The organism is Secundilactobacillus paracollinoides DSM 15502 = JCM 11969 (genome assembly GCF_001311135.1).
In the GTDB taxonomy this organism is placed as follows: domain Bacteria; phylum Bacillota; class Bacilli; order Lactobacillales; family Lactobacillaceae; genus Secundilactobacillus; species Secundilactobacillus paracollinoides.
The window spans coordinates 57,331-104,472 of record NZ_BBAG01000004.1 but is presented as its reverse complement, the minus strand read 5'-3'; the positions used below and the strand labels follow the sequence as shown (position 1 = coordinate 104,472).

At 48.0% G+C, this 47,142-nt stretch carries 34 protein-coding genes, 11 pseudogenes and 1 riboswitch; of the genes and pseudogenes, 16 read left to right on the top strand and 29 right to left on the bottom strand.

The window, feature by feature from the left end; genetic code table 11:
* Positions 1–319 precede the first annotated feature (319 nt).
* Positions 320–1,222 carry a ribonuclease H family protein gene (locus JCM11969_RS03200; RefSeq protein WP_082409148.1) on the bottom strand — a complete coding sequence of 301 codons (903 nt, stop codon included), beginning with the start codon at positions 1,220–1,222 and terminating at the stop codon, positions 320–322.
* 174 nt (positions 1,223–1,396) lie between these two features.
* On the opposite strand from JCM11969_RS03200, the gene JCM11969_RS03195 reads away from it, so the two are divergent.
* Entirely contained in the window at positions 1,397–1,855 is a 459-nt protein-coding gene (locus tag JCM11969_RS03195; RefSeq protein WP_054708161.1) for a hypothetical protein, read from the top strand.
* Positions 1,856–2,191: 336 nt separating this feature from the next.
* Positions 2,192–2,953, top strand: coding sequence for a nicotinamide riboside transporter PnuC (gene pnuC / locus JCM11969_RS03190; protein ID WP_054708158.1), 762 nt, complete (start codon positions 2,192–2,194; stop codon positions 2,951–2,953).
* Between the two features lie 416 nt (positions 2,954–3,369).
* On the opposite strand, the gene codA is transcribed toward pnuC, so the two are convergent.
* Positions 3,370–4,608: a cytosine deaminase gene (codA, locus tag JCM11969_RS03185; protein WP_054708154.1), complete on the bottom strand. Its 1,239-nt coding sequence runs from the start codon at positions 4,606–4,608 to the stop codon at positions 3,370–3,372.
* 129 nt (positions 4,609–4,737) lie between these two features.
* Here codA and JCM11969_RS03180 point away from each other — a divergent pair.
* Together JCM11969_RS03180 and JCM11969_RS03175 are read left to right on the top strand one after the other, a co-directional pair.
* Positions 4,738–6,075, top strand: a pseudogene (locus tag JCM11969_RS03180) (TrkH family potassium uptake protein).
* Positions 6,068–6,745, top strand: coding sequence for a potassium channel family protein (locus tag JCM11969_RS03175; RefSeq protein WP_054708151.1), 678 nt, complete (start codon positions 6,068–6,070; stop codon positions 6,743–6,745). The pseudogene JCM11969_RS03180 and the gene JCM11969_RS03175 overlap by 8 nt, the downstream one beginning before the upstream one ends.
* 369 nt (positions 6,746–7,114) lie before the next feature.
* Here JCM11969_RS03175 and JCM11969_RS03170 read toward each other — a convergent pair whose 3' ends face one another.
* The 7 genes and pseudogenes from JCM11969_RS03170 to JCM11969_RS03150 form a co-directional block, all read right to left on the bottom strand.
* Complete coding sequence (locus tag JCM11969_RS03170; protein ID WP_054708148.1) at positions 7,115–7,987, bottom strand: ATP-binding cassette domain-containing protein; 873 nt, start codon at positions 7,985–7,987, stop codon at positions 7,115–7,117.
* On the bottom strand, positions 7,984–8,274 hold the full coding sequence (locus JCM11969_RS20250; RefSeq protein WP_369523183.1) for a hypothetical protein: 291 nt from the start codon (positions 8,272–8,274) through the stop codon (positions 7,984–7,986). Before JCM11969_RS20250 ends, JCM11969_RS03170 begins: the two co-directional genes overlap by 4 nt.
* A 75-nt stretch (positions 8,275–8,349) precedes the next feature.
* Positions 8,350–8,517 (bottom strand): annotated as a pseudogene (locus JCM11969_RS20245) (ABC transporter ATP-binding protein); the annotation flags it as partial.
* 743 nt (positions 8,518–9,260) lie between these two features.
* Entirely contained in the window at positions 9,261–9,641 is a 381-nt protein-coding gene (locus tag JCM11969_RS03160) for a DMT family transporter (RefSeq protein ID WP_054708142.1), read from the bottom strand.
* A 10-nt stretch (positions 9,642–9,651) separates the two neighbouring features.
* Positions 9,652–9,969: a DMT family transporter gene (locus JCM11969_RS03155; RefSeq protein ID WP_054708139.1), complete on the bottom strand. Its 318-nt coding sequence runs from the start codon at positions 9,967–9,969 to the stop codon at positions 9,652–9,654.
* A 133-nt stretch (positions 9,970–10,102) separates the two neighbouring features.
* Complete coding sequence (locus JCM11969_RS18185) at positions 10,103–10,279, bottom strand: hypothetical protein (protein ID WP_169790393.1); 177 nt, start codon at positions 10,277–10,279, stop codon at positions 10,103–10,105.
* Positions 10,280–10,969, bottom strand: a complete 690-nt coding sequence (locus JCM11969_RS03150; protein ID WP_054708136.1) for an NAD(P)H-dependent oxidoreductase — start codon at positions 10,967–10,969, stop codon at positions 10,280–10,282.
* A gap of 187 nt (positions 10,970–11,156) precedes the next feature.
* Here JCM11969_RS03150 and JCM11969_RS03145 point away from each other — a divergent pair.
* The 3 genes and pseudogenes from JCM11969_RS03145 (at position 11,157) to JCM11969_RS03135 (ending at position 14,075) form a co-directional block, all read left to right on the top strand.
* Positions 11,157–12,010, top strand: a pseudogene (locus tag JCM11969_RS03145) (transporter substrate-binding domain-containing protein).
* 14 nt (positions 12,011–12,024) lie between these two features.
* Positions 12,025–12,690, top strand: a complete 666-nt coding sequence (locus tag JCM11969_RS03140) for an amino acid ABC transporter permease (protein ID WP_054708133.1) — start codon at positions 12,025–12,027, stop codon at positions 12,688–12,690.
* Positions 12,691–13,433: 743 nt separating this feature from the next.
* Positions 13,434–14,075, top strand: a complete 642-nt coding sequence (locus tag JCM11969_RS03135) for a matrixin family metalloprotease (protein WP_054708131.1) — start codon at positions 13,434–13,436, stop codon at positions 14,073–14,075.
* 181 nt (positions 14,076–14,256) lie between these two features.
* On the opposite strand, the gene JCM11969_RS03130 is transcribed toward JCM11969_RS03135, so the two are convergent.
* The 6 genes and pseudogenes from JCM11969_RS03130 to JCM11969_RS03105 form a co-directional block, all read right to left on the bottom strand.
* Positions 14,257–14,457, bottom strand: a complete 201-nt coding sequence (locus tag JCM11969_RS03130; protein WP_054708128.1) for a cold-shock protein — start codon at positions 14,455–14,457, stop codon at positions 14,257–14,259.
* A gap of 688 nt (positions 14,458–15,145) precedes the next feature.
* Positions 15,146–15,466, bottom strand: coding sequence for a hypothetical protein (locus JCM11969_RS03125; RefSeq protein ID WP_054708125.1), 321 nt, complete (start codon positions 15,464–15,466; stop codon positions 15,146–15,148).
* A gap of 109 nt (positions 15,467–15,575) precedes the next feature.
* Positions 15,576–16,088, bottom strand: a complete 513-nt coding sequence (locus JCM11969_RS03120; protein ID WP_054708122.1) for a DUF4811 domain-containing protein — start codon at positions 16,086–16,088, stop codon at positions 15,576–15,578.
* A complete protein-coding gene (locus tag JCM11969_RS03115; protein WP_054708119.1) occupies positions 16,085–17,563 on the bottom strand; it encodes an MDR family MFS transporter in 1,479 nt (492 codons plus the stop codon). Before JCM11969_RS03115 ends, JCM11969_RS03120 begins: the two co-directional genes overlap by 4 nt.
* A 170-nt stretch (positions 17,564–17,733) precedes the next feature.
* Positions 17,734–18,850: pseudogene (mutY, locus tag JCM11969_RS03110) on the bottom strand (A/G-specific adenine glycosylase).
* Positions 18,851–19,002: 152 nt separating this feature from the next.
* The gene (locus JCM11969_RS03105; RefSeq protein WP_054708116.1) at positions 19,003–19,809 is read right to left on the bottom strand and encodes a MerR family transcriptional regulator; all 807 of its coding nucleotides are present in this window, start codon (positions 19,807–19,809) and stop codon (positions 19,003–19,005) included.
* A gap of 109 nt (positions 19,810–19,918) precedes the next feature.
* Here JCM11969_RS03105 and JCM11969_RS19605 point away from each other — a divergent pair, with 109 nt between their 5' ends.
* Both JCM11969_RS19605 and JCM11969_RS19600 read left to right on the top strand, forming a co-directional pair.
* Entirely contained in the window at positions 19,919–20,659 is a 741-nt protein-coding gene (locus JCM11969_RS19605) for an ABC transporter substrate-binding protein (protein ID WP_054708113.1), read from the top strand.
* Complete coding sequence (locus JCM11969_RS19600) at positions 20,641–21,579, top strand: ABC transporter substrate-binding protein (RefSeq protein ID WP_054708110.1); 939 nt, start codon at positions 20,641–20,643, stop codon at positions 21,577–21,579. Before JCM11969_RS19605 ends, JCM11969_RS19600 begins: the two co-directional genes overlap by 19 nt.
* A 276-nt stretch (positions 21,580–21,855) precedes the next feature.
* Here the strand turns inward: JCM11969_RS19600 and recQ are convergent.
* The 9 genes and pseudogenes from recQ to lysA form a co-directional block, all read right to left on the bottom strand.
* Positions 21,856–23,673 (bottom strand): annotated as a pseudogene (gene recQ / locus JCM11969_RS03090) (DNA helicase RecQ).
* Between the two features lie 69 nt (positions 23,674–23,742).
* Entirely contained in the window at positions 23,743–23,925 is a 183-nt protein-coding gene (locus JCM11969_RS03085; protein ID WP_054708107.1) for a hypothetical protein, read from the bottom strand.
* 323 nt (positions 23,926–24,248) lie between these two features.
* Positions 24,249–25,339, bottom strand: a pseudogene (gene asd / locus JCM11969_RS03080) (aspartate-semialdehyde dehydrogenase).
* 77 nt (positions 25,340–25,416) lie between these two features.
* Positions 25,417–26,615: pseudogene (locus JCM11969_RS03075) on the bottom strand (aminotransferase class I/II-fold pyridoxal phosphate-dependent enzyme).
* Positions 26,616–27,198: 583 nt separating this feature from the next.
* A complete protein-coding gene (dapB, locus tag JCM11969_RS03070; RefSeq protein ID WP_054708104.1) occupies positions 27,199–27,981 on the bottom strand; it encodes a 4-hydroxy-tetrahydrodipicolinate reductase in 783 nt (260 codons plus the stop codon).
* Positions 27,982–27,983: 2 nt separating this feature from the next.
* Positions 27,984–28,903 (bottom strand): annotated as a pseudogene (dapA, locus tag JCM11969_RS03065) (4-hydroxy-tetrahydrodipicolinate synthase).
* A 39-nt stretch (positions 28,904–28,942) separates the two neighbouring features.
* Positions 28,943–30,093, bottom strand: a pseudogene (locus tag JCM11969_RS03060) (N-acetyldiaminopimelate deacetylase).
* A gap of 4 nt (positions 30,094–30,097) precedes the next feature.
* The gene (gene dapD, locus JCM11969_RS03055; RefSeq protein WP_054708101.1) at positions 30,098–30,808 is read right to left on the bottom strand and encodes a 2,3,4,5-tetrahydropyridine-2,6-dicarboxylate N-acetyltransferase; all 711 of its coding nucleotides are present in this window, start codon (positions 30,806–30,808) and stop codon (positions 30,098–30,100) included.
* A 42-nt stretch (positions 30,809–30,850) separates the two neighbouring features.
* Positions 30,851–32,163: pseudogene (lysA, locus tag JCM11969_RS03050) on the bottom strand (diaminopimelate decarboxylase).
* Between the two features lie 122 nt (positions 32,164–32,285).
* A riboswitch (Lysine riboswitch) is annotated at positions 32,286–32,466 on the bottom strand.
* Positions 32,467–33,480: 1,014 nt separating this feature from the next.
* Here lysA and JCM11969_RS03045 point away from each other — a divergent pair.
* Complete coding sequence (locus tag JCM11969_RS03045) at positions 33,481–34,854, top strand: aspartate kinase (RefSeq protein ID WP_054708098.1); 1,374 nt, start codon at positions 33,481–33,483, stop codon at positions 34,852–34,854.
* A gap of 91 nt (positions 34,855–34,945) precedes the next feature.
* Complete coding sequence (dapF, locus tag JCM11969_RS03040; RefSeq protein ID WP_054708095.1) at positions 34,946–35,956, top strand: diaminopimelate epimerase; 1,011 nt, start codon at positions 34,946–34,948, stop codon at positions 35,954–35,956.
* 583 nt (positions 35,957–36,539) lie between these two features.
* Here dapF and JCM11969_RS03035 read toward each other — a convergent pair.
* Positions 36,540–36,839 (bottom strand): DUF7671 family protein, encoded by a 300-nt coding sequence (locus tag JCM11969_RS03035; protein ID WP_054708089.1) that lies wholly within the window; start codon positions 36,837–36,839, stop codon positions 36,540–36,542.
* Positions 36,840–36,854: 15 nt separating this feature from the next.
* Complete coding sequence (gene lplA / locus JCM11969_RS03030; RefSeq protein WP_054708085.1) at positions 36,855–37,895, bottom strand: lipoate--protein ligase; 1,041 nt, start codon at positions 37,893–37,895, stop codon at positions 36,855–36,857.
* 204 nt (positions 37,896–38,099) lie between these two features.
* Between lplA and JCM11969_RS03025 the strand changes: the two genes are divergently transcribed.
* A complete protein-coding gene (locus tag JCM11969_RS03025) occupies positions 38,100–38,498 on the top strand; it encodes a glycine cleavage system H family protein (RefSeq protein WP_054708082.1) in 399 nt (132 codons plus the stop codon).
* Positions 38,499–38,576: 78 nt separating this feature from the next.
* Here JCM11969_RS03025 and JCM11969_RS03020 read toward each other — a convergent pair whose 3' ends face one another.
* Positions 38,577–39,494: an NAD-dependent epimerase/dehydratase family protein gene (locus JCM11969_RS03020; protein WP_054708079.1), complete on the bottom strand. Its 918-nt coding sequence runs from the start codon at positions 39,492–39,494 to the stop codon at positions 38,577–38,579.
* A gap of 130 nt (positions 39,495–39,624) precedes the next feature.
* Between JCM11969_RS03020 and JCM11969_RS03015 the strand changes: the two genes are divergently transcribed.
* Positions 39,625–40,140: a TetR/AcrR family transcriptional regulator gene (locus tag JCM11969_RS03015; RefSeq protein ID WP_054708065.1), complete on the top strand. Its 516-nt coding sequence runs from the start codon at positions 39,625–39,627 to the stop codon at positions 40,138–40,140.
* A gap of 104 nt (positions 40,141–40,244) precedes the next feature.
* On the opposite strand, the gene JCM11969_RS03010 is transcribed toward JCM11969_RS03015, so the two are convergent.
* A complete protein-coding gene (locus JCM11969_RS03010) occupies positions 40,245–40,475 on the bottom strand; it encodes a P8 family protein (RefSeq protein WP_054708062.1) in 231 nt (76 codons plus the stop codon).
* A 160-nt stretch (positions 40,476–40,635) separates the two neighbouring features.
* Between JCM11969_RS03010 and JCM11969_RS18180 the strand changes: the two genes are divergently transcribed.
* From JCM11969_RS18180 to carB, 3 genes and pseudogenes are all read left to right on the top strand, one after another.
* Positions 40,636–40,782: a hypothetical protein gene (locus JCM11969_RS18180; RefSeq protein ID WP_169790392.1), complete on the top strand. Its 147-nt coding sequence runs from the start codon at positions 40,636–40,638 to the stop codon at positions 40,780–40,782.
* A gap of 885 nt (positions 40,783–41,667) precedes the next feature.
* Entirely contained in the window at positions 41,668–42,738 is a 1,071-nt protein-coding gene (locus JCM11969_RS03005; RefSeq protein WP_054708059.1) for a carbamoyl phosphate synthase small subunit, read from the top strand.
* A pseudogene (gene carB, locus JCM11969_RS03000) lies at positions 42,738–45,806 on the top strand (carbamoyl-phosphate synthase large subunit). Before JCM11969_RS03005 ends, carB begins: the two are co-directional and overlap by 1 nt.
* Positions 45,807–46,012: 206 nt before the next feature.
* Here carB and JCM11969_RS02995 read toward each other — a convergent pair.
* Positions 46,013–46,999, bottom strand: a complete 987-nt coding sequence (locus JCM11969_RS02995) for a LacI family DNA-binding transcriptional regulator (RefSeq protein ID WP_054708056.1) — start codon at positions 46,997–46,999, stop codon at positions 46,013–46,015.
* Positions 47,000–47,142: the final 143 nt, after the last annotated feature.

Sequence of the window (47,142 nt, the reverse complement as noted above, 5' to 3'; positions counted from 1 at the left end):
TGTGCCTCACCGAAACGCGTTTCGGAAAACAGAAAGCTGCATGTAACCCAACTCTGACAGAAAGGCCAAGTTCAGGTCTTTCTTCGTGGTTCTCTGTCCTTCAGCCGAAACGCGTTTCGGAAAACAGAAAGCTGCATGTAACCCAACTCTGACAGAAAGGCCAAAATTCAGGCCTTTCTTCTGGTTCTCTGTCCTTGAGTCGAAACGCGTTTCGGAAAACAGGAAGCTGCATGTAACCCAACGATGACAGAAAGGCCAAAATCAGGCCTTTCTGTCATCGTTGGGTTACACTCCGCTTCCTACCGTTTTCCTTCACACTCTATAGATCCTTAAACAAATCCAACTGCCCCAAAGAACTCTCAATATCCGAAACAGACTTCTTAACGTCCTCAGAAAGTGGTTTATCAGGTTTTTTAGCCTGTTTTGAATCACTTACTGCTGGCCGCTTCGGTGGCACCGGAACCGCTGGTGCAATTGGCTTGGCACCCTTAACGACCGTTTCATGGGTAGCTTTCAGTGACTCGCCAGTCTTCATTTCGTCCATTGACTTATTCAGCAGATCATCGACAAAAATATTGCCTTCGTTCGTCGCATGCCCCTTCGTCCAAGCATAGGATAAATGACTAAACTGGCTTAAAAGTCCATCCAGTTCTTGCCACAATTCAGCGTTGACTAGCTCACCGGCTGACCGCTTCCAACCGCGTCGTTTCCAGCCGCTGATCCAATTTTTTGTAATGGCATTTAAAACATATTGCGAATCTAATACCATGTGAATATCCGCATCCGTTTTATCCAGATCCCGCAACTTAGTTAGCGCTTTGATCAGGGCCATGATCTCCATCCGATTATTCGTGGCCCCCCATTCGCCAGCGGAATCGGCGACAATTGTGCCGTCTGGCAGTTCCAGCCGGTAAGCCCAGGCGGCTTTGTCGGTGGCCTTCACATGACCGCCATTGACGTTACCGGTGTTTCGCGAACCGCCATCCGTATATCCGACAATCTGGTCAGGAGTCGCGTGCACTGGCGTTTTAATTGGTCGTTTACCTGATCTGCTATGACCCGCTGTCGGATCAACCCCGGCCATGAATGTTTCGGCGTCGCTACGTTGTTTAAAACTTTTATACACCGCACCGGAAAATCCATCGACCTGTTTTTTGGCGTCATCCCAAGTGGTATAGATACCAGGGTGCCGTCCGTTTTTAATTGCATAATATTTGCTCAAGACTATCGCTCCATTAATTTTGACTATTTATAGTTAAGATGTTGATAAACTAGGCCGTATCAATTTTCATTTACCTTATAATATGCTAAAGTTAAAACTAAGAGTAAGAAAATTAAAGTCGAATGGTCCACTACGTTAATCATTTTCGGCTGTCGTCCCTAAGGAGGATCTTTGATGTCTGCTATCCGCGCCCACCTTATTAACATCATCCAAGCCCGTTCTATGCTGAAAGAACAGCACAATCAGGCAAATGAAATCTTTCCAGAACTCACATTGACCGGTCAATACATTTTACCTGATTATCGGTTAACTCGGAAACGGGAAGCTTTTAAAATTCGTAAGCACACGTTCCTGAAGAAGCATTACAAGTCCTATGTTGCCTTTGATTCTGAAAACGGTCAAACATTATGGATGCATAATTTCTCAGGTCTTAGCCAAGCACTATTTTGGCTTGATACCGGTCTAAAACCGGGTGACTCCGACACATCGGTCTCATTCAAAGACTGGCAGGATAAAAATGCCGACGATATCGTTGCATTTAAGGACCAGCTGCGCGAAATTCACCGCGCTAAGAAAGAAGCCATGTTGGCTAAGAAGGCTGCTGCTAAAAAGAACGCGGCTAAGAAAGCTTAACGCTATTATTTTACAAGAATCCCCACTAAATTCAACTTGAATTTAGTGGGGATTTTTGTGTGTGCCATAACGTGACAAATTTCAGAAAATGAGTCGACTTTTGTCAGACAAAAAATAGTAAAATTGCCGGCTATCCCTGTTCTCATCAGAATTGTTTTCAGATTAATCGATTTAAATTGACTATTTTCTGAAAATAAAGACTTTCCAAACGTACATTCGATGATATAATGAATTTTGTCGCGAAATATCACCTACAACATGTTGTGGTTGCTTTTGAATTTTATCATTTAATTGTCATATATAGTATTTATTCTCATAATTGGAAGGTGTCCCAAAATGCGCAACTATTTTCAATTTCTTTCTCATCAGCTAAAGGGTTGGCCACAACAGAATTACTATCTCTTCTTCTTTAGCCTGGGCTGCCAAGTGATGACCCTCGTCAACTCACCGATCACTGGTCTGACTGTGCTGACCTTTATCGGTACCACGTTGGGTGTTCTGTGCGTCCTTGCCATTAACGCCGCAAAATCAGTCAACGGCTTCTTGGGGATCCTTTCTGCCATTTGTTTCATGATCACTGGGTTTGCTGCTAAAAATTATCTCAGTATGGCCGAACAATTAGCGTACGTCATTACCTTAGATGTGCCAGTCTTGATCAGTGCTAACTGGAACGTCAACATGGCTGCTAAAATTCGTAAGTTTACGCCCCGAACCTGGGTGGTTGCCATTCTATCGACCATTGTGGTCTACGGTGTCTCAGGTACCCTAATTGGCGCTTTCACTAACGATCCGCGTCCCTGGATAGACGCCATCAGTTTCTCAATTAGTTTGACTGCTGGTGTCATTTGTTTCATGCGCTACAACAATCAATATATTTGGTGGGTGGCGTCAGGACTCGCGCAAATGGTGCTGTGGTTCATCTCCTTCCAGCAGGGTTCAGCAACCCTTGCCATGTTCGTGAACAGTGCAGTGTATCTCGCCAATGATGCGTTGGCCTTTACGATTTCACCTTGGTTCAATAAACATGAACGCTCCCGGGTTGTTCGCCAGGAGGAACAGTATGCTCAAGCTTTAAAGCTGGGACAGGACCACGCCTAGGTAAAAAATGCGTCATACAAAAGTAAAGAGACTGTGCAGCAAGTTGGTGGGGTTGCCACTGGCTTGTTTGCATCAGTCTCTTTTTTAGTTTTTTCTGATTGGAGTGTTTGTGCGCGTTTCGGAAAACAGAAAGCTGCATTTAAGAGAATCCTGACTGATACGCCAAGTTCGGGCATTTCTGTGTGGTTCTCTGTCCTCTGGCCGAAACGCGTTTCGGAAAACAGAAAGCTGCATGTAACCCGAACTCTGACAGAAAGGCCAAGTTCAGGCCTTTCTGTGTGGTTCTCTGGCCTTTAGCCGAAACGCGTTTCGGAAAACTGAGGGCTCCTGCCTAAGCGACTCTGGCAAAAATGCCAAGTTCGGGCATTTCTGCCAGAGTCGCTTAGGCTCCGCCCTCACCCGTTTTCCTTCATGCTCTACTCAAAGTGTGTCGTTACCTCAATAGGCTTTGTTTGTACAATGATCTTCCCATGATGAATGGAATAAAACACCTCAGCCCGTTCATTCAACGCATCGTAGAAGTTCCCGCGGTTCATCAAAATACAGTTGGCTTCCTTACCCTCTTCAATCCCGTAATGGTCCAGAACATGCATTGCCTTTGCACCGTTCAAGGTGACGTAGTGGTAAGCGTTCATTATTTGGTCGTAACCCATTGTTTGGGCCACATGCAACCCAAGGTGCAGTGGATCCAGCATGTTGCCATCACCCATTGGGTACCACGGATCCTTAATATCATCTTCACCAAACGCAATATTGATCCCATCAGCATCCAGTTCCTTGACCCGAGTCATCCCGCGACGCTTCGGATACGTGTCAAACCGGCCACCTAGGAAGGTATTGACCAGCGGGTTAGCAATCATGTTGATCTGTGACATCTTCAACAGACGGAACAGTTTGTAGGCATAGGCATCGTTGTATGACCCCAACGCAGTGGTATGACTCGCAGTCACCATGTCATGCATGCCCGTCTCATAAGCTAACGTGGCCATGGTCTCAAGGCCACGAGAAGCGGGGTCATCAATTTCATCACAGTGCACATCAATGAGCCGGTTGTATTTTTCAGCGAGGTCGCTGACAAAATGCAAGGATTGCACACTGTACTCGCGATTAAACTCAAAATGGGGAATCCCACCAATGGCGTCAACTCCCATTTCAGCGGCCTTGGTCATTAATTCTTTACCGTTTGGGAAGGAAAGAATACCCTCTTGCGGAAACGCCACAAGTTGTAACTCAATGAAATCTTTCACTTCGTCACGTACTTCAAGTAGTGCCTGCAAAGCGGTGAGGTTTGGATCAGTCACGTCGACGTGAGACCGGACAAATTGTGTCCCATGACTGGCCTGCTTTTTCAAAGTCGCGGTTGCCCGTTCCTTCACATCCTGAATGGATAATTTTTGCTTCCGTGCTGACCAGATGCGAATACCGTCAAACAACGTCCCGCTTTGATTCCATTCTGGATCACCCGCAGTTAATGTGGAGTCCAAATGAACGTGCGGGTCGACAAATGGTGGTAATAGTAACTTTCCCTTACCATCAATCACTTGTTCGTTATCCCCTGGCGTTAGATGTTCAGCAATAGCGGCAAACTTGCCGTTTTCAATGCGAACATCCTTCAACGTTGTTTCGTTTTCAATTGACACTTGTTGAATGAGCATCGTAATTTCAACCTCCAACTTTAATCTCAGTTCATTATACCACTGGCCAACACATTTCTAGGACATTGTTTGAAGGGCTTTCACGGTTACGATATACTGAACTTAATTGTAGAAAGCGAGGCCATTATCGTGATCAAAATTCGGAATTTTCACCTCTCGTTACCTAAGATGCTGACGCTGGGGTTTATCATCATCATTTTAATCGGCACAGTGCTTCTCAGACTGCCCGTGGCAACGAACAGCGACCACGCGACTTCTTTTCTAACAGCCTTCTTTACCGCTACCAGCGCAACCTGTGTGACCGGGCTCACATTGGTCAACACGGCGCTGCATTGGTCACTTTTTGGTCAGGTCGTGATCCTATTTATCATGGAGATTGGCGGGCTCGGTTTATGACGTTTACCGTCATGCTGTTCCTATTCATCAGACGGCGAATGCGGCTCTCAACCCAATTGCTGGCGCAAGAATCCCTCAATCTCGATAACTTATCACAATTAAGCGTCATTAAACTCATTATCTTACTATCCTTCATCATCCAATTAGTCGGCAGCGGATTACTTTTCATTGATTTTTATCCGCGGTTCGGTCTGACAAAGGGATTATGGTTCAGCCTGTTTCACGCCGTATCCGCCTTTTGCAACGCCGGCTTCGATTTATTCGGTAATAGCTTGAATCCTTCACGAACGATCCATACGTTCTTGGCGTCATGAGCTATTGATCATCGCTGGGTCATTTGGGTTCCTTGTATGGCAGGACCTGTTGTTATTTCATAAACGACACCATCTCTCACTCCATACGAAATTAGCGTTAGGTACCGGCGCCGTTTTGATGGTACTGTCGTTGATCGTTTACTTATTAACGGAAAATAACCTCGCGCAACTCAAACCTTTGTCGGCTGGCAATCGATTTATGAATACCGTCTTTATGGCGATCACGCCTAAAACCGCCAGGCTCGTCACATTGCCTTACACGAAACTATCAATTGCTGGCATTGCATTTACCATGTTCCTGATGTTTGTCGGTGGAACACCCGGATCAACGGCTGGCGGGGTCAAAACGACCACGATTGGCCTGCTGACGATTCAAAGCATTGCAACACTGCGTGGCCGACGTGACGCGACCTTTGGCCACCGGCGATTTACGCAGGAAAATATGTTCCGTGCGCTAACGCTGATCTTTGTCGCCCTGATTATCCTCGCTGGCGCCACCCTGATTCTCTGTGCGACGCAACCGATTCCTAAAACAAACGGGCTCGAATCAGTTACCTTTGAGGTCTTAGCAGCATTTGGTACAACCGGCATTTCACTTGGACTGACGCCACATTTAACCGTTCTGGGTAAACTGATCATTATGGCGCTCATGTTCATTGGCCGGGTGGGCATTTACACGGTCATGTTCTCAATTCTAAACGCTGATCGGCAACAAAAAAACTATCGTTACCCAGAGGAGAGTGTCTTAATTGGTTAAAACAACTAAACGTGAAAACTATGCGGTAATTGGTCTCGGTCAGTTTGGCGGGTCAATTTGCCAGTCGCTCGTTGAGGCGAACCAAGAGGTCATGGCCATCGATATTGACGAGGACGCAGTTAATGAATTTACAAACATCGTCACCCGCGCAGTGATTGCTGATTGCCAGGACGAGGATGCCTTGAAGGATCTATCAATTGGAAGCTTCGACCACGTTTTTGTGGCAATTGGCTCTAACATTCAAGCTAGTATTATGGCAACGCTGCTCTCGAAGGAATTAGGTGCTAAAGATGTCATTTGTAAAGCTGAAAACGACAGCCACGCTCGCGTATTGGAGAAAATCGGAGCAGACCAGATCGTCCAACCGGAGCGTGACATGGCTCGGCGGATCGTTTTTCATAAACTCCAACCAAACATCGTCAACTATTTAATTTTAAATGAAAAAGTGACCTTAGCAGAGGTCAAGGTCGATAACCCAGACTTCGTGGGCAAGACCCTCGCTGAATTAGCGCTGAGAAATAAGTACCACGTCAACGTCATTGCCATCGTAACGGACGGCAAGGTCAACACCTCCCCAGTTGCTTCAGACGTCATTGATCTAAACGACCTAATTTCGGTGGTAGGTAATACGGCGGATGTGGAGAGGTTTAATGGGGATGCAAACCCGTAGAGTGTGGAACAAGCCGGTTAAGAGGTGGAGTGTAAGTGACTTTCGTCATCAAATCCCGGGCTTGGATTTGGTGACGGAAGTCGCTTACATGCAACCTCTTGGCTTGTGGAGCACGTTTCGGCTCCGCTGCCTAGAAGGTGGAGTGCGGAAAAAGGCGTTTAGAGGGCGGAACCTAAGTTAACTCTGACAGAAATCCCGAACTTGGATTTGTGGCAGAGTTGGCTTAGGCAGGAGCCTCTGCCTTTCGGAGCACGTTTCGACGCCAATTTAGCAATGCGTCTATGTGGACCGATTCTTTAATCAATAAAACGGCCCAAAACAAAAAACATCGAACTGCCAAAACGCCCGACAATCCGATGCTTTTTCATTTCAAGACAATTCCCGCAACCGCCGAGAAACGGCCTGAAATTCATCCTCCAACGCCGTATCATTCGGTGCCACAGCTAACTGATTGATCAACTCAGTCTGCTTCAACTCAAGCTGCAATTTCTCCGCATCATACGTCGTAGCTCTCGCTTGCTGATCCGACTGTTCAGTCACCAGTTGCTGGTTACGAATGTGATACTGGCGCGCCGTCACTTGACGGACAAACCACCTGTCGTGTGAGACCAGGATAACAGTCCCCTTATACTCCCGCAACATTTCACTCAACGCTGTAACGGCCTCGATATCTAGGAAGTTTGTAGGTTCGTCCAAAATCAATCCATTGACATCACTCAATATGACCTTAGCCAGTGAGACTTTGACACGTTCGCCACCGCTTAACACGGTGACGGGTTTATCCCAATCGCTCGCAGAAAAACCCAACCGAGCAAGGATGAGTCGGTTTGTTTCGTCATCTTGAATACTCGTCGAAGTCACATTGGCAAGAATCGACCCTTCTAGATTCAAATTTGACAGATTTTGTTGGAAATAACCAAGTTTCGCTAACGGTGACCACTTTACGGTATCATCATCTTGATGAAGCAGCGTTGTGAGTAAGCTTGTTTTGCCTGCCTTATTGGGGCCAGTGATGGCGACATGGTCGCCGGCTTTGATTTTGAAAGAAACGTTGCGGACCAGCTGATGTCCACCTTGGGTAACAGTGAGATCCGTCACTGTTAATAGTGTGTTGCCAGCCATTTTGACCGCATTGGGGATCATCATTTGAACGGGCTTAGCTGTTTTTGGACGCCTAACCTCTTCTAACTGTGCCATCCGTGACCCAGTCGCTTTCGCAACCTGGTGTAATTTCTTACTCATTTTTTCAAAGTACGGCTTGCTGCATGAATTTCTGAGGTGCCGCGTTTATTCTTCGGCACCACTGTCGCGTGTTCTGCGCGTTGTTTTTGTTTTTCAATGGTCTTCTTTAACCGTTTCTTTTCGGTTACATACTGATCGTATTGCGCCTGCTGACGCCCTTTTTCCGCTTCTCGTTGCGATAAATACGCTGAATAATTACCGGAATATACTGTCACGACAGCTTCGCTAAGCGCCCAAACTGTCGTACACAGATCATCCAGAAAATCTCGGTCATGCGAAATGATCACTAATGCACCACGAAATCGCTTCAAGCGCTTTTCCAACCACTTAATTGTCGAAACATCTAAGTTAGCAGTGGGTTCATCCAGCAACAGGATATCAGGACGTTTTGAAAACGCGTCATTCAAGTACTGGCGGACCTGCTCACCACCACTTAATGCTGCAGTTGGTTTTAATTGCGGCACCAGCAAAACGTCGGCTTCTGGCTGGATCGTTCCCTTAGTTGCTAATTGGTTCAACAAAGTCGTTTTACCGACGCCGTTGTGCCTATTAACCCAATTCTAGCGTTGGCGGGTATTGTGAGCTGGGCAATCTCGTATAACTTGCGGGCGCCATATTGTTGCTCAAGGTTCGTTATTTGGTAATCGGACATTCAAGTCACTCCTTTTAGTTTTATCTGGAGTAAACCCTTAATTGCGCATAGAAAAAGCCCCCTATTCGCAAATAGGCGGCAGACTGGTCCCGTTAATGGTCCCGATGTGTCCGTAACCCATTTGCAACCAGCTCAAATGATCCACTTGTCTCTAAGAACAGTGGTTTTTTGAACATTGGTTGATCAACAGGTTACTTATTTCATTGCGGCACACACCGATTCCTCTCTTGTTTGATCAAAATGACTATAACTGGAAATTTTGTGGATGTCAATTAAAAATGTTGGCGGATCGGGTTGAACGGGATTTGGTAAAAAATTCAGGATCCTTTTGCTCTTTTTCGACTGGAGTGGTTGTTGCTGCTGGCTTTCTTGGCCTCCATGCCGAAACGAGTTCCGCGAGGCAAGGGGCGGCCATGTAACGGACTCTGGCAAAAATCCAGGATATTTTTGCTCTTTTTCGACTGAAGTGGTTGTTGCTGCTGGCTTTCTTGGCCTCCGTGTCGAAACGAGTTCTGCGAGGTAGAGGCTCCTGTGTAAGCAACTCTGGTCAAAAAAGTCAGGCCCGGACTTTTCTTACCAGAGTTACTTACACTCCGCCCTCTAACCGCCTCGCTCCACTCTCTATCTCTGGTGGAACTCCTCCTCAATCTGCAGCTCTTCATAATCGACTGCTTCTTCTTGCGCACCAGACTTATTTAGCACAAAGACACCGATGAGCAGGATCACTAGCCCCATCGTTTCGCCTATCGTCATGGCTTCGTGAAACAACAGCACACTCATTGCCGCTGTCAAGATCGTTCCAACGCCGCTCCATAGGCCATACGCAACGCTTAACGGCACCACGCGCATCGCATACGACAAAAAGTACAGCATGATGACATACATCATAATGCTCGCTAACGACCACCACAATCTGGTGAATCCACTCGAGTATTTCAATGTCATCGTTCCTAAAATTTCACTGACAATGGCCACACCTAGGGCCGCATAGTATTTCAGCATGCCGCTCACCTCACAGTAGATTTAACATCACAGTACCCAACATAATGCAGGCTACCCCCAGAACCTTGGTTCGGTTAAATTGCTCTTTAAAAAAGACAACGCCAAGGATCGTCGTAAACAACGTCCCAACCGCACCCCATAAGGCAAAGGCCACTCCAAGATTTAACCACTGTAACGATTTTGAAAACAGAAACAGGGTGATGGTGTAGCCGATGATGAGCAATATGGTCGGTTTTAACCGATGAAACCCATCGGCTTCCTTCAGTAGTGAACTGCTGATAATTTCAAACACAATGGCACCTGCCAAAAACGTGTATCCCAATCCCATATTGATCACCTCGAATTAGTTTATCTACCTCGATTGTAACCCTTTTCGTAACTTGTGTCGGTTAAATTTTGCTTGCACCTTCATAACAATTTAACACATTTGAAATCACTATCGATCCCAGTGATACCGCCATCTACCAGTCCGATGGGTTCCAACTTCGACCGTCGATTTCCCCCTCGGCTGCTTCAATGCGTCGCTGCTGTTCTTCAACGAGCTGAATCGCGGCATAAAAGAGTGCTCGGTCTTTAAACCGCGTACTTGAGTCACTTAAGGTCCGCAATTGGTCAATAAGCCATTGCTGTTCTGCCATTTAGTCTTCACCCCCATCTTTTAGTAATGCCAACGTATCCTGAAGGTCACTTAACGTGGCCGCGTTTTGTGAGATCTGGTCGATCACAAGACCAATTTTTTGTTGGTCAGCGTCCGGTTGGGTCTCACTGACTGCCTTTAACTTGCGCACCGTCCAGTTAACTTGATCTGAAAAATGAGTGAGTGGTTCCTGAGTCAGATAGCGCTGATAATCGACAAGCAGGTGCATTTTTTCAGTCTCAGTCTGGTAGCCAAACTGGTCAACAACAAACGATGGCAACCACGTCATTCCGAGACGGTGTGCCAATGCTTGGTATGGCGTTGTCAGTTGTGACAATGAGAATTGTTCGGGCGCTCCTGCCGTATAGTGCGCGGCTGGCTGCCCCAGTGAGATAACAAGCCCCAGCTCCTTTCCCACTAGCGCCCCGCCGACAGACGGATAGGCAAAGCTTCTGGTCAGGACAGTGTCCTCCCACGCTTTTAAACTCGCTGGCGCACTGTACCAGTACAGCGGAAATTGAAAAATGAGTCGGTCAGCATCCCGGATGAGCGCCTGCTCAGCGGGGATATCTAGTGGCTGATCAGTCGGCACATGCCAAGTCACATCTGGTTCTGCAGCCGCCTCCCTGAGAAATTGTTGCGTACTGGATGAGGCAATATTTGGGTGAGACACAATAACCACTGTTTTCATCAATGGTGCTCCTTTCAGAAAGCTATTTTGGTTGTGGACAACTTAATTTGTGATTAATTGTACCTAATGTTGTTAAATCAGACAACCTAATTCACATGAAATTATAATCCAAATGAAAATGAAATTCCTTGTAAAACCGCTTTCATCATTTTATACTGAAAATATTCTTATAAAAGGAGTTTTGGTTATGTTTAAAAGGAATATTGGTTGGGTTAAAGTATTAGGTTTGGTAGCCGTTGTTGGATTGGTATTGGCAGGTTGTGGGCAAAAGAGCAGCAGTAGTAAGTCAGCAGATAAATCACCACTAATTGTGGCAACCTCTGGGACGCTGTACCCCACTTCGTACCATGATCCAAAAACAAAGAAACTGACTGGGTTCGACGTGCAAATTGTTCGGGCCGTTGGTAAGAAATTAGGTCGAAAGGTTGAATTCAAACAACTGAACGTTGATGGCCAACTTACTGCCGTAAAGACGGGCAAAGCTGACATGGCCGCTAACGATTTTGGTATTTCGCCTGCACGGAAGAAGGAATTCACCCTGTCTACCCCATACAAGCATTCGTTTAACAGTATTATCGTCCGTAAGAAAGATGACTCAGGCATTCACTCATGGGCTGACATCAAGGGTAAGAAGGCCGCTGGCGAAGCCGGAACCAACTACCAGCGTCTTGCAAAGCAACTTGGTGCAACAACCGTCAACTACAACAACGTGTCAAACGACGTTTACTTCCGCGATGTCAAAAATGGTCGGACTGATTTAATCATGAACGACTACTACTTGCAGAAGTTAGCGCTCAAGCAATGCCAAACAGCGGTTTGAAGATCATGAACAATATGTACTTCACGACCAATGACGACGGCTCTGGCGTTGGTATTTTGATGAAGAAGGGGAACACAAAGTTGGTCAAGCAAGTGAACAAGGCCTTGGCTGAACTGAAGAAAGACGGGACCCTGAAGAAGATCTCTGAGAAATTCTATGGCGCCAACGTCACTAAGGAACCTAAAGTTCACATTTCAAAGCACTTTACGATCAAGAACTAGGGACGTGATGGGTCATGTCATTCTTACACTATCTTTCGATTCCAAATTTCTTTAACGCCCCGCTAGCCTTTTCCTCGATTCCGTCGATCATGTCGGGATTCCCAGTTTCAATCGGGTTAACGGCCGTTAGCTTCGTGCTTGCACTCATTTTAGGCCTGTTTTTGACGTTGGCGCAACTGAGCCACATCAAAATTTTACACTGGGCGTCTCGCAGCTTCATTTCTTGCATGCGAGGTGTGCCCATGCTGGTCATTTTGTTCGTCATCTATTTTGGGTTTCAAACAGCGGCGTTTCCGGCAGCGGTCATTGCGTTTACGATCAACTGCAGCGCCTTTGTGTCCGAAGTCTTTCGGTCCTCATTTCTCGCCGTGGATAAGGGGCAATGGGAAGCGGCCTATTCATTGGGGCTTCCCTACCGTAAAGTCGTCAGCAAGGTCATTTTTCCCCAAGCGTTCCGAATTTCGATTCCCGCGCTGGGTAACATCTTGTTAGACCTCTTTAAGGGCACCTCACTAGCGGCAATGATCACGGTCAGTGAAATGTTCATGAAGGCCCAGATCATCGCAGGAGCGGATCAGGACTACATGTCGATCTACATTATGATTGCGATTCTGTACTGGTTCTGCTGTTGGTTATTGACGGTAGGACAGACGTTGCTGGAAAAGCATCTCGCATTGTAGAGCGTGAAGCAAGGCGCTTAAGGGGCGGAGTGTAACGGACTCTGTCAGAAAAGTCCGGTTCTGACTTTTTTGACAGAGTCCGTTACACAGTAGCCCCTTGCCTTGCTGAACGCGTTTCCGCAATGAAGCCAAGAAAGTTACCACAAAATAAAAAAAGACGCATCGTTCATCTAGAACGGTGCGTTTTTTATAAATTCATAACGCCATCTAAAACGACACAACAGCTGTTCAATAAAAAACAAACCTCGTCAATAATAATCTCTCTTAATAAAAACATAATGACAACTTCCCCTAAAGTCCCCATCTTCACAAAAAGCAAAAGCCATAAATTAATTTATTTTATACCGACATGTACACACGTTTGTCCCGCATATTTTATAACCCGAAGCACATACACCCACTAAACCGTGTACACAGTAGGCTTTCATCATTAAAATCTAATCCAGAAAACAGCGGGGTTATTTGCAACAAATGAATCTTCTCATAATGGCCACATTTTCATAGGAATTATTGTTGATTTGCAAACAAATACATGCTAATCTGTGGTTGTTGTTGGATAACTTAGACGGTACAGTGTCTTTGAGCCCAACAATTTGCGAAGTTTGGTAGTTTTTCAGCCACCTCTTCAACGAGTGAAATGAAGTCGCAATTTTAAGTAACAAATTATATAAATTTACTTTGGAATGTCGAACGTGCACTGACTTATCAGACGGGGCAAAACAAATCTTCTAAAGGAGTTTGTGATGCAACGTAGATATCGTAGCGCCCTCATATTTATCATCACTTTATTAACCGCTTGTGTAACCGGTTTCGTTGTGCCGCAAGACACGCAACAATCCGTTCAAGCTAAAGCCACATCGTATATGCACATGTCGTATGCGTTTTCTGCCGGTACCGCAACAGCCACCCCCGGCTGCTACCGCTGGCAAGACACAACGATCACGTACAAGATCGATAACAGTTCCGCCTATTACCAGCAAATCTGGAACAGCGCCGTTAAGCACTGGAACGATGCCAACGTCGTGACACTTGTCGCGGCTAAGCCTGGTGATAAGGCCGACATGACACTGGCAACTGCCACGACTAAAAAGACCACTTCTGCTACTGGAGATGCAGTGGGTCTGACGTATTCTTCTTACCACAGCAGCCAGAAAATTGATAACCTCAATGTTCTTGTCAGCACCACGTCCTACATTTACACGAACGTGGCCACTCAGATGAAATATTCTCAACTTCAGCGCGAACACGTTGCTGAACACGAACTGGGACATGCGTTAGGACTAGAACACGCGACGTCGAAGAACAGTGTCATGTACTACGCTAATAAAAATAAGTCCATCACAACGTCAGATATTCGGGGCCTGGCCACGATGTACGATAATTAGCGCTAAACTGGATCACTTATATAAACCGTTTCAAGTAGGGCATCAACCATGGGTACATATAAAATTAAAATAAAAGTGCTGTGGCTTAGTCTGCCGTCAGCACTTTTATTTTGGCAAAATGAGTGTACAAAAAACACCAGCCAAAGGGTTGGTGTTTTTCCCTATTCTTAATTAATACTAATTAAGCAACAGTGACGTTAGCAGCTTGTGGGCCGCGGTCGCCTTCTTCAACGTCTAAGGTTACGTGTTGGCCTTCTTCAAGAGTCTTGAAGCCGTCAGCTTGGATAGCTGAGAAGTGAACGAAAACGTCTGAGCCGTTTTCCAAAGTGATAAAACCGTAACCCTTGTCAGCGTTGAACCATTTAACAGTACCTTGTTCCATTAGAATGAAACCTCCATGCGCTTTGCGCAAATTATATTTTGCATTTGAAACTTTTGAATAAGGAGCCATTCTAGTAAGAACGTTGTACCTTAATCCGAAGCATAAATACATTATCTAAAGGTTAACAGTTAATCCCCAAAAAGGCAAGAAATAAAGTTCGAAATTCAAAACATTTTAAGAGAATGTTTAGTATTATTTGGTTATCAAAATATAAGTGAATCGTTCGTATTTACTCTGAAAGCCACGGCTGGCTTACGTGTTCATGATTTTTGAAAGTCTTAAGTCCGGCCTATTTTCATCAGGATGAAACCAGTTTCATGGAAAACTTGGGACGATTGAAGTGGAATGTCCGAATTCGGACGATTGGTGATGAAAGTCCCATATATTAGAGGATCGGAATTAAAAAGGCTGAGGAAATGTGGGTTCTCAGCCTTTTTGTTGGGTTTGCTTTTTTGTTGGAATCTTGTTGTTGGAACTTTGGCAAAAACCGCCAGAACCACTTTGATTTTTCTGCGTGGTTCTTGCTACTGACTTTCTATTCTACATAGCCGTAACGTGCTCCGCAAGGCAAGGGGCGGCCATGTAACGGACTCTGGCAAAAAATACACATTTGGATTGTGAGTCATTATTTTCTGCGTGGTTCTTGCTACTGGCTTTCTATGTTACCTAGCCGTAACGTGCCCCGCACTCAGCCCCTCACCAAAATCTCCACCTGATCCTTCTGCGGTGCTAGATTCAGTCCTAGGACCGGTTCCTTTAAGATTTTTGCGTATTCGTCCAGCACATCGTCAGGCAGCGGGGTGTGAATGTTCAGCGCACTCAATACCTCGTTTGCTGAATCGACGTCATCAATATCCACAAACAAGCGCATGTTGCTTAACGCGTCCCGGAGAAGGTCCGTCAGCAACCCGTTCGGCTTTCCCGACACGTCCGTCACCACAATTTGGGGACTGCTGACCCCCTGGTGATTGACCGTGACCATCTTCAAGATATCAAATATATTCCTCATTGCGCTTACCCTCCGTTTCGCCTGCACGCGTTTGTTTGCTATTATACACGAAAACGACTTAAATGCTTATGTCTTTGCTGAAAATTCGCCATTACCACACAATTTTGCCCTATCTTGCTGCTGTTGTGACTGGCACCACCCGCCAATTCGCCGGCAGTTCAAACGTGATGTGTTTGCCAATAAACGTGTGATCGCCCATACCAACGGCAAACATCAATCGCAGCTCTTCATTTTTATAGACCCAGTGGGTGGTGTCGATATGCATACTGGCTGTTTTGGCATGATGTCGCACAATGACAGTTGTCGTTGCCGGTGTTGTTTTTTCTAATTTCGACTGCAGCGGATTAGTATTATACAAATAAATGCGCTCCGTTTTTGTCCCAACCGGTTTGAAGAGCAGGATATGTTTACCCGTCACACTACTCGTCAGCGGATAAGTCATTCGTGTCGTCACGCGTTTCATTCCCAAATGTTGATTATAGTTCAGACACATCAATAACACGCTGCCCACGGTCACCACTAGTCCAACGGTGATCCAGACTGCCCGCCAACCGGTATGCTGCATAAAGATCATACTGCAAGCAAACAAAACCGCCCCCGCAAATAATAAGAAGATGATCATTTCGCTACCCCCACTTTCTTGGGATCACGTTTCAACAGGAATGTCAGTAAGAACCCTAGCAGTGAGAACGCCGTCGCAATTCCAAATGCGTAACGGAAGCCTAGCACATTCGCATTAATGGCCAACTTCCGATAAAGGAATGGGGTCGCCTTCGCAACCGCGTGAGCTGGTGTGTGATTCAGCGTCACGTTCGACATCGTCGAGACTAAAATGGCGGTCCCCATTGACGCGAAAACTTGCCGGGCCGTGTTGTTGACGACCGTCCTATCACCGATCAGGTTCAACGGTAACGCGTTCATCCCAGTCGTGGTCACTGGCATCATGACCATTGAAATACCAAACATCCGCAGCGCATACAACGCCACAATGTAGGAAATCGGTGCCTGCGCCGTGATCGGAATAAACGCGGCCGTTGCAATGGTCAGCAAAAACATGCCTGTAATCGCCATATTTCGAGCGCCCAGCCGGTCAAAAATCCGCCCAGTGATCGGGTTCATACACCCAATCACGATCGCACCTGGTAATAAAGTCAACCCAGAGGCTAACGGTGATTCACCCCGCAATGTTTGCAGATACAATGGCACCACCAGCGTAAATCCGTTCATGGACATAAACGAAACGGCAACCAATGTGGCCGACAACGCAAAATCTGAGCGTTTAAAGACTTTAAACTGCAGGAGTGGGTTCTTGATTGTAAGCGACCGCCAAATGAACAGCGCGACCACAATGACCCCAATGATCAGGGTCATGTAAACCATCGGATCCGACCACTGGTACTGCCCAACGGAGGAAAAACCGTACAGCATTGACCCAAACCCGATGATCGACAGTAAAACTGAGAACCAGTCGACTGGCGCCTTTCGCGTGGGTAACACTTTTCTGAGTGTAAAACTCCCCATAATCAACACAATGATCGAAACAGGCATGATCACCAAAAACAGCATCCGCCATGAATAGTGAATCAGGATCCAGCCAGAAAGTGTCGGCCCAATAGCGGGTGCTAACCCAATAACGATGCCGGCCGTCCCCATGGCAGCTCCCCGTTGCGACGGCGGAAAAATGGTCGTCATAATCGTTTGATAAACGGGCGCCGTAATCCCAACTCCTGAAGCCATGACGAGCCGCCCAATCAAAATCGTCCAGAAATTCTGAGCGAAATAACAAATGATCGTCCCGACTAAAAAGATGGCGATAGCAGATAAATACAGTTTTCGGGAATCAAACCGTTGGAGAAAGAACCCCGTGATCGGCATCACGATCCCCATGACCAGCATGAATCCAGTCGTTAACCACTGAACCGTATCGGCAGAAATACTAAAGGCGTTCATTAACGTTGGAAACGCCGTTGTGAGCATGGTTGACGTAATAAACGTACTTAACGTTCCGATCAACATTGTCAAAACCAGCAAGATTCGATTATATGGCTTGCCGTTTTGATCAAGCGGCTGCTCGACCGCTTTTGAACTATTGTGCATTTGGTTCACACCTCTCTGAATAATTGCAACAGCTTAAAACAAATAATTCTACTCAATCAAATAGTTACGCCTGCTTGTCCTCCCTTAATCAATCATGTGTCGGTTTTATAGTTAGTTACATAAGTAAAATAGGACACCTCACCACAATTTACTTGAGTAAGGTGGCGACGCTATTTCGGTCTCACCCGCTGCCACATCTTATCCTGAACTTTCGGGAGTGCTAACCGTTCAAAATCTGAGGCAGTCAGCCATTCGCCAGGGAAGTAACTTAAATCAAGGTCGCCCGACCATTCTGCGTCCATCAGCGTAATCAGCCACTTTTGGTGTGTAAATGTGTGGGTCACCTGTTTACCCGAACGTGGTGTCAGATGCAGCTTTAGCCCGTCTGTCTCGGCTACTTCATGTTCCAGAAGTGTCACCAGTTCCTCATCCGTCACCGTTTCCGGGTGTTCTAGCCCTGTCAGCAGCGTTTCTCGTTTAACGAGTGGGAACGTCCAGAAGTTCGCCAATAAGCCCGTACTGGGGCGTTTTTCCATCAAATACCGGTCGTCAGCATGAATTACCAACCCAAAGTATGGGATCTGGACCGGCCGGGGGCTTCTTTGTCTTCACCGGGTACTGATCCTCCACGCCATCTAAATAAGCCTGGTCAAACGCCTTGACCGGCGAGTTTTCTGAATCAGGATTTTTAGCAGTCATGTAGCTGGATCCAAGATCCATAATGGCCTGATTAAAGTCGCCGGGGCGATCAGTCGGAATAATCGTGCCAATAACCTGCTCAAACACCTGCCGCGTCTGCGGTTTAGCAATATCATCATCAATTTCTAACAACCGTGAAAACACCCGAAACGCATTGCCGTCCACCGCCGGCACAGGCTCCCCAAACGCAATACTGGCAATGGCACCAGCAGTATAGGGACCAATACCTGCAAGGTCTAACAACTCCTCCGCGGTTCTCGGCCACTTGCCGTTAAAATCCTCAACGACCTGCTTCGCCGCCTTTTGCAAATTACGCGCTCGGGAGTAATAACCAAGACCCTCCCAGGCCTTCATCAGCCTCTCTTCAGGGGCGTCCGCTAAATCAGTCACCGTCGGAAACCAGTCCATAAACCGGTTATAGTATGGAATCACAGTATTAACTTGGGTCTGCTGCAACATAATTTCTGAGACCCACACGTGGTACGGATCGTGGTCTCGACGCCACGGCAGGTCACGCCCATCGGTGTCGTACCAGGTTAATAGGGCCTTCTGGAAGGCTTTGATTTTTGATGGTGACCAAGTGATCATTCGGGTACCTACTCTCTGTTTGGTTGATTGAAATTTTGTCTTGTCTGACTGTTATTTCTAAGTTTTGTGTTATAAGCGGTTCGAAAGGTTCTAACTTTCTTCGCAACCTAGCCGAAACGCGCTCCGCCCTCAAAACACCTTGCTCCGCGCTCTTACGCCCTCACAGCAACAAAGATTCGCACCACCGGCCCCTGAATCAACGGCGTCTGCAATGCCGTTGGGATCGTGCTCTCAAAGAAGTGCTCGCCCAGTGCCAAGTGGTTATCAGCCGCATAATCCAATAGCCGCTGATACCCCACTTCTAAAGGCTGATCAGCGTGGTGGTACAGCAATAAGAATCTGCCTGCTGCCCGCGTGTGTTTCGCTAACGCGCTGTTACCACCAATCAGTGGCGTATACACTCCTGTTAACCGATCTAAACTATGATCCGTCACATCGCTTCGTGGACGAATTTTTCCCACAATGAGCGTCGCTACGGGAACGTCTAAGCCAGCAGTCAGCGTTTGAAGATGTGCCTGAATCAGTGCTGACTCTGACTTTGTCTCACTTGTAACAGGGGTCAGCAGCATGTCCTGCGGTGCTCGGTTCACGAGTGTCACCTGGTCAGGCACTGCCCGGTTGGCCGTCTCATTTGCGGTAATCAGTTCACTGACCTGTTCCTGACCAGCTGTCAGGCGTTCAATTTGGCGATTCAATAATTTTTGTTGCTGGTGTAGTAAGCTGGAAAAGTCGGTTGTCTGGGACATCATTGTTTTGATATCTGTTTCGGCAACACCCAGTTCTTGCAGTGACTGCAGTGTCAGCCATGCGTTTACCTGTGACAGACCATACCAGCGATGGCCGTTATTTTCCCGTTTAACGGGAACAAACAAGCCCCGCTCATCCGCCCAATCTAGTTGGTGACGGTCAATTTTCAGCATTGCCGCAAACTGTCCCGCCGTTAATAATACATCTTCCATTTTTAAGTCATTCCTTGATTTCATCATTTATGGCCCAATCGTGTTTGACAGGGCTCTTCTGCTCTTCTATTATCAATTCATAAGCAATTTTTACGAAAGGAACATCGTTATGAAACGATTGCTATCTGTGCTGGGGGTCCTTGGACTCACTCTGCTGGTGCTCACCGGCTGTCACCCAAGCACCCAGTCAGCCACCAAATCTGATAACAAAGGCGTCATGTTGCACAACCAAAACGTGACCATTGTGCAACAAACACCACCGGACACCGTTGACATTTCTAAAGTGACGAGTTTTTCAAAGCTCCGCAGTTCAACTGAGGGCTTGTTTCGTCAGGGTAAAAACGGTCATCTGGTTGCCGGCCTCGCCAGTAAGACGCAGGTCAGCCATAACAGTACCATTTACGATTTCACGATTCGCCAAAACGCCCGCTGGTCCAATGGTCAGCCGATAACTGCCCAGGATTTTGTGTACTCCTGGAAACGAACGATTGCGAAATCGACCCACTCGGTCAATGCCAACTTATTTGCCGGCATTAAAAACGCCACTGCGATTCGTCGCGGGCAGCTTCCCGCCAGCAAACTTGGTGTCACAGCGGTATCCGCTCATCATTTGCGGGTCACTCTGGATCACCCGATTGCGTATTTTAAGACCCTTCTAGCTTACCCCTTATTCGCCCCGCAAAGCAAAACTGAGGTGCAAAGATATGGCACTCGGTATGGCAAAAGAGCCAGCACCCAGCTGTACAGTGGGCCGTTTAAGCTCGTCAAATGGCGGTCAAATTGCAAGACCCGTGTGTTGGCACCTAACCCCTACTACTGGGATAAGCGCACGTGTACCTCCACCGGTTAACCATCACCACCGCGACGTCGTTAAAAACCGACCTGAAAAATTACCGGGCCGGTAAGCTGGACGAGGTTCAGTTGTTTGATAATCAAATCACTGAAAATAAAAATCAGCCCGACTACCTCGTTCGTCCATTTTCATCCATGCGGTTTATCTCTTACAATTTTAAGACCACCAATAAAACGGCCGACCAGCTGATCAACAATCAGGACGCGCGGTTAGCCATCTCCCACGCCATTAACCGAAAAACGCTGATCAACAACGCCCTCAAAAATGCCTCGTTAGCACCAAAGGGACTGGTGACTGCGGGGCTGAGCAAGAACGTTAAAACAAAGGCCGACTTTGCTGACCAGCAAGCTGCGCAAAGCACCGTTAAAGGGAACACTGCGCTGGCCAAGAAGGAGTGGCAACAAGCTCAGCAAACACTGCATCTGTCCCATTACAGCCTGACCCTGACCGTTGCGAACGACTGGGCCAGCAAACGAGTCGCTACTAACATTAAACACCAGTTAGAAACAAAACTAAACCATTTTGACGTAAAAATCCGGACCGTCCGGACCAGTACAGCAAATCGGCTGGCATTGAACGGCCAGTACCAATTACTACTGAGCAGCTGGGGTGCCGACTATCCGGACCCACTATCCTTCCTGCAGATCATGACAGCCAACAGCCGGTTCAACTACGGCAGCTGGCAAAATAAAGCCTATAATAACCTGATTATCAAAATCAGTAACAATCCGACTGGCAATCAACTCAATCGTTGGCAAGAAATGTTGGATGCAGAAAAACTGCTGATGACAAACCAGGCGGTCACGCCCCTGTACCAGCAGGCGGACTCCTACTTGTCGAATCCTAAGTTGAATGGGGTTGTTTATAATATTAGTGGGGTGGTTGCGGATTATAAGAGTGCGTATTTGGTGAAGTAGAGGGTGGAAGAAAGCGGTTAGAAGGTGGAGCACAAGCTAACTCTGACAGAAATTCCCGGTCTTGGAATTTGTGTCAGAGTTGGCTTGTGTGCAACCTTCTGCTTTCTGGAACCCGTTTCGGCTCGAGGACAGAGAACCACACCGCAATGCTGAGCAGAACTTGTTTCCCTACAGTTGACTTACACTTAACTATTTGTTTTTCGAAATTCAATTTTGGAAGCGTAACTAAAAAAAGACATCTCCCCAACAGGACAGATGTCTTTTTTGTCGATCAATTTATTCACCATCATCAGCATTAGAAGCCGCAACTCCTGCGGTCTCTTCAGCATCTTCAACGTCAGAAGCGTCCCCCTCAGCCCGCACAACAGCCAAGAACTCATCGCCATACTTCTCCAGCTTATTAGCGCCGATCCCCTTAACGTTCAGCATATCATCAAGGGTCTGCGGCATCTGCGCACACATATCACGCAACGTTTTATCCGAGAAAATAACAAACGGTGGCACCCCTTGTTTTTCAGCAAATTCACGTCTAAGAACACGCAACTTTTCAAACAGCTCGCTGTTAACTGGCAAGGTATGGTCGACCTTAACAGCTTCCTTGCGAAAGACCTGGGTCTCACCCTTCAACACGTCAACGCCAGCGGGGGTCAGTTTCAAAACGGGATACTGCCCGCCCTCCGCTGCGAGGTAGCCGGAAGCCGTCAAAAAATCGATTAGATCCGCAATGGCCTTTTGTTTACGATTCTTCATCAGACCATAAGTGGATAAACTCTGAAAATGAAATTGCTTGATACGCTGGTTAGACGACCCAGCAAGCACCTGAGCCACCAGACTTTTACCAAATCGTTCATTCATCCGTTTCACACACGACAGCACCTTTTGTGTATCCACGGTAATGTCCTGACTTTCACGCGTATCCAGACAGTTGCTGCACTGCCCGCAATCATCGCAGGTTTCGCCAAAGTAGCCCAAAATGTATTTCTGCAAACATTCCGGCGTGTTGGCATACTGGGTCATCGCCTGAAGTTTTTCGTACTCACGCTGTTTATTCTGCTCATCACGCTCAGATTGGTCGATCAGGAAATGTTGAATCTGAACGTCAGCCAGTTTGAACAATAGGATTGCTTCACTAGGTAATCCATCCCGACCAGCACGGCCAACTTCTTGGTAATACGATTCCAGACTACCCGGCACCTGAGCGTGGATCACAAACCGGACGTTACTCTTGTCAATCCCCATCCCAAAGGCGTTCGTGGCCACCATCACCGGCGTACGATCGTACAGAAAATCATCTTGGTTTTCACGCCGCTGGTTCTTGGTCAGACCGCCGTGGTACATGGTTGCGGCCACCTTGTGATGTTGCAGCAACTTTGTCAGGCGTTCAACTTCCTTACGCGTTGAGGCGTAAACGATGCCAGATTGGTCAGCATTGGTTTTTAAATAATCGATCAAAAACGCGTCAATGTCTTGGTCTTTAACCACTTTAAACGACAAATTGGGACGCGCAAACCCCGTTTTGACCTCCGCATCCAACTGTAGCCGGTCCATGATATCTTTGGCGACCTTCGGCGTGGCCGTGGCGGTCAAAGCCACGATAGTTGGGTTGGATGGCAGTTGTTGAATCGTCGCCGTCAAGTTCAGATAACTTGGGCGAAAATCGTGTCCCCACTGTGAAATACAGTGGGCCTCATCAATGGCGACCAGTTCAACTGGTAATTCTGCCAACCGGTCAAAATAACCTGAATCGAGCCGTTCCGGCGACACATAGAGCAGCTTTATTCGGCCATCCTGCGCTTGGTCAAAACGGTCATTGATTTATCCGTACGTCAGCGAGCTGTTAATAAACGTCGCCGGGATGCCGTTTTCATTGAGTGCATCCACCTGGTCCTTCATTAGCGAGATCAGCGGTGAGACCACCAGGGTGAGTCCATCCTGCAGCAATGCTGGAATCTGGTAACACAGCGATTTCCCGCCACCTGTCGGCATAATCGCCAGGACGTTCTCGTGGTTCATAATATGGTCGATCACGTCTCCCTGCCCCGGTCGAAACGTGTCATAACCAAACTGTTGTTTTAATATTTCCTGCGGCGTCATGGTGTCAATTCCCTTCTTTAAAATGATTAGTTCAATTCTATCAGATTTTGGCGTCGCCGGTTACCCGTATCAATAAAACACGACCACTTCAATGATGATCAGTACGATCCAAACGAACAGCGCATACATCAGATGTTTGCGAAACGACGTTAGGGTCACCGCATGGTCGTGATACTGCACACTCATCAGCAACGCGGTGATGCCCGCGTACCCCACTGCCACAATTAGCTCAAACACAATCAACAAAATCATTTGTTTCTCCCTCACTTCTTCTAACTACGTGGTTCGATTTGGAACTGTTTTTTTCTCTTGGTCGATTATACCAGAGAGATAATCAACGCCTAGCCAGTGGGGCGAAAATTGACAATAGCCTTATTTATTGTCTAAAAATTCTCAGATGATTTAAAGGGGTTCACTGTTATACGCAAAAAAGCCTTGGGACATTAAAATCCCAAAGATTTTTTGGCTTTTACTTTTTGGACGGTTACAGTGCGCTGACTTTCTTGGCTTCGTAGCTGAAACGTGTTCCAGCAGGCAGAGGGCTACTGCATAAGCTAACCGCCTGCCTCCACACTCTACTTTGCAGAAATATACCCTTTAGCCTTTAAGAGTTCCGCGCACTCAACCGCACCACCGGCAGCGCCACGCGCCGTGTTATGCGACAGGCCGACGAACTTCCAATCGAAGATCTTGTCCTCGCGCAACCGGCCGATTGAGATGCCCATGCCGTGTTCAAAGTTCACGTCAAGGATGACCTGTGGGCGGTCATCCTGCGTCATGTACTGGATAAACTGCTTTGGCGCGCTTGGCAAGCCGAGTTCTTGTGGTTCACCTGAGTAAGTTTCAAGCGCTTCAATCAAATCATCCTTAGTTGGGTTTTGCTTAAAGTTCACGAACGCTGCTGCCGTGTGCCCATACAGGACTGGTACTCGAAGACACTGGCTCGTGATCACCGTTCCTTCGTCAGGCACGATGGACTTCGTTGCAGCGTCCACGTTCCCCCAGATTTTAAGCGGTTCGCGTTCAGACTTTTCTTCCTCACCGGCAATGTAAGGAATCACGTTGCCGACCATTTCTGGCCAGTCCTTGAACGTCTTGCCAGCGCCGGAAATGGCTTGATAGGTCGTTGCGATAACCTGCGTTGGTTCAAACTTGCGCCAAGCAGAGAGTGCCGGCGTGTAGGATTGAATCGAACAGTTCGGCTTAACGGCAACGAAGCCGCGTTCCGTCCCCAACCGTTGACGTTGGTATGGAATGATATCAGCGTGTTGCGGGTTGATTTCTGGCACGATCATTGGCACATCAGCGTCCACCGGTGCGCACTGTTATTGGAAACAACTGGAGTTTCCGTCTTCGCATATTGGTCTTCCAGGTTACGGGTGTCCGCCTTATCTAATTTGATGGCAGAGAACACGAAGTCGACTTGATCAGCGACTTCGTTGACCTTGCTGGCGTCCATCAAGACCATATTCTTCACGTTTTCTGGAATTGGCGTGTCCATCTTCCAGCGACCGTCAACAGCCTCACCGTACGTCTTGCCAGCGCTGTGGGCACTTGCAGCAACAACGGCAACTTCAAACCATGGGTGATCCGCTAAAATGGTGATGAATCGTTGTCCGACCATCCCCGTTGCACCAATCACACCAACCCTTAACTTATCACTCATATCTCATACCTCGTTTTGACTCTGACGACTGCTCAGAGAATTTGTTTGTCATATTGTTACAGGTTTTTGTTTTAAAATCAATCAACCTGACTTGTCGTTAGTGATGCCACGTAGTTCTTCAACCGTTTCATGGCTTCATGCAGGTTTTCATCTGAAGCGGCGTAGGAGAAGCGGATGTAGCCTTCGCCGCCAGCACCAAACGCACTGCCTGGTACGCCGCCGACCTTAGCTTCCTTCGCTAACGTTTCAGCAAAGCGCACATCGTCGGTTCCAAAGGCTTCAGGAATCTTGACGAATGCGTAAAACGCACCGGACGGCGTTGCCATGTCAAGACCCATATCCTTAATCGCAGCCTCAACGAAGTCACGCCGTTTCTGGTAAATTTTCCGCATGGCAACGGGATCATCCAACCCGTTGGTCAGCGCTTCAGTAGCTGCAGCCTGGGCGGGGTTCGACGGTGACGTCACCATGAAGCGTGCATCTTCGTAGCGTTCGCCGTAAATTCTGCTGGTGCGGCAATGTAGCCCATCCGCCAGCCAGTCATGGCGTGCGATTTAGACAGACCGTTGATCAGGACGGTTCGCTCTGGCAGGATCTTGGCAATTGAAAAGTGATCGACACCATACGTCAATTCACAGTAGATCTCATCCGCAATAACGTACATGTGATGTTCGCGAATGACGTCTGCGAGCGCCTCAATCGTTTCCTCTGGGTATTCCACACCAGTTGGATTCCCCGGGTAGTTCAGCAGGACCGCTTTGACGGCGGGACCCTCCTTCTTTAAAACGGCTTCCAAGCTCTCCGGCGTCAGGATAAACCCGTCCTTTGAGGTATCGACCATGATCAATTCTGCGCCAGCAATCGTCACCAGTGGGAAATACAGCGCAAACGCCGGCGTGGGAATAATGACCTTATCGCCCGGGTTCAGCATTGAGAGAAACGTTGCCGTAACGGCTTCGGTTGCCCCGACAGTCGCGATAATTTCTGTTTCTGGATCATAGTCTAAATTCTGACTTTTCTTCAGGTAACCGCTAATTGCGCGACGCAATTCAATGGTGCCTTTTTGTGCAGAATAGTGGGAATCATTGGCTTGAATACTTTTGATTGCAGCTTCTTTGACGTGTTCCGGCGTATTCATATCCGGTTCACCTAATGTTAATTTAATAATGTCGGGTACCGATGAAATTCGCAGGTCAAACTCGCGGATTCCCGATGGCCCAACTTGGTTCAGGCGTTCATTAACCTGTCCCGATAACTCACTCGCCAATTTTGGCATCACACATCCACCATCCTTAAGATATTGAGAACATTATAATTCAATTAGAGCATTTAGAGCAAGTTTAGTCATCGATAGAGACTATATTGCCGTAACATGTCTCGAACTGCCACTCCGTTGCGTCGCTCGGCCCTGCAGGCTGAAGTGGGTCGCTTTGGGGAGTTATTGAATGTCTTAGCAGAAATTCAAGGATCTCCTACGTCTCCCGTGGTCGTAACCGACTAAAGAACAGTCGCTAACGATCACCGACACCACAGCCTGCAATTCCGAACGACTCCACTACGCTACGATACTTATAGCAATCACCATATGAAATTATCACGCATAGTGGTGCTCACGAAAGCTTAACTTGCGCAATAGTGTCTAATTGTACACGTTGTGGCATGTACGACATGTTGAAAACCACTTCATTAACACATTATTGTTCAATCATCTTCATCATTTCACCATCATGCGCTAACACTAAGTTGCCTGAGAAAAACAACTTACCCTGGTGAAATCAGTAAAATTTTTGGTCAAAAAAAGCGAAAGACATCCAGTTCAAGGCGAATTGCGTGCTCTCGCTTTTTCTTGTTATTTTTGTTTAAAGCACGTTTTCCAACCCAATCACCAATTCAGAAAGCCCACTGACTTTGTCGATTGCGACTTTCACGCCGGTCATAAACGAGCTGCGGTCAAAAGAATCTTGGCGAATGGTCAGGGCTTCACCTGGGCCGCCAAAGAGGACCTGTTCGTGGGCGAGATAACCTGGCAACCGTACCGCGTGGATCCGAATACCGTTGTAATCGCCGCCGCGGACATTGGCTAACGTTTCAGTCTCGTTTTCGTTGCCCTGTTTGTGCGCCGGCCGAACTTCGTCGATCAACTTAGCAGTACTCAGCGCCGTTCCGGATGGAGCATCCGCCTTGTCACCGTGGTGCATTTCAATGATCTCAACGTCTGGGAAGTAGGCCGCAGCCTCCTTTGCAAACTTCATCAATAAGACCGCCGACATCCCAAAGTTTGGCGCGATAATGCCGCCCAGTCCCTTTTCTTTTGACAGTGCCTGCAGTTCAGTCTCCTGATCATCCGTTAAACCGGTCGTCCCGATTACCGGATGAATGCCGTGTTCAATGGCAAAGGTCGTGTCTGCGTATACCGCGCTTGGCAATGTAAAGTCGATCCAGATCTCAGCATCCGTCTCAATATCAGCTAGGCTGCTAAACACCGCAACGTTGGCGGGCAAGTCGTAGTCTGCAGGTGTCGTGGACGTTAATCCCGCCGCGAAAACAGCTGTGAGGACAAATCCATCACTCTCGTTGACCAAATTGACTGCCTTTTGTCCCATCGCGCCGGTAAATCCAGCAACTAACACTTTTGTGGTCATGGCTATACTCCTAACTCTTGCGAAACTTCGTGTAACAGTGCGTCCTGGTCAAGCCCTAAAGCAACGGCCAGTTCCCGCTTTTCAGGATCGTTCAATGGTAAAACGGGCATCCGGCTGCTGCCGACTTCGAAGCCCTGCGCATTTAAAACGGCCTTGACGGGTGACGGTGATGGGAACACGAATAAGGCGGCCATCTTTGGGGTTAGCTGACGTTGCAGTTGACCCGCTGTAGCAACGTCGCCTGATTCAATGGCATCATACATCTTGCGCATTTCAGCGCCGTAGATGTGGGCCGCTACGGAAATAACACCGGCACCGCCCACCGTCTTTGCAGCGAGGGCTTGTGCGTCTTCGCCAGAGTACACGCTGAACCCGGGCGCCGTGTGTTCAACCAGATATTCAATATCTTCAATTGACGTGCATTGCTTAACACCCGCAATGTTTGGATTCTTCGACAATTCGATAATGGTCTCATTTGCCATTGTCACACCAGTCCGCCCCGGAATATTGTAAATGATCAACGGCTTCTCGGACGCGTCCGCAACCGTGGTAAAGTGGGCGATCATCCCGCGTTGGTTTGGCTTGTTGTAGTAGGGCACAACGACCAACATGTAATCAACGCCGGCGATCTGGGAGACTTCGCGCGTTAATTCAGCAGTCTCGCGGGTATTGTTGCTGCCAGTACCGGCAATGACTGGACCGCGACCGTTTACGATTTGCGCAAACGCGTGTAGAGGTCGATCTTTTCATCGTGGGTCAGCGTCGGCGTTTCGCCCGTGGTCCCGCCGATGACGAACCCGCGGCTGCCCGTCTCAAATAAGTGGTTCGTTAAGCGTTCCAGACTGGTGTAATCAATGTTATCGTTGCCGTCAAACGGGGTAATGATGGCGGTCATTAAATCGATGTTATTCAATTTAGTCATAGTCGTTCTCCTCTTTCTACTTTAACTGTCGGGTGCAAATTAGTCAGCCATTCGGGATTCTAGAAACCCTGTAATACCGGTGATGCCTTTTGCAATTGCAGATTCATCTGGGTTCAACGTGGCGGAATGCAACTGGGAGTCGTCTTCCACCCCGAGCCAGAACATGGTGCCAGGAATCTTCGATAATAGGTAGCCGAAGTCCTCACCGGTCATGGCGGGTTCCGTTTCAATAAAGGTGACGTCGTCGTTTTGCTTCATATACGTGATGAAACGACGGGTCAGTTCTGGGTCATTTTCTACTGGCAGGTACCCACCCTGGTTCAAGGTGACGGTCACCTGCGCATTGAAACTCTTTGCGATGCCGGCGCCGACTTCTTGCAGGCGCTGGTCGATTTTTTGAATCATCGTTTGGGTCAGGCCACGAATGGTGCCTTCAATGTGAGCGTGGCCGGCAATGACGTTGCGGATCGTGCCCGCTTCCATCTTGCCTAACGTGATCACGCCGCCTTCGATGGGATCAATACTGCGGGAAATGATGGTTTGCACTTGGCCGATCAGTTGCGCCGCAGCCACCACCATGTCGTTGGCATCTTGCGGGTAGCCGCGTGGCCGCCCTTGCCTTCCAGGTCGATGTTGACCTCGGTGGTGCCGGCAAACAACGTCCCCATCCGACAGCCAATCGCGCCAGCAGGCAAATCAGGATTGTCGTGCAACCCATAAAATTCATCCGGCCGCCACTCGCCTTCTAACACGCCAAGTTCGTATGCCAATTTCCCGCCATTCTTACTTTCTTCAGCGGGTTGGAAAAAGAAGATCATGTTGTCAGTCGGCTGATGTTCTGAAAAATAACTCAGGACACCCAACGCAACCGTCATATGGATGTCATGGCCGCAAGCGTGCATGACACCGGGATTCTTTGACGCAAACGGTAAGCCTGTTTTTTCACTGACTGGCAGCGCATCAATGTCGGTGCGGTATCCTAAAGTGCGTTTAGGATGACTGCCAGCCACCCGTACTAACAGGGCAGTCGGCAGGTCCGCAATGTGTTTGACCGTCAAATGCGCCTGGTTAAAGCCACTGATGACTTTCTCCAAATAAGCTTCGGTTCGGACTTCATTGAGGGCTAACTCTGGCATGGCGTGCAGGTCACGCCGAATCTGAATGAGACTTTCTTCTGTTAGTACAGGCATGTAATCACATCTTTCTTAAATCGTCTTCCAGGCCGGTCTTAGATTCGGTCTGGTCATCAACGTTCTTAATAAATTGAGCAGGAACCCCAGCAACCATCGTGTGCGGAGCAACGTCCTTCGTCACAACGGCGCCGGCCGCAACAACTGCACCTTCACCGACGTGGACGCCTTCGATCACAACAGCGTTTGCCCCGATCAACACGTTATCGTCAACGCGAACGGGCTGAGCGGAAGCGGGTTCCACGACCCCGGCAAGGACGGTTCCGGCACCAATGTGGGCGTGTTTGCCAACGATGGCCCGGCCACCAAGCACGGCGCCCATGTCGATCATTGTATCGGCCCCGATTTCAGCACCGATGTTGATGATCGCCCCCATCATGATGACGGCATTGTCGCCGATCAGCACTTGGTCACGGATGATGGCGCCAGGTTCGATACGCGCGTTGATTTCCTTCATATCTAATAATGGAACGGCGGAGTTACGCGTGTCATTTTCAATATCGTAGTCGGTGATCTGGGATTGGTTATCCTTTAAGAAGGGCTTGATGTCAGCCCAATCGCCGAATAACACACCCGTCCTTGTTTCCACGTACGCTTTGATGCTTGAGGGGACGGTCAGCTGGTCAAGGTCGCCTTTGATATAAACCTTCACCGGCGTCTTCTTGTCGGCGTTACCAATAAAATCAATAATTGCTTGTGCGTCTAGGGTTGCCATTTAAATACCTCTTTCTCAATTATAATAGGAAGTTTTTTTAGTTTATTCAGGATCGTAGGATTGGTCTAACCGCGTCATATCAGCGTAAGACTCACGTTTAACAACAACCTGCGACTTGCCATTTTCGACAAACACAACGGCTGGCCGACCATTTCGGTTGTAGTTGGAGGCCATCGAGTAACCGTAAGCACCGGTATCCAACATGGCGAGCACGTCACCCGGCTTGGTGGCTGGCAGGTGTGCTTGGTCGATCAGGATATCGCCTGACTCACAGTACTTACCGGCCAGGTGCACCGTTTCGGTCGTCTTCGCGAACGGATCACTAGCCAAAACGGCTTCGTATTCCGCTTGATACAGCGCGGGACGGATGTTATCGCCCATGCCGCCGTCAACCGTCAGATACGAGGTCAGACCGTCAACATCCTTGCGTCCGCCCACTGTGTAAAGGGTGTAACCGGCAGGACCGGCAATTGAACGGCCCGGTTCGATCCAAACCGCTGGCATCGTTAATCCCTTATCGGCGGCACTTTGTTTGATTGTCTTGACGATGGCATCGACAAACGCTTCGGGTGCTAACGGATTGTCATCCTTGGTGTAGCGAATGCCGAAGCCGCCACCCACGTTGATTACCTGTGGTTGATACCCACACTTGGTGTGCCATTCGGCAGCAATGTCAACTAATTTTTCAGCTGCCATTTGGAAGCCGTTCAGTTCAAAAATTTGGGAACCGATGTGGGCGTGAATCCCGATCATGTTCATCCGCTTGTTCGCAAGCACCTGTTGCAAGGCCTTGTCTGCCAAGCCTGTTTTAAGGTCAAAGCCAAACTTGGAATCCTCCTGACCCGTTTGAATGTATTCGTGGGTGTGGGCGTAAATCCCTGGGGTGATGCGCATCATAACCTGAACGCTGGCATCGTGTTTCTCCAACACGTCACTGAGTTGCTCAATTTCATGGAAGTTATCCAGCACAATGGTACCGACGTGATTTTCAATGGCCATTTCAAGTTCATCATAGGACTTGTTGTTGCCATGGAACTGATGTTAGCGGCCGGAAAGTGCGCTTGCAAGGCTGTGTAAAGTTCGCCGCCTGACACCACGTCGATGTGGGCGCCTTCTTGGTCGACCACTTGATACATGGCAATGGTTGCGAACGCCTTACTGGCATAGGTCACAGCGTAGTCGACGCCGTTGTCCTCAAACACGGATTTAAACCGGCGGATCTGGTCGCGAATCTTTGACACATCGTACACTGCTAACGGCGTTTGGTATTGCTGAGCTAATTCCAGTGCATCCACGCCGCCGATGGTTAAATGTCCTGCATCGTTAATCTGTTGGTTTGATACTTGTTCACTCATTCCTGTGACCTCCAAATAGTTTTTATCGTGGGCTGCGGCCAATTTGCATCAAAAAAGGGCCCTTTTGTTTACGCTAAACAAAAGGACCCCAAAATAGTTCGATCACAAGATTCATTTGGTATCAGTTCGATAGCGCCCCGCGAGCACGTAGCTCGCGACAGTCCGTCATTTATTCAACAACGTCCCAGCTAACTGATAGCTGTATGCTATCAGCGCTTCGGCGACCGCCCCTTTAAGTTAGTGTCAACATCCATACAGAAACTCGACTAACCGACTCTTATTGGTCGCAACCTCTTCGATTTACTAAAGATATTATAATGATTCTTTCAGATAGTCAACCCCCTTTTAACCAATCTTTCACATTAAGCGCTTATATTTTGTCCAATATCCTTTGAAATCGCAAACCTTTTGGGTTTGTTTTCTATTGTCGCTTCACTCCACGGGGTGGCCCTGCTCCATGGTGTGGGTCGCTCCGGAGCTAACTTTCATTGCCCGCCCCTGGCGGTCAACGAAAGTGGATCTCCTCCGTCTCCCATGGTTATAAGCGAGGAAAGGACCCTCGCTAACAACCATCGACACACCATTCCGCAATGCCACCCCGTTCCGTTACGCTACAGAGTGCTTCTCGCATAAAGTCATTGAATATCAAAAAAGCATTAACCCCAGTTTGATATGAATCCGCCCTTGACTGGTCAGGTAGTCAATTTGAGCGAGTCCTCAAAGATTGATGGTATGTTAATGCTACTTTAAACTTGCAAATTCATCTGTCCAATTCAGTCTATTCGCCCTCATGTTATGCATAAATCCCGTTATTTCGAAGGATTAGGGTTACCCTTATTCAGTATTCGAAGAGTCGCTCCGTATGACTGTCCTGCAGTCGAGGCGGATTCTCTACCAACTGGCTTTGACTGTCTTTCAATCCTTAACTAGTTTGATATCGTCGTTCATTGTTAGTGGAATGGAGTAATTTGGCACGGAGCCATGGTGTCGACATCAGTTAGCGACCGTTTCTTGGTCGGTTACTGATGTGCGAGTCGATGGAGATCCATTCAGATGGCGCATCGCGACAGCTGAATTAGCTTCATCGCGAGCTACTATGCGGAGTGCCAAATTACGGAATGCAACGGACTCTCATAAAAAACGTCACTTAAATAACATGATAAAAATAGTTATTACTATCTAAGCGAATCATTTTGAACCGCAAACTAAAATAAAGACAGTTGCACAACCACTTAAAAAAAGTTAGAATTCGATTTAATTATTAACAAATAGTGATAACTGAGAACTCAGGTGTTACGAATTGAGGAGTGTATTGATGTGAAGATCGTTAAGTTTGGTGGGAGTTCGCTTGCGGATGGCCCCCAGTTTGAAAAGGTAATTGATATCATTAAGTCAGATCCAGCGCGCCAGGTGGTGGTTACCTCGGCTCCTGGTAAACGTCACGATACCGACATTAAGGTGACGGACCTTTTAATCAAATATGCAACATTAACGATTGCGCACAAGGACTACTCTGAGATCGTGGCACAAATTTCTGCGCGGTATCAGGCCATCGGCACGTACTTCAACGTGCCTGCTGAAGAAATGACACCGATCAAAGAGGCCATCGTTAATTTACCCCACCACATCTACCCCAACGACGACTATCTCATGGCCGCCTTCAAGGCTCATGGCGAGCGGCTCAACGCCCGGCTTATGGCTACCGTGCTCAATAACCTGGGTATCAAGGCACGTTTTGTCGACCCGAAGGAATGCGGCCTCATTGTCAGCGATGAACCGAACAACGCAACAGTCTTGCCTGAAACCTACGACAACCTTGACCGCTTGAGTTACGGGGATGAGAAATTAATTTTCCCTGGTTTCTTTGGCTTTACAAAGAACGGCCAAATTGCCACCTTCTCTCGCGGTGGCTCCGATATCACGGGGGCAATCATTGCCCGCGGTCTTCACGCTGACCGGTACGAAAACTTTACCGATGTGAACGCCATTTATGCGGCTAACCCTAAGATCATTGCGCATCCGCAAGCCATCTCTCGGATGACCTATCGCGAAATGCGAGAACTTTCCTACGCTGGTTTTTCCGTCTTCCACGACGAAGCCATTATTCCCGCGATTGAAGGCCAGATTCCGATCAACGTCAAGAACACCAACCAGCCAGACTTACCGGGAACTCTGATTGTGCCCGAGAAAGACTTTGAACCTACCCAAACCATTACGGGCGTGGCGAGCTCAAATCGTTTTGCGGCACTTTACCTGCACCGCTACCTGTTGAACAAGGAAGTCGGCTTTACGCTCAAGCTTCTGCAGGTGCTGTACAAATACAACGTTTCCTACGAACACATGCCCTCGGGAATCGACGACCTGACTGTTATTTTTGATAAGACGCAGCTAGACACCGAAACGATCCACGCCATGTGCCATGATATTCAAGAGGCGTTGCATCCCGACACCATCGAATGGATCAACGATTACGCCATCATCATGATTGTCGGTGAAGGCATGCGTAACCAGATCGGTGTCACAGAGCACATTATCGAACCGCTGGCCGCCCACAATATTGGCGTCCACATGATCAATCAAGGGGCGTCCCGCATTTCAATCATGCTGGGCACGCGTCAAGCTGATGCGGATGAAGCTGTAAAATGCATCTATGACGAGTTTTTTACCAAACACGCCGTTGCGAACGATTAAGTTTTAGTCAATCCACGCGACTTTTGACAACCAGCCTGATACAATAACTGCAATTCTATTAATTCACTTAACCCAACAAGGAGACTTCTACATGGTGCAATTACGCAAGGTGCATGGTTCTGAAAACCATTTTTTTCTACTCGACCAAACCACCCTTTCTGAAAAATTAAATGACGCAGAGTTGACCGCTCTCGCACAACAGGTCACCGATCCTGCGACCGGCATCCTGAATGGTGCCGATGGCGTGCTAGTCGTTGATGAGTCGACCCACGACAACGTTCTGGGTCAAATGCGTGTGATCAACGCAGACGGCAGCGAAGCCTCCATGTGCGGCAACGGTCTGCGAACCGTTTCCCGATATCTCGCTGAAAAACATCACACCAACCAATTCAAGGTCGAAACGTTACAAGCGGATCTGCAGGTCAGTCGACAAAGCGACTTAGCAGCCAACGTCCCCGCCTTTAGTGTTGAAATTTCACCGGTGCGTTTTAATCCAAGTGCCTTTCCATTTGAAAACTTGGGCGACCAGCCGCTGATCGACTCGCCAGTGCCGGCCTTCTTACCTGGTCTGAACTTCACGGCCATCGCAGTGCCCAATCCACACCTCATCAGTTTTGTTGATGAAGAAGAGATCAACAACGATGACCTTGGGAAATTAGGAACCATGTTGAACAAGCCAAACGAATACTTTACGGATGGCGTCAACGTTAGCTTTGCGCAGATTCTTGGGCCTAACCAACTCTTTGTCCGAACCTTTGAACGTGGTGTTGGCTTTACCAACGCCTGTGGCACCGGTATGTCAGCCACTTCACTGGCTTTCGCGATGGTCCACCCGAACCTCGGCCATTTTGACGACCCAATTACCGTTTACAATCCCGGCGGCATGGTTAAAACTAAGGTGCACAAGGACGCTGACCGGTACTACATTGATTTAATCGGTAACGCCACTCAAACGCACGTCATTGATGTTGACGAGGCTGATCTACACCACGCTAATGTGACCGTTGAAACGACTGATGTTACTGAAACTGACGAGGAAGCGGCCTATTTGAACTTTGTGGATGGGCTGCCAACTGTTTCTGCGGTTGAGGTGAAGAAGTAAACCTGTTTATATTAAAAAAAGGGGCCATCCAGTTTTGGATGACGCCTTTTTTGTTGTGGTTTGAATCTTTTAACTGTCTGGTGAGTTAAATAGTGTTGACGTGTCGCTTCGTTACGCCGTTTGGCCCTGCAGGCTGAGGTGGGGTCGCTTCGGCTGCAATGCCGAACGGCTCCTCTAAGCTACATCCTGGTAAAAATCAACATGTACTACCAGTCTACGTATGCGGTACGAAAGAAGCTAGGTCATCATTACTGTTCACTTGAGCATCATATGAAGCAAGCCAGTTAATGGATATGCTAACAGTCGAGGGCGGATTCTCTACCAACTGGCCTTTGACTGTCTTTCAATCCTTAACTAGTTTGATATCGTCGTTCATTGTCAGTGGAATGGAGCAATTTGGCACGGAGCCATGGTGTCGACATCAGTTAGCGACCGTACTGTGGTCGGTTACTGATGTGCGAGACGATGAAGATCCATTCAGATGGCGCACCGCGACAGCTGAATTAGCTTCATCGCGAGCCACTATGGCGGAGTGCCAAATTGCGGAATGGAACGGACTGGTTACCTACAAACCGTCCACTCTCTATAACTTGGTCCTTCCCAATGCCAACATCTCCTCCGAAACCACTTCACTAGTAAACCGCGCCATTGGCGTAATCTCATGGCGGTCCTTATACGCCACAGGTTTCATGTCAATGACCGCGACCATCAAACTGTTTTCGGTCAAAAAGACCTGACCCAGCTGTTTAAACTTGCCTTTTGTATGCCGTCCAGTTCGCCACGAGTGCAGCGAAAAATCCTTATCCTTAATGACGTAGTGGCCGCTTTGGTCCTGCTCCACGGGCACGCCGATATATTCTTCAACCTTGTACTTTGCCTTCAACTAGTTAAACTTCCTTTACTGTCGCTCAATCGACAATTCTTTTGCTAATACGGCAATGCCGTCTTCACCGATGGCCTTCTTCAGCCACCGCTTGCTTAACTTATTCTGTAGTTCTGCCAAGTTCACACTGGTGTCCGTTAACTGGCCTTCCAGTTTGTGCGCAATTTTTTCATCCAAGGCGGTCCCATAAACGGCTACCTTAGTGATCAAACTGCCTTCAACCATCATGTTGACACCCAGGTCGCCCTGTTCCAGTGCCACAAACCGATAGCGGTTAAAGCCTGGATTTTCACCGTAGTTCCAATCCGTGGTATTGTACTTTTCTGCCAAACGCTGGTCAATAACGGCCCAGTCCTTATCGGTCAGGTGGTACGTTTCAATGTCTGTCAGCTTGTCAACGTTGAACAATTTTAGTAAGAGCTGCTCGCGAAAGTCGTCCGGCGTCAACGATTGATATTCAGGCGCCAAATGGGACTTGATGTTTTCGATATTGCTGCGGTTTGACTTGACCCACTTACCGTTGATCCGGTCTTCCACCGGGTGCAACGCCTGACTGGCAGCGTCGAGATTCATATCAAACATCAACGTCCCGCCGGCAGCAAACGCATCACCGGATTTAACCATCGTCATCCCAGTGAACTTGTGGTCGTTGACAACCAGGTCACTGTGACCACGGAGCTCAGCATCGTTGGCGCCAAGGGCGTGCAAAGCGTCCAAAATGGGATCAGCAAAGACTTTGTAGTCGCCCCACTTTGCGCCATCATCCGTATCACCCACCACGATATTTTCAAAAATCAAATTACCGCGGTCATGGTAAACGGCGCCGCCACCAGAGGATCGGCGCACTAACGCAACGTTGTTCGCCCGCAGATACGGTACGTTGACTTCCGCAAAGATATTCTGGTTCACACCGACAATGACGGATGGGTCGTTAATGTACATGATCAACCCGTGACCGGGCAGTTTTAAATCATTGATCAAATAGTTATCTAAGGATTGGTTCACAATGGGGTCGTAGATCGGCTTGCCATCGCGACTAGTATCAATTAAGAACATAGCAGTGTTCCCCTTTATTTTGAGTTTTAGGCGGCTGACAATTCACATAGCAGCATGAGTTGCGTCGCCCAATAGCCGACGTTCCTGTCTCATCTCTATTCTACTGGTTTTTTGCGTTGTTCGCCACTCAATGATAACCGCTTTCTTTTATTGTGAAAACTCGGTATACTCAAGATAAGATCTTTTACGAATGGAGCGATAACTATGGCAGCAAGACCCTCATTTTGGACGCGTTTGATGACCAGCATTAAAACACTATTTGGCGGCAGTACCACGTCGAAACAGCCAGCCTTTGATCCCGAAGAAAAGGATGGTGTCTGGTACCAGGAACTGCAACCAGGTGTTGTCCGCGTGGGGCTGACCCCGTTTGCCTACCAAGACATTGGCGGCGTGTCGTTCATGGATTTTTCAAACCCTGACGATGCGATTGAATCCGGCGATGACCTGATCGAACTCGAGGGTGACAAGGCCGTTGAAACGCTGAAGGCGCCTGTAACCGGAAGGATCATTGCGCGCAACAACGACCTGTTGAAGGCCACTGATGACTTACAGAACCGCAGTAACCAGGATAACTGGTTAGTCGATATTAAGGTTGCACATTAACTGCAGGATACAAAAAAAACGCCCCGAAACTCCAATCGGAATTTTGAGGCGCTTTTTTGATATAATCTAGTGTCGCAATTACTTGAAATACCGTGCCATATCGGTCAATAGATCATCATGGGTTGGTGTCCACTTCAGCGTTTCACGAGTCAGCTTGCTTGAAGCTGGAATGTCCATGGCAAAGAGCTGGTGTGAAAAGTCCAGCTTTTCTGGATCAGCATGTTCTTCCTTAACGGGGATGTTTAAGCCATCGCTGATCTTCTTGACAACCACACGCATCTTGAGCTGTTCTTCATCGTTGGCGTTGAAAAAGTGCAGCTTCTTGTCGTTGTCATCGCCGTTCAAAGCGTATTCTAGGGCCAACACATAGAGATGACCAGCATCCAGTACGTTAACAGCGGTCCAGCGGTTTTCACCACCGTTGTAGTTGATGACATAACCCTGCTTCTGAGATTCGGTAACTAGTTGCGGGATAAAACCATGGTCGTCATCACCTTCACCATGAACGGACGGTGCCAACCGGACAACGTAAGCGTTGATGCCGTCTGCTAACAGTTCGCGGGCAGCCACTTCTGAAAGCCGTGGTGACCGGCTTGGGAAGCCCGCATCCGCATGGTCGTTTTCCGTAAAGAACTGCCCAGGCATCATTGACGCCGTCCCGTGAGTCACAATAACGGGCTTCGTGGTCCCCTTCACACCATCACCAAAGGCGTGAATATTCTGGCTGTCTAGGTCAGAAATCCCTTCAAACGTGTTGTAGTGTTCAGTGACACCCATGCCCAAGTGTAAAACGGCATCCGCGTTCTTGGCTTCAGTTGTTAACAATGCGTTATCTTCGAGGTCACCCTTAACAGCAGTGATGCCCTGTTGTGTTAATTTTTCTGCACCCTTATCAGAGTGCGTCAATGCCCGAACGTTATAGCCCTTTTCAACTAATTCTGCTGCGGCCTTGCTGCCAACGTAACCTGTTGCACCTGTCATAAATACTGTTGTCATTTTAATTGCCTCGATATCTTGTTTATTTTTGGAATATTGCTATACTAACACCATAGATTAACAAGACAATGCACGATTATCAGAGGTTATTGTGTTAATAGACACTATCTAAAATTGTGGGGAAACGCTTATGACAGACTTACGTACAAAACGCACCCGGGCTATGATTCTCAACGGGTTTAACGCATTGATGCAACAAAAACAATTTACGAAGATCACGGTAAACGACATCGCGGCCGCCGCATTTATTAACCGCTCAACCTTCTACGTTCATTTCACGGACAAGTATGAGCTGCTCGAAACTGTCTTTCAGGGTGTCTTGGACCAGGACGCCATCGACACGAGCACCTTGTATGAACACCCGTTTCGAATGCTCGCGCAGATCAAGGGATCTAGTCTAAAGAATATGATTCAGTACCAAGCACACGACACGGAATTTGTGAGTGCCTTCTTTGATTTCTTCGTGGAACGCCTGATCGACCAACGCACTGAAATCAGTGAATTAGATAAGTGCTTCTTCATCGGCCGGGTCAACGCAATTCCGCGCTGGATCCAACGGACTAACCAGAAGTTTAATATCTTTACCGATTATGATAAGTTAGACGACATCTTTAATCAGGGTGCCAAGCACTTAGCCACCAACTAAAAACAGGCAACCAAACGCAATAAAGTGTTTGGTTGCCTGCTTTATTATTTGACAGTGCCTTTCAGCCCTGTTTCATTGGTTGGGTAAGCGGTACATTAGAAGGCCTACTTACTGGAAACGGTCTTGAGATTCTTGTCGACAAAGTCGCGAACGTCAGTCTCAGCCATTGTCATGAATGGGGTCATATCGGCCTCTGTCTTCAATGTGTCGTGACCGTTCTTTTCCATCAGGTAATCCCAAATGGCGTCGCGGACCGGCATCTCACTGTCGCTCCAATCAAAGGCGTCACTCATTTGATAATCAATAAACTGTGTTTCATCTACTGTTTTTGCCATTTTGAATTCCTCCTAACAGGTCTAGTGTAGGTCGTTTCTTACGAAATGGTAAATCATTTGATTATCCGGATGTTTTTTTAACAATCTCCAAAAAGAGTGCTAAGATGAACGTGTTAGTTAAAACGCTAACATTTTAATTAGTAAAAGGGAGCGTGATCATATGTCAAACAAATTGAGCAAAGAAGAACGTAAAGCTATGATCGAAAAAGCCGAGGAAGAGCGCGCAAAGCACCCAAAGCCAAAGTCAACGAAGTCAGGCTTCGCCACTATTGACGATGAAGCTGAAAAGTTACAGGGCAACAACTAATTAGTCTACCTCGTAATTAACGGAAGCACTCAGGACAGCTGTTCTGAGTGCTTTTTTTGTCCCTACATTATGTTGAAGTTTCTTACATTGATGATTGCTTCCGCCCGGTGCCACTACGCTGACGTGACTGTATGTTGAAACATTCATCACACCAGATGATCCAAAAGTAGGTCTGCAATCTTATGAGTGATTGTTAGTTATTATACATTTTTCATTCATAGCTATCCCGTTTAGTGTTTTCTATTGTGCATTATCCAGCACAATTATCCTGCTGGCTTAACCAGTTGAATGAGCATCAACTACGCAACAATCTGATACAACGATCTTTCAACCCTAATCGAATCCGCTATCAAGCCTAATAGATATCAATGGCGATTTATCTGTAAATAAAACTCGAAAATTAAAATTAACAAAAATGATTACAAAATACGATTAATTAAATCGTTTTACGTCAAAATAGTCACTAATTTATTAAACAATGTCGTAATTTACCCTAGTAATGTTCACGATTTCCCTTTAAACTAATTGATGATCTGGGATCAAGTGACCGTTAGATGGCCAATATTCACAAAAAAATTTTTGTATATACGATTTATGCATATATTTAGTTATGTATACACGTTTTCGTAAATATTTGAATTTTCATGAATGTAATAGCCACACTGTTTGAAACGGTTACCAGTTTCTCGCACCACCCTTTTTGTGACATGAGAGAATGATGAAAGACGTTTTATATAAATGCGTATTTTAGCTAAAAATTGTATATTAATCTATATTTAGCTAATTTTATGTATAAACGAGCTTGACATCTTCTCATAATTCTCTTATCTTATACAAAAAGCAATTAACACTGTCCCGTGAGGCGGAAATTCAGGAGGCTATTAAATGAAAAAATATCTAACACTTGAGAATGGCGACGTGTTCGTAGGGAATGCTTGCGGTGCCCTGTGCAAGGAAATCAAGGGCGAACTGGTCTTTACAACAAGTATGACCGGCTACCAAGAGACCCTCACCGACCCATCATATACCAACCAGATCATTACATTTACCTATCCCCTAATCGGCAACTACGGTATTTCGCTAAATGCGAATCAATCACCCGCAGTGGCCGCATCGGCCGTTGTCATGCATGAACTTGCATCAACGGTTTTTCATTACCAAAGCGTGATGAGCCTGAACGACTTCCTTGATAAGGCTGGCGTTCCAGGGATTACGGGAATCGATACGCGGAAATTGACCAAGATCATCCGCAAACATGGGACCATGAAGGCCAGTTTAACCAACCAGCCACTCGCTGACAGTCAGCTCAACACGAGCCAGTCCGTTGAACAGGTTGTTAAATCGGCCACCTTCACGACGCCCCAAGACGAACATCCTGACCACGTTGTCCTTGTCGACTTCGGGGTCAAGTCAAACATCGTCAACTCCTTGCAAAAACTGGGCTGCAACGTCACCATCGTTACCCCAGACGCAAGTTTTAAGGACATTGAACAGTTACACCCAACTGGTGTGCTGCTGTCCAACGGCCCTGGCGACCCCGAGGACTACGAGGCCTTTCTGCCCGTTATCCGTGAGTTACAGGACCACTACCCGCTGTTTGGTATCTGCCTTGGCCACCAATTATTAGGACTGGCAAACGGTGCTCGGACCTATAAAATGGTCTTCGGTCACCGGGGCATCAACCACCCAGTCAAGAACCTACTGACCAATGAAGTTGTGATTACCTCTCAGAACCACGGTTATGCCGTTGACGTCGACTCCGTTAACGACACCCCGTTAGAAGTGACCGCCGTTGAGATCAATGATAAGACCTGCGAAGGCCTGCGATATCCGGGACGACCAGTGTTTTCCGTTCAGTACCATCCGGAAGCCGCACCTGGCCCTCACGAAGCAAATCGCTTGTTTAACCAATTCATTGATCTGATGAACGCGCACACTAACGGGGAGACGAAATAATGCCAAAAAGAACTGATATTAAAAAAAATTGTGATCTTGGGCTCTGGTCCAATCGTTATCGGCCAAGCCGCTGAATTTGACTATGCTGGCAGCCAGGCTTGTTTAAGCTTAAAGGAAGAGGGCTACGAAACGGTCCTGATCAACTCCAACCCCGCCACCATTATGACCGATGACGAGACAGCTGATAAGGTTTACCTCGAACCGCTGACGGTTGCCAGTGTCACTGAGATTCTTAAGAAGGAACAACCAGACGCCATCCTGCCAACTTTAGGTGGTCAGACTGGGCTTAACCTGGCCGTTGAACTCGCTAAGACCGGGGTATTAGACGACCTGAACATTGAGTTGTTGGGCACGAACCTGCACACCATCAACCAAGCTGAAGACCGGGAAGAATTCAAAGACCTGATGCACGAATTAAACCAACCGATTCCAGCATCGCTCACCGTCTACGACTTACAATCCGGGTTAGATTTCGCCCATGAGATCGGCTACCCAGTTATTATTCGGCCAGCATACACGCTTGGCGGAACCGGCGGCGGGATCGCCAAGGACGACGATGAAATGACCACCATTTTGACTCGTGGGCTGACCATGTCACCCGAAACAGAATGCCTCATTGAAAAGAGCATCGCCGGCTACAAAGAAATTGAATTTGAAGTGATGCGTGACCACAACGGCTCATCCATCATCGTTACGGGGATGGAAAACTTCGATCCTGTCGGTGTCCACACTGGCGACTCCATTGTGTTTGCTCCAACGCAAACGCTGACAGACCGGGAATATCAACGGTTACGGGATGCTTCACTGACCATCGTTAACGCGTTAAAGATCGAGGGTGGCTGTAACGTTCAGCTCGCTCAAGATCCGAACAGCAAGCACTATTTCGTCATTGAAGTGAACCCGCGTGTTAGCCGGTCATCTGCCCTTGCGTCAAAGGCCACGGGTTATCCGATCGCTAAGATTGCCGCAAAAATTGCCGTTGGCTTGAACCTTGATGAGATCATCAACCCGATCACCCAAACGACCTACGCCATGTTTGAACCAACACTGGACTACGTGGTGGCTAAGATCCCCCGTTTTGCGTTTGATAAATTCTACAACGCCGACCGGGTTCTGGGCACCCAAATGAAGGCCACTGGTGAAGTCATGGCCATTGGGACCAACATCGAAGAGTCGCTCTTAAAGGCCGTCCAATCCCTAGAATTGAACGCCAACATGCAAAACACCTTGCTGCCAGAGGATGCTCAGGGCAAATCACTTGAAGAGTTCCTCGCCACAGTTGGCACTGACACCGACATTCGGTTATTTGAACTCTTCGCCGCCATCGCTAAGGGCGCCACGATCGAGCAACTGCACGATGCCACCCTGATCGACGAATTCTTCCTATCAAAGCTCGCCCACATTATGGACATGCAAAAGCGGCTGATGACGCGGATGCTGACGGCTGACCTGCTGACGCGGGCTGCTAAGCTGGGCTTCAGCGATACCATGATCAAGGCCGTGCGGGAAATCACCGACCACGAGTTGGCACAGCTCCATGAAATGGCCGATCAAAAGATCGTTTACAAGATGGTCGACACCTGTGCCGCCGAATTTGACAGCGCCACACCGTACTTCTACAGCACCATCGGCGACGAGAACGAAAGCGAACCGCTGGGCAACAGTATTGTGGTTATCGGTGCTGGCCCCATCAGAATTGGCCAGGGTGTGGAATTTGACTACACAACCGTCCACTCTGTAAAGGCCATTCAGGCCGCTGGTTACAACGCCATTATTATTAACAACAACCCCGAGACGGTTTCAACGGACTTCTCAATTTCTGACAAGTTGTACTTTGAACCCCTGACCATTGATAGCGTCATGAACGTTATCAATTTGGAAAAGCCAATGGGCGTGATCGTGCAATTCGGTGGTCAAACGGCCATCAACCTCACCCAACAGTTGGTCGACAAGGGTGTTAAGATTCTTGGCACTTCCATGAAAGGTATCGAAATGACGGAAAACCGTCACGATTTCGAACAACTTTTGATTGAAAAAGGCATCGACCATCCAGCCGGCGACACGGCGCTCAGTTTAGACGACGCGCACGCCATTGCCGACAACCTGGGCTACCCCGTTTTAGTACGGCCGAGCTTTGTCCTTGGCGGCAAGGGCATGGCCGTAGTCCACACTCAAGAAGAACTCGATGACTATCTGGTTCCCGCCCTCAAGAACAGTCATGGCGAACCCATTTTGGTCGACAAGGACATTACGGGAATCGAATGTGAAGTCGATATCTTGAGCGATGGTAAGGACGTCTTCATTCCGGGCATCATGGAACATTTGGAAGGCGCTGGCGTGCACTCCGGCGATTCGATTGCCATGTATCCGCCACAGCATTTAAACGACGCTCAGAAGGCCGAAATCGTTAAAATTGCCACGGAAATCGGCACCGCCGTTCACTGTGTCGGCATGATGAACATTCAGTTTATTATGGCGGACAAACCTTACGTCATCGACGTGAACCCGCGGGCATCACGGACCGTGCCGTTTATGAGTAAGATTACCCATTTGCACCTGCACAACTCGCAACCCAGTTGATCGTTGGCAAATCGCTGGCAGACCTTGATCTGGAACCGGGATTGTACCCCGAACCCGACCAGGTCTACGTCAAGGCACCCGTCTTCTCGTTTGCCAAACTGCCTGACGCGCCGACAGCCTTAAGCCCTGAAATGAAATCCACCGGTGAAGACCTCGGTCACGGTAAAACGTTGGATGAGGCGCTGCACAAGGCCTTCTTTGACAGCTACCACTTCGACAGCAGTGTCACGGGCCCCATTCTGGTCAGTGCGCACGATGCTGAAAACACGGAGTTGATGGCTGGATTGGAAGACAGCGGCTATCCGCACACCGTCTACCAGCTTGACCAAGACTGGCCAGATAACGTCGCCTTCGTCCTCGCAACTGAAGACGAGACGCCGACTTCTAAACAGCTCGCTGCCAAGGCACTGAGCCACCAGGTCACCCTTTTCACTGCTCAAGACACGGCCGCTTCCCTTGTGAAGGCGCCGCTGACGAAGCAGGCTTAATCTTGTGTGTTAGATATTAAAGCAAAGCAACGCCTCGATTCCACTGGTTGGTGAATCGAGGCGTTGCTTTTTTAAGAGCCTTTCCTTTATTAGGTAGCAGGCCGTTTCATTCCGCAATTTGGGAAGGCCGTGTAGTGGGGCCGGATGGTGGAACATAACGACATGCTGGTTCTATTTGAATCTTTTAACATTGGAAAGACCGTTTTTCAGTTACGTTTCACTAATTTAACTGACAAACGAATCAGCTCGGGTTCATCCAACTTATCTGACCCGTTAATTCGGGCAACCAAGCGCTGAACAGCCCGGGTGCCCATTTCCACAGTAGGCTGTTGAACAGCAGTCACCGGAAGCGCTAAGAAGTCAAACCATGGTGCATTGTCGAACGTGCCTAATTTGAGGCCAGTTAAATTCCTCGCCGTAATTTCCGCCATAGCGGCTAAAAAAATTTCGTTGTCTGCCGTAAACAGCCCATCACAGGCCTGATTGATCAGTAGATTGCTGGTGTACCGTCGCACCCGTCTCATTTGGACGTCACTGCATTTAATAATATTCTCGTCGACCGCAATGCGATTTTCCTGCAGCGCCATCCGGTACCCGGCCAATCGTTCCTGACCCGCCGTGGAGACGCTGCTGGAAATGACGCCGATTCGGGTAGCCCCCTGCGCAATTAACGCATTAACGACCTGTTTTGCGCCATCCGCATTATTGACCAACAGCGTATCGTAGTCGCCATTATTGTTCGGCAAACGATCAATAAAAATGGCCGGTGTTCGACCCAATAGTAGATGATAATCCACACCGCGACGGGTACTAGCGATAATAAACCTGCTGACCATGTAGCCCTGCAGCATCTCAATGGCCTGTCGTTCAGTGCCCGGGTTCTCATCCGTATTGATGACGATGGTTCGGTAGTTCAGCGTCGCGGCCTCATCCTCAATGGCACGAACAACTGCGGTGAAAAAGGGATTCGCAATATTGGAAATGATGACGCCAATCGTTTTCGACTGGTTGGTTCGCATACTACGCGCTAGCAAATTAGGACGGTAGCCCAGTGTCTTAGCTAACTGCTGAATTTTGTGCTTCGTTGCTGGTTTGACCCGCGGACTATCGTTGAGCGCCCTAGAGACGGTTGCTTCAGAAACGCCCGCCCTTTTGGCCAGCTCACGAATTGTGACCTTCTTGTTGTCAGCCATTATGTCACCCACCTTCTCATGTCCCATTTGCTTTGATTATAGCGGAGTCCTCTCGCGTACGCTATGGGTGTCGCGCTAAAACGAGTTCAAAAATACAATCGATTACATTGCCCGTCTACAGCGCTAAATCAGCGTTAAGGTCA

What these genes read in the sequence shown, in the direction of transcription:
- JCM11969_RS03195 (WP_054708161.1), top strand. Translation starts at nt 1,397, where the DNA reads ATGTCTGCTATCCGCGCCCACCTTATTAACATCATCCAAGCCCGTTCT.
- pnuC (WP_054708158.1), top strand. Translation starts at nt 2,192, where the DNA reads ATGCGCAACTATTTTCAATTTCTTTCTCATCAGCTAAAGGGTTGGCCA.
- codA (WP_054708154.1), bottom strand. Translation starts at nt 4,608, where the DNA reads ATGCTCATTCAACAAGTGTCAATTGAAAACGAAACAACGTTGAAGGAT.
- JCM11969_RS03170 (WP_054708148.1), bottom strand. Translation starts at nt 7,987, where the DNA reads ATGAGTAAGAAATTACACCAGGTTGCGAAAGCGACTGGGTCACGGATG.
- JCM11969_RS03160 (WP_054708142.1), bottom strand. Translation starts at nt 9,641, where the DNA reads ATGCTGAAATACTATGCGGCCCTAGGTGTGGCCATTGTCAGTGAAATT.
- JCM11969_RS03155 (WP_054708139.1), bottom strand. Translation starts at nt 9,969, where the DNA reads ATGGGATTGGGATACACGTTTTTGGCAGGTGCCATTGTGTTTGAAATT.
- JCM11969_RS18185 (WP_169790393.1), bottom strand. Translation starts at nt 10,279, where the DNA reads ATGGCAGAACAGCAATGGCTTATTGACCAATTGCGGACCTTAAGTGAC.
- JCM11969_RS03150 (WP_054708136.1), bottom strand. Translation starts at nt 10,969, where the DNA reads ATGAAAACAGTGGTTATTGTGTCTCACCCAAATATTGCCTCATCCAGT.
- JCM11969_RS03140 (WP_054708133.1), top strand. Translation starts at nt 12,025, where the DNA reads ATGTCATTCTTACACTATCTTTCGATTCCAAATTTCTTTAACGCCCCG.
- JCM11969_RS03135 (WP_054708131.1), top strand. Translation starts at nt 13,434, where the DNA reads ATGCAACGTAGATATCGTAGCGCCCTCATATTTATCATCACTTTATTA.
- JCM11969_RS03130 (WP_054708128.1), bottom strand. Translation starts at nt 14,457, where the DNA reads ATGGAACAAGGTACTGTTAAATGGTTCAACGCTGACAAGGGTTACGGT.
- JCM11969_RS03125 (WP_054708125.1), bottom strand. Translation starts at nt 15,466, where the DNA reads ATGAGGAATATATTTGATATCTTGAAGATGGTCACGGTCAATCACCAG.
- JCM11969_RS03120 (WP_054708122.1), bottom strand. Translation starts at nt 16,088, where the DNA reads ATGATCATCTTCTTATTATTTGCGGGGGCGGTTTTGTTTGCTTGCAGT.
- JCM11969_RS03115 (WP_054708119.1), bottom strand. Translation starts at nt 17,563, where the DNA reads ATGCACAATAGTTCAAAAGCGGTCGAGCAGCCGCTTGATCAAAACGGC.
- JCM11969_RS03105 (WP_054708116.1), bottom strand. Translation starts at nt 19,809, where the DNA reads ATGGAAGATGTATTATTAACGGCGGGACAGTTTGCGGCAATGCTGAAA.
- JCM11969_RS19605 (WP_054708113.1), top strand. Translation starts at nt 19,919, where the DNA reads ATGAAACGATTGCTATCTGTGCTGGGGGTCCTTGGACTCACTCTGCTG.
- JCM11969_RS03085 (WP_054708107.1), bottom strand. Translation starts at nt 23,925, where the DNA reads ATGATTTTGTTGATTGTGTTTGAGCTAATTGTGGCAGTGGGGTACGCG.
- dapB (WP_054708104.1), bottom strand. Translation starts at nt 27,981, where the DNA reads ATGACCACAAAAGTGTTAGTTGCTGGATTTACCGGCGCGATGGGACAA.
- dapD (WP_054708101.1), bottom strand. Translation starts at nt 30,808, where the DNA reads ATGGCAACCCTAGACGCACAAGCAATTATTGATTTTATTGGTAACGCC.
- dapF (WP_054708095.1), top strand. Translation starts at nt 34,946, where the DNA reads ATGGTGCAATTACGCAAGGTGCATGGTTCTGAAAACCATTTTTTTCTA.
- lplA (WP_054708085.1), bottom strand. Translation starts at nt 37,895, where the DNA reads ATGTTCTTAATTGATACTAGTCGCGATGGCAAGCCGATCTACGACCCC.
- JCM11969_RS03025 (WP_054708082.1), top strand. Translation starts at nt 38,100, where the DNA reads ATGGCAGCAAGACCCTCATTTTGGACGCGTTTGATGACCAGCATTAAA.
- JCM11969_RS03020 (WP_054708079.1), bottom strand. Translation starts at nt 39,494, where the DNA reads ATGACAACAGTATTTATGACAGGTGCAACAGGTTACGTTGGCAGCAAG.
- JCM11969_RS03015 (WP_054708065.1), top strand. Translation starts at nt 39,625, where the DNA reads ATGACAGACTTACGTACAAAACGCACCCGGGCTATGATTCTCAACGGG.
- JCM11969_RS03010 (WP_054708062.1), bottom strand. Translation starts at nt 40,475, where the DNA reads ATGGCAAAAACAGTAGATGAAACACAGTTTATTGATTATCAAATGAGT.
- JCM11969_RS18180 (WP_169790392.1), top strand. Translation starts at nt 40,636, where the DNA reads ATGTCAAACAAATTGAGCAAAGAAGAACGTAAAGCTATGATCGAAAAA.
- JCM11969_RS03005 (WP_054708059.1), top strand. Translation starts at nt 41,668, where the DNA reads ATGAAAAAATATCTAACACTTGAGAATGGCGACGTGTTCGTAGGGAAT.
- JCM11969_RS02995 (WP_054708056.1), bottom strand. Translation starts at nt 46,999, where the DNA reads ATGGCTGACAACAAGAAGGTCACAATTCGTGAGCTGGCCAAAAGGGCG.